Genomic DNA, 57,671 nt, shown 5'->3' with positions numbered 1-57,671 from the left:
ACGACGATCAGAAGATGGTACTGGATTTCCTGTTACAGGAAAAAGTTCTGCTGGTACAAGGAACTGCATTTAACTGGCCGTGGCCGGATCACTTCCGCATTGTCACGCTGCCGCGTGTTGATGATATCGAACTGTCCTTGAGCAAGTTCGCTCGTTTCCTTTCCGGTTATCATCAGTTGTAATCTTAAATTCACTGCCGGAGATTGCATCCGGCAGTGTTATCCCTCCACAATGACCTCAGGATGTCATCACTCGTAAGGTCACTATGAAACAGAGCCATTTTTTTGCCCACCTCTCCCGCCTGAAACTCATTAACCGCTGGCCGCTAATGCGCAACGTGCGGACGGAAAATGTGTCCGAACACAGTTTGCAGGTAGCGATGGTCGCCCATGCGCTGGCAGCCATCAAGAATCGCAAATTTGGCGGACAGGTGAATGCAGAACGCATCGCACTGCTGGCGATGTACCACGATGCCTCTGAAGTGCTCACTGGCGATCTTCCTACTCCGGTGAAATACTTCAACTCGCAAATCGCCCAGGAATATAAAGCCATTGAGAAAATCGCTCAGCAAAAACTTGTCGATATGGTTCCTGAGGAGTTGCGGGATATCTTTGCGCCTTTAATCGATGAGAATGCGTATAGCGATGAAGAAAAGTCACTGGTTAAACAGGCGGATGCGCTGTGTGCATATCTGAAATGCCTTGAAGAACTCGCAGCCGGAAATAATGAATTTTTGCTGGCAAAAACGCGGCTGGAAGCGACGCTTGAAGCGCGCCGCAGCCAGGAGATGGACTACTTCATGGAAGTATTTGTTCCCAGCTTCCATCTTTCGCTCGATGAGATTAGCCAGGATTCACCGCTGTAAGCAGCCAGATACCAGCCGACACAGCCTGATAAGACGCGCCAGCGTCGCATCAGGCAATAAGCGACGGATGCGACATCAGGCTCTCGTCAAAATGGAAACAGCATCGGGATCATCACCACACAAACAGCCATCACGATAATGGTGAACGGTACACCCAGCTTCACAAAATCACTGAAGCTGTAATTCCCCGGACCTAAAACCAGTGTGTTAACGGGCGAAGAAACTGGCGTCATAAAAGCGGCGGATGCAGCCATCGCCACGACCATTGCGAACGGATAAGGTGATACGCCCATTGTTTTTGCGGCAGCCAGCGCAATCGGAGCCATCAACACCGCCGTCGCGGTATTAGAGATAAATAACCCAATAACCGCCGACAAGACAAACAAACAGACCAGCATCATATGCGGCCCGTAACCGCCGCCGATGTCCATCAGCCCTTTCACCGCCAGCGCGACACCACCGGTTTTCTGTAATGCCACAGCAAACGGCATCATCCCAACGATCAAAATAATGCTCGGCCAGTGAATGGATTTATAGGCGCTTTCGGCATCGATACAGCGGAATTTCCCCATCAGCAGGCAGGCAATGATAGCGGCAACAGGGTTAGGAATTTCATCGGTTAGCATTAAGGCCACCATCAACACCAGACAAAAAATGGCATGGGGTGCCTGGCTGTGTGCGGGCGATGCCTCACTCACTTCTTCCGGTAAATTCAGCGCCACAAAATCGCGCCCCTGTTTTGCCAGCATACCGATCAGTTTCCAGTTACCGACCACCAGAATGATATCGCCCAGCAGCAGAGGCTCATCCGCCAGCGAACCTTCCAGCGCCACGCCATTGCGTTTCAGCCCCACGACATTCAGCCCGTAGCGAGTACGAAAGCCAATTTCGCGCACCGATTTACCAATAAGTTCTGACTCAGGAATTAATGAAATCTCCGCCATGCCGACATCAAGAGCCTGATCGGAAAAATACTCACCGCGCAAAACCATCGGCTCCAGCAATTGCTCACTGCAAAATTGCCGGAGATCGACATCAGCCGCTGACATATCGATAAGCAAAACGTCACGCGCACGAAATTCAGAAACCCCGTTCACATTCACAATAACACGACGAAAACGACGCCAGCGTTCAACACCAATGACATTTGCGCCATAGCGTTCACGCAATTTAAGGTCGTCCAGTCGTTGCCCAATCATCGGCGAACCGGGGCGAATAGCCAGACGGCGCGCACGTCCGGTAAGACGGTATTCACGAATAAGATCGCGGAAGGTGCGACGCGTCCAGCCTTCGCGCTGCGGGGTCTGGGAATCCCCTTTCAGCATAAAACGCATCACCAGCATGTATAAGATGCCGAGTACCAATACGACCAGGCCGATAGGCGTTACGCTAAAGAAACTAAACCCGTGATAACCTTCGCGTAGCAGTTCACTGTTCACCACCAGATTAGGCGGCGTCGCCACCAGCGTCATCATGCCGCTAATCAACCCGGCAAAACTCAGCGGCATCATCAGGCGCGACGGCGACGTTTGCATACGCATGGCAACGCTTAACACCACGGGAATAAAGATAGCGACGACGCCAGTTGAACTCATAAATGCGCCAAGACCCGCAACAGTTAACATCAGTAAAACCAGCATTTTGATTTCACTGTTGCCTGCTACTTTAACCAGCCATGTCCCCATCGCGGTTGCAACGCCGGTACGGACTAAACCATCACCAATAATAAACAGGGCGGCGATCAGCACAACGTTGGGATCGGAAAAGCCGGAAAAAACTTCGGGAACCGTCAGCGTTCCGCTTAATGCAAACGCAACAATAACAAACAAAGCGACCGCATCCATACGCACTCTGCCTGTAGCGAACAGGACTATGGCAACGGCCAGTAATGAGAGAACCCAGATCAATTCACCGTTCACAACTTATCCTTGTTAATTGAGGGGGATGGCTTGATTCTGCCACAAAAAAGCCCCGACGAGACGGGGCTAAATCATGATTAGGTGTTTCACGAAATAATAACATCGCCATTTGGCTGTTTGGTCACAGTAATTTGCTCCAGACTATGGAGAACCAAATCTACCTCATTCAGACGTGGAGTGTCTGCCGGGGCATTAACCGCAATAACATGGCATCCCGCCGCCAGGCCTGAAAGCACACCTGCGGGAGCATCTTCCACCACCACGCATTCGTGTGGCGCAAGCCCCAGCAGTTGCGCGCCTAACAGATATGCATCAGGCTCTGGTTTCCCACGTTTCACCCGCTCCGCAGTAACAAATACTTCCGGTGCGGGAAGTCCGGCTATTTTGTGGCGGGCTCGTGCAACTGGCATAGAACCAGAAGTGACAATTGCCCATGGAATACCCGCTTTATTCAAATGATTGAGCAAAGCTATCGCCCCAGGTAGTGCGGAGATCCCTTCGGTTTCCGTAGCCTCGATTTGCTCCAGACGCGTAAACTCTGCAGCAATTTCCGCCTCCGATTTCCCCACCATAAAATGGCGCAGAGACGTTATTGCCTGTTTACCGTGAATAAAAGCCAGCACTTCTTCCGGCGTTAATCCATGGCGTCTCGCCCAGTTGCTCCACGCCCGCTCTACCGCAGGCAGGGAGTCCACCAGCGTACCATCAAGATCAAACAGAAAACCTTTGCACCGCACGCTAGCCTCCTCAGGCATTAATGATTTGATTAATTTCGTTAGTGCTCAGATGATACTGACGCGGGCAAGAATGCCAGACGTTCAACATGCGTTGATATTTCTCCCACATTGGCGTCTGAGCATTAAAGCCGTGAGTCCCGGCATCAAAATGGGTGTAACGCCCTTCAACATTAACCATAAAGCGTACATAACCGAGATAACGCGCTTCAGTAGCGGCGTCGAAGCCGAGGAAGGTGACACGGCGTTCATCGATAGCTTGTTGATCCTGCAAATTAGACCAGGAAACATGCAGTGCGTGATACATCTCCATAATGTCGATGATAGTGCGGCAAGTTTCTTCTTTCAGCTCGCCAAACTCACGATCCAGTTCGCGCATCTGCAATCCATAACCACGCTCAATGATTGTTTGCAGGCGACGGTAACGTTCAGCATTTGCCGGATCGAGCATAGTCATCATTTTGTACTGGTTAGACAAAATAAGACGTTGCGCGTTGGTCATTTCCATTGTTGACTCCTGTATCACTTTACTACGGTGAAAAAAAAGAAGGCCGATGTCTGCCTTCTTTTATATGCGTAATCAGGGGTCAATTACAAATCATCAAGGAAAGTTTTATCCAGTTGTTTGAAGGCGCGCTTAAGCGTGTCAGCTAATGCCTGATAGTCAGGCTTGCCTTCTACGGGTGCTAATGCTTGCCCGGCCTCCTGCAATTTACCACGAACCTCATAAAACCAACTCAGGATCGCCGGCGGTAATGGCGTAACAGAACGTTTGCCCAGCCACCACAGCCCCTGCATCGGCAAACTCAGGGCGAACAGTGCAGTAGCAACAGCCGGCCCAAGCTGACCGCCTAGTGCAATTTGCCAGCAGAGAGTGAACACAGCAATCGGCGGCATAAAACGAATCGCATAGCGCGTCATCTTGATGACGCGATTTTCAACAAAGACCGGGGCAAGGCGTTTTTCCAGCGGCCACGTCTTTGAGTAATGCTGTCCCCGGCGAAACAAGCTAAAAAAATTAACAGAACGATTATCCGGCGTTGACATGCTTCACCTCAACTTCACATATAAAGATTCAAAAATTTGTGCAAATTCACAACTCAGCGGGACAACGTTCAAAACATTTTGTCTTCCATACCCACTATCAGGTATCCTTTAGCAGCCTGAAGGCCTAAGTAGTACATATTCATTGAGTCGTCAAATTCATATACATTATGCCATTGGCTGAAAATTACGCAAAATGGCATAGACTCAAGATATTTATTCCATCATGCAAAAAAATTTGCAGTGCATGATGTTAATCATAAATGTCGGTGTCATCATGCGCTACGCTCTATGGCTCCCTGACGTTTTTTTAGCCACGTATCAATTATAGGTACTTCCATGTCGAGTAAGTTAGTACTGGTTCTGAACTGCGGTAGTTCTTCACTGAAATTTGCAATCATCGATGCTGTAAATGGTGAAGAGTACCTTTCTGGTTTAGCCGAATGTTTCCACCTGCCCGAAGCACGCATCAAATGGAAAATGGACGGCAATAAACAAGAAGCGGCTTTAGGTGCAGGCGCCGCTCACAGCGAAGCGCTCAACTTTATCGTTAATAATATTCTGGCACAAAAACCAGAACTTTCTGCGCAGCTGACCGCTATCGGTCACCGTATCGTACACGGCGGCGAGAAGTATACCAGCTCCGTAGTGATCGATGAGTCTGTTATTCAGGGTATCAAAGATGCGGCGTCTTTCGCACCGCTGCACAACCCGGCTCACCTGATCGGTATCGAAGAAGCTCTGAAATCTTTCCCGCAGCTGAAAGACAAAAACGTTGCTGTATTTGACACTGCGTTCCACCAGACTATGCCGGAAGAGTCTTACCTCTACGCCCTGCCGTACAACCTGTACAAAGAGCACGGCATCCGTCGTTACGGCGCGCACGGCACCAGCCACTTCTATGTAACCCAGGAAGCGGCAAAAATGCTGAACAAACCGGTAGAAGAGCTGAACATCATCACCTGCCACCTGGGCAACGGTGGTTCCGTTTCTGCTATCCGCAACGGTAAATGCGTTGACACCTCTATGGGTCTGACCCCGCTGGAAGGTCTGGTAATGGGTACTCGCTCTGGCGATATCGACCCGGCTATCATCTTCCACCTGCACGACACCCTGGGCATGAGCGTTGACGCAATCAACAAAATGCTGACCAAAGAGTCTGGCCTGCTGGGTCTGACTGAAGTCACCAGCGACTGCCGCTATGTTGAAGACAACTACGCGACTAAAGAAGACGCGAAGCGCGCAATGGACGTTTACTGCCACCGTCTGGCGAAATACATCGGTGCATACACTGCACTGATGGATGGCCGTCTGGACGCTGTTGTATTCACCGGTGGTATCGGTGAAAATGCCGCGATGGTTCGTGAACTGTCTCTGGGCAAACTGGGCGTGCTGGGCTTTGAAGTTGATCATGAACGCAACCTAGCTGCACGTTTCGGCAAATCTGGTTTCATCAACAAAGAAGGCACCCGCCCTGCTGTTGTGATCCCAACCAACGAAGAGCTGGTTATCGCGCAAGACGCCTGCCGCCTGACCGCCTGATTCCACACCGCCAGCCCTGCTGGCGGTGCTGTTTTGTAACCCGCCAAACCGGCGGTAACGAAAGAGGATAAACCGTGTCCCGTATTATTATGCTGATCCCTACCGGAACCAGCGTCGGTCTGACCAGCGTCAGTCTTGGCGTGATCCGTGCAATGGAACGCAAAGGCGTTCGTCTGAGCGTTTTCAAACCTATCGCTCAGCCGCGTACCGGTGGCGATGCGCCCGATCAGACAACGACTATTGTGCGTGCGAATTCTTCCACCACGACAGCCGCTGAACCGCTGAAAATGAGTTACGTTGAAGGTCTGCTTTCCAGCAATAAAAAAGATGTGCTGATGGAAGAGATCGTCGCGAACTACCACGCTAACACCAAAGACGCTGAAGTGGTTCTGGTTGAAGGTCTGGTTCCGACACGTAAGCACCAATTTGCCCAGTCTCTGAACTACGAAATCGCTAAAACGCTGAACGCGGAAATCGTCTTCGTCATGTCTCAGGGCACTGACACCCCGGAACAGCTGAAAGAGCGTATCGAACTGACCCGCAACAGCTTCGGCGGTGCCAAAAACACCAACATCACCGGCGTTATCGTTAACAAACTGAATGCACCGGTTGATGAACAGGGTCGTACTCGCCCGGATCTGTCCGAGATTTTCGACGACTCTTCCAAAGCTAAAGTCAACAACGTCGATCCGGCGAAGCTGCAAGAGTCCAGCCCGCTGCCGGTTCTCGGCGCTGTGCCGTGGAGCTTTGATCTGATCGCAACCCGTGCGATCGATATGGCGCGTCACCTGAATGCGACCATCATCAACGAAGGCGACATCAACACTCGCCGCGTTAAATCCGTCACTTTCTGCGCACGCAGCATTCCGCACATGCTGGAGCACTTCCGTGCTGGTTCTCTGCTGGTGACTTCCGCAGACCGTCCTGACGTGCTGGTTGCCGCTTGCCTGGCTGCAATGAACGGCGTAGAAATCGGTGCCCTGCTGCTGACTGGCGGCTACGAAATGGACGCGCGCATTTCTAAACTGTGCGAACGTGCTTTCGCTACCGGCCTGCCGGTATTTATGGTGAACACCAACACCTGGCAGACTTCTCTGAGCCTGCAGAGCTTCAACCTGGAAGTTCCGGTTGACGATCATGAGCGTATCGAGAAAGTTCAGGAATATGTTGCTAACTACATCAACGCTGACTGGATCGATTCTCTGACTGCCACTTCCGAGCGCAGCCGTCGTCTGTCTCCGCCGGCGTTCCGTTATCAGCTGACCGAACTGGCACGCAAAGCGGGCAAACGTATCGTTCTGCCGGAAGGCGACGAACCGCGTACCGTTAAAGCAGCCGCTATCTGTGCTGAACGTGGTATCGCAACTTGCGTACTGCTGGGTAACCCGGCAGAGATCAACCGCGTTGCCGCGTCTCAGGGCGTAGAACTGGGCGCAGGCATTGAAATCGTTGATCCAGAAGTGGTTCGCGAAAGCTATGTTGCTCGTCTGGTCGAGCTGCGTAAGAACAAAGGCATGACCGAAACCGTTGCCCGCGAACAGCTGGAAGACAACGTGGTTCTCGGTACGCTGATGCTGGAACAGGATGAAGTTGATGGTCTGGTTTCCGGTGCTGTCCACACCACCGCAAACACCATCCGTCCGCCGCTGCAGCTGATCAAAACTGCACCGGGCAGCTCTCTGGTATCTTCCGTGTTCTTCATGCTGCTGCCGGAACAGGTTTACGTTTACGGTGACTGTGCGATCAACCCGGATCCGACCGCAGAACAGCTGGCAGAAATTGCGATTCAGTCCGCAGATTCCGCCGCTGCCTTCGGTATCGAACCGCGTGTTGCTATGCTCTCCTACTCCACCGGTACTTCTGGTGCAGGTAGCGACGTAGAAAAAGTTCGCGAAGCAACTCGTCTGGCGCAGGAAAAACGTCCTGACCTGATGATCGACGGTCCGCTGCAGTACGACGCTGCGGTAATGGCTGACGTTGCGAAATCTAAAGCACCGAACTCTCCGGTTGCAGGTCGCGCTACCGTGTTCATCTTCCCGGATCTGAACACCGGTAACACCACCTACAAAGCGGTACAGCGTTCTGCCGACCTGATCTCCATCGGGCCAATGCTGCAGGGTATGCGCAAGCCGGTTAACGACCTGTCCCGTGGCGCTCTGGTTGACGACATCGTCTACACCATCGCGCTGACTGCGATTCAGTCTGCACAGCAGCAGCAGTAATCTCGTCATCATCCGCAGCCTTACGCTGCGGATATCTGAACCGGAAATAGTCACTATTTCCGGTTTTTTATTCTCTTAATTTGCATTACTCCTTTCTGATTATCTTGCTTAACTGCGCTGCATCAATGAATTGCGCCATATCACTTTGCATACTTACCACTTTGTCTTGTGCAAGGGAAAATTTGCGCTATGTCCGCAATAACTGAATCCAAACCAACCAGAAGATGGGCAATGCCCGATACGCTGGTGATTATCTTTTTTGTCGCTATTTTAACCAGCCTCGCCACATGGGTTGTTCCGGTGGGGATGTTTGACAGTCAGGAAGTGCAGTACCAGGTTGATGGTCAGACGAAAACACGCAAAGTCGTAGACCCTCACTCATTTCGCATTCTGACCAACGAGGCCGGCGAACCTGAGTATCATCGCGTACAACTGTTCACGACCGGAGATGAACGTCCAGGCCTGATGAACTTCCCGTTTGAAGGGTTAACCTCCGGATCGAAATACGGGACAGCCGTTGGCATCATCATGTTTATGCTGGTGATTGGCGGTGCATTTGGCATCGTGATGCGTACAGGAACCATTGATAACGGCATCCTGGCGCTTATCCGCCATACACGAGGGAATGAAATTCTCTTTATTCCGGCGCTGTTTATTCTCTTTTCGCTCGGTGGTGCGGTGTTCGGCATGGGAGAAGAGGCTGTCGCCTTTGCCATCATCATTGCCCCGCTAATGGTACGACTGGGTTATGACAGTATTACTACCGTCCTGGTGACCTATATCGCCACGCAGATCGGTTTTGCCAGCTCGTGGATGAACCCGTTCTGCGTGGTTGTCGCCCAGGGGATTGCTGGCGTTCCGGTGCTTTCCGGCTCCGGCCTGCGCATTGTAGTGTGGGTTATCGCGACTCTGATTGGCCTGATCTTTACCATGGTTTATGCCTCACGAGTGAAAAAGAATCCTCTTCTGTCACGCGTGCATGAGTCCGACCGCTTCTTTCGTGAAAAGCAGGCTGATGTTGAACAACGTCCATTTACCTTTGGTGACTGGCTGGTATTGATTGTCCTGACCGCCGTGATGGTCTGGGTAATTTGGGGCGTGATCGTTAATGCATGGTTTATTCCAGAAATCGCCAGCCAGTTCTTCACTATGGGGCTGGTGATTGGCATCATCGGCGTTGTCTTCCGTCTTAACGGCATGACGGTAAATACCATGGCTTCATCCTTTACCGAAGGCGCGCGAATGATGATCGCCCCTGCCCTGCTGGTAGGTTTCGCCAAAGGGATTTTGCTGCTGGTGGGTAACGGTGAAGCCGGTGAGGCCAGCGTGCTGAATACTATCCTCAACAGCATTGCCAATGCCATTAGCGGTCTGGATAACGCGGTCGCGGCCTGGTTTATGTTGCTCTTCCAGGCGGTATTTAATTTCTTCGTGACATCCGGTTCTGGTCAGGCTGCGCTAACCATGCCATTACTGGCACCGCTTGGCGATCTGGTCGGTGTTAACCGCCAGGTTACCGTGCTGGCATTCCAGTTCGGCGATGGCTTCAGTCACATCATTTACCCGACCTCGGCGTCGTTAATGGCGACACTCGGTGTTTGCCGGGTGGACTTCCGTAACTGGGTGAAAGTGGGTGCGACACTGCTTGGACTGCTGTTTATTATGTCCAGCGTGGTGGTGATAGGCGCTCAGTTAATGGGCTACCATTAAAAATGTTAAGAGCCGCAATTGCGGCTCTTTTTTATTCTGCCGTTTCAGTCTCTACGGCTTCATTTTTGGCATTGCGCTTCATCCACAACGCCAGTGCTTTCAGCGAGTCTGGAGTGAACTCATCGCAACGTGCGGTGATTTCTTCCGGCGTTAGCCAGCAAACTTCACTGACTTCATCTTCCTGGAGGGCGAATGGACCGTGAGAGACACAACTGAACAGCGCGCCCCAGACACGGCAATTTTTATCTTCGAAATAGAACTGCCCGTGCTCGGCAAAGGGGACACCGGCAATGCCCAACTCTTCTTCCGCTTCGCGACGTGCGGATTCCAGCAGTTGCTCATCGGCCTGGACCACACCACCAGCGGTCGCATCTAACATGCCGGGTAAAAAGTCTTTTGTCTCGGTACGACGCTGCACAAGAATTTTGCCCATGCCATCATGCACGACAATATAAGTTGCACGATGACGCAGACACTGTGCCCGCATTTGTTCCCGGCTGGCTTGTGCAATGACTTCGTTCTCTTCATTGACAATATCCACCCATTCAGTACTTGCCAAACGACGCTGTTCCATTATCAGGAAACCTTCTTTTTCTGGCGCTCTTACGGCGCATTTTGAGTTGTGGAGTAAATTACGGATTAATCGCGATCTGCGCAATGATACTTTGATCATTGAGTGCGATTACGCTTAGTACGTCATCATCCAACATGCCATAGCTCGCCGGATAGCCGCCTTTCGGAATGCTTACCGAACCGGGGTTAAAGTGGAAAATTTCACCCCGCTGTTCCGCCACTGGTAGATGGGTATGACCGTACACCAGCACGTCGTTCTGGTTTAAAGTCGGCAGATTATCCGGGCCAAACAGATGACCATGCGTCAGAAACAGACGTTGCTTTTCCAGTAATACCTGTTGCCACGGTGCGGTTATCGGGAAGTGCAACAGCATCTGATCCACTTCGCTATCGCAGTTGCCGCGCACGGCGATAACTTTATGCGCCACCTCATTCAGCCGTTCGGCTACTTTGGCTGGCGCATACCCTTCAGGCAGGGCGTTTCTCGGGCCATGATTCAGCACGTCGCCAAGAATCACCAGCCACTGAGCTCCGCTCTGGGCAAACAAATCCAGAACACGTTCCGTCGCCGGTAACGACCCATGAATGTCCGATGCAAACATCAGTTTCATCACTCACTCCTCGTCGAAAAAACGTAAGCTATGATACTGGATTCTATCGCCTCTATCAGCCAGATTGCTTCGCCGAAAGTGCAATAAAAAGCTGAACTGAAGCCCTCTGCCACTGGAATGCTGCATAATCCACCAGACGTTCCGGCACCTCATCACCCTGTAATACCAGGCGGTTAATCATTAACGCCAAATCAGTATCTGCAATACACCACTCACCAAACAGATTCGGCTGGTCATGCGCCAGTAAATGTTCTGCCATCGCGAACAGTTTCTCTGCACTGGCCTTTCCCTCCGCCGTTAATGGCGCTTTTTTCGCACCAGCAAAGACAACATCCGTCGGACGTTCTTCGCGGATGGGCATCAGATCGCTGCGTAGCCAGGCCTGAATCTGCCGTGCTCGCGCCCGATTTTGCAAATCAAGCGGATAAATGCGCTCCCAGGTCGGCGGCGCAAAACGATCCTCCAGATATTCTGCAATGGCAGAGGATTCACTCAACTCAAAATCATCAATTTGTAACAACGGCACGCGCCGTGTCTGTCCGTAACCTTGCCACGTCGGCCGCAAATGTTCACCGCTGTCGAGGTTGATGGTTTTTATATGAAAAGGCAGGCCTTTCTCCTGCAACGCCACCCAGGCGGATAACACATAAGGGGAGAAAAAATGGGCATCTGACCACAGCGTGATAGCAGGTTTACTCATTATGTCCTCAGCGATAAATGGGCTTGCTATCAAACTATAGAGCCTTTTTGTCACGGTGACTTGATGAAAACTTACACAAGTCGCTGCGCTTTCTATACTTGATGTGTTCAGATTATTAGATAACCGGAGCTGCAATGATCGATCTCTATTTCGCCCCAACGCCGAATGGTCACAAAATTACGTTGTTTCTCGAAGAGGCGGGACTGGATTATCGCTTAATCAAAGTTGACCTCGGTAAAGGTGGTCAGTTTCGCCCGGAGTTTTTGCTCATTTCGCCCAACAATAAAATTCCGGCGATTGTTGATCATGCCCCGACTGACGGAGGAGAACCATTAAGCCTCTTTGAATCAGGTGCGATTTTGTTGTATCTGGCGGAAAAAACAGGGCTATTTTTAGGTCATCAACCGCGTGAGCGCGCCACTACATTACAGTGGTTATTCTGGCAGGTTGGAGGCCTGGGGCCGATGCTCGGGCAAAATCACCATTTTAATCATGCAGCGCCACAGACTATTCCCTATGCAATTGAGCGTTATCAGGTTGAAACTCAGCGTCTGTATCATGTATTGAATAAGCGCCTGGAAAACTCGCCCTGGCTGGGCGGTGAAAACTACAGCATTGCAGATATTGCCTGTTGGCCGTGGGTTAATGCCTGGACTCGCCAGCGAATTGAACTCGCAATGTATCCGGCAGTAAAAAACTGGTATGAACGAATCCGCTCACGTCCTGCTACCGGGCAGGCGCTACTAAAAGCACAAGTAAATGATGAGATTTCGAATAGTTAACAGAACCTGGTTCTCGTGTATTATTTAATCCTAAATAAAACAACGGAGAACCTGCAATGGCACAACCTGCCGCGATTATTCGGATAAAGAACCTTCGTTTACGAACGTTTATTGGCATTAAGGACGAAGAGATTAACAACCGTCAGGATATTGTTATCAATGTGACGATCCACTACCCCGCCGATAAAGCGCGAACCAGTGAAGATATCAACGATGCGCTGAATTATCGCACCGTAACGAAAAACATTATTCAGCATGTAGAGAATAACCGTTTCTCTTTGCTGGAAAAATTAACTCAGGATGTGCTCGATATCGCACGTGAACATCACTGGGTGACGTATGCTGAAGTGGAGATCGATAAACTGCACGCGCTGCGCTACGCCGATTCGGTATCCATGACCTTACGCTGGCAGCGTTAACCGCCATATCGGGAGGCTGCATGAACATAGTGATCACTGGAGGAACGGGATTAATTGGTCGTCATTTAATCCCACGTTTGTTGGAACTGGGCCATCAGGTCACGGTTGTAACACGTAACCCGCAGAAAGCCAGCTCAGTTCTCGGCTCCCAGGTGACACTATGGCAAGAGCTTGCCGATCAAAGCAACCTCAACGGCGTTGATGCGGTGATCAATCTGGCCGGTGAACCAATAGCCGATAAACGCTGGACTCGCGAGCAAAAAGATCGCCTCTGCCAAAGCCGCTGGAATATAACGCAAAAACTGGTGGATTTGATTAACGCCAGCGACACGCCGCCGTCAGTGCTCATTTCCGGCTCGGCGGCGGGATATTATGGTGACTTAGGTGAAGTCGTGGTCACCGAAGAAGAACCGCCACATAACGAATTTACCCATAAACTCTGCGCCCGTTGGGAGGAAATTGCCTGTCGGGCGCAAAGCGACAAAACACGAGTGTGCCTGCTGCGTACCGGCGTAGTACTGGCTTCGGATGGCGGTATCCTCGGTAAAATGCTGCCTCCGTTTCGCCTTGGCCTGGGCGGTCCGATTGGCTCCGGTCGGCAGTATCTGGCCTGGATTCATATTGATGATATGGTCAACGGTATTCTCTGGCTGCTGGATAACGATCTGCGCGGGCCATTTAATATGGTCTCGCCATATCCGGTACACAATGAACAATTTGCCCATGCGCTTGGTCATGCGCTGCATCGCCCGGCGATTTTGCGCGTCCCTGCCACAGCTATTCGCTTGCTGATGGGGGAATCATCGGTTCTGGTCTTGGGCGGACAACGTGCGTTGCCAAAACGGCTGGAAGAAGCGGGTTTTGCGTTTCGCTGGTACGATTTAGAAGAGGCGCTGGCGGATGTCGTTCGCTGATGTGGTTTACTGCAAACATCCGCCAGTTAACTCCCGGCGTTACAGGATTAGTGGCTTTGCGCGATAAGATCGTCTGGCGAAAGTCGGGTCAGCATCAGAACTAACTCTCTGTCTAAACCTCTCTCCAACATCTCCAGAGCAATACGCAGGGCTTCTTCACGTTTGCCCAGAATTAATCCATCATTCCGCCCTTCTTCACGTAATCTGTCAGCAATGGTCATCAGTTTCTCCTTTTCTTGTGGTGCACGTTCCGCTATCTCACCAATAAATGCTCGGAAACGCTGGGCATCCCCTGTTTGTAATACGTAATTAAACAGAGCTTTTAGCTGTCTGTCATTAGTGTTCCCTGTAACTAGCAGCGAAACAATTTGATCGACTAATCCCAACAGATCGCGCTGACGGATATGTTTCTGAATTAATTCCAACAACGCCATTTTGCGATGTTGCATAATCTCGTCATCCGGCACTACGGTAATATCCACCAGCGGAAAAGCCGATGAATAAATTTTGCGGGCTATAGCTGGCTCCGCAAATTCATCAAGCCAGCAGAGAGAATAAGGGTAAGGACTCCTGCAACCATGATAAAACAGCATCGGGATCACCAACGGAAGCTCTTTATAGCCCGCATCAAGATGGTTTTGCATTGCCGCGATGGAATAGCGCATCATGCGAAAAGCCATTAATTCTTCTGGCTTACTTTGGTGCTCTATCACTACATAAATATAGCCCGCGCCCTCCTGCGTTTTCACAGACCACAAGAGGTCGGAATAATATTGCCGCAGGTCTTCATCAATAAAACTGTTGGGTTCCAGTTTGAGCGTCGTTAAATCACACAGTTTGCGCAGCGGTGCGGGAAGATGAATATCAATAAAATCCCGCGCGGTGTCTGGATGGCGTAAAAAAGATTTAAATACCGCATCATGCGGCGTGGAAGTTGTCGATATTGTCATGGCGTTCCGTCACCCCTCAAATTTAAGATGACGTGACAATACCCATCCTTAATAGCTAATGCAGCAGGCAGTTTTTATCTTTGGACAGCGAATTCAGAAGTATTTTTAGCGGACTGCAACTTTTACATTTCAGCGGAAGCTGACTCGCAAATTCCCCCTGAAAATACTCCGGCAGCATTAGCCACCGGAGAGGTAATTATTTCAGCGAACCTTTAAGGAACTGTTGCAGACGCGGACTTTGCGGGTTGCCGAATAACTGTTCTGGCGCCCCCTCTTCTTCAATTTTCCCTTGATGAAGAAAAATTACATGCGTGGAGACGTGGCGGGCAAAGCCCATTTCGTGGGTCACTACAACCATCGTTTTTCCCTCTTCTGCGAGCTGCTGCATAATACGCAACACTTCGCCTACCAGTTCAGGATCGAGCGCCGAGGTAGGTTCATCAAACAGCAGAACCTCCGGTTCCATTGCCAGCGCCCTTGCGATGGAAACACGTTGTTGCTGACCGCCGGAAAGATGCACCGGGTATTTCCCCTGCGCACGTTCGTCTATGCCGACTTTCGCCAGATACTTCACCGCCCGCTCGCGTGCTTCGTGCTTGCTCAGGCCCAGCACCTGAATCGGCGCTTCCATGACGTTTTCCAGCACCGTCATATGGCTCCAGAGATTGAAGTGCTGGAACACCATCGTCAGGCGTGTGCGCAGTAAGCGCAGCTGATTTTTATCGGCGACTTTGAGTTGGCCGTCTTTATCACGCACCAGATTGATGGTCTGGCCGTTAACCACGATCGATCCTTCGCTCGGTTTTTCGAGGAAGTTAATGCAACGCAGAAAGGTACTTTTCCCCGATCCCGACGATCCGATGATGCTTATCACATCCCCGGCGTTCGCTTGCAGTGACACCCCTTTCAGCACTTCGTGTTCGCCGTAGCGTTTGTGCAAATCGATAACGTTTAATTTATTCTCGGACATCGTATTCTCAGTGCGTTGAAGAAGGTTTCACATGCTGCAACCAGCGTTTTTCCGCTTTACGGAACAGGCTTATCAGGACATAAGAGATAATTAAATAGAGCACAGCGGCAATGCCGAAGGCGGTAAATGGTTGATACGTGGCGGCGTTGATATCGCGGGCAATTTTCAGCAGATCCGGCACTGTGGCGGTAAAAGCCAGCGCAGTAGAATGCAACATCAGGATCACTTCGTTGCTGTAGGCCGGTAACGCAATACGCAGCGCCGATGGCAAAATAATGCAGCGATACATTTTAAAGCTTGAGAAACCGTAGGCTCTGGCGGCTTCGATTTCCCCGTGCGGCACCGAACGGATCGCCCCGGCAAAAATCTCAGTGGTGTAAGCACAGGTGTTGAGCGTCAGCGCCAGCACGGTACAGTTCAAGCCACTGCGGAAAAAGGCATTAAGGAACTCGGTGCCCTTAACAATCTCCAGCGTGTACATGCCAGAATAGAACACCAGCAGCTGAACATACAGCGGCGTACCGCGAAAAATATAGGTAAATAACCAGATTGGAAACTGGATGTATTTATTACTTGAGACGCGACCAATCGCCAGAAACAGCGCCAGAATTCCGCCTATCACTACCGACAAAATCAGCAGCCACAGGGTGATCGCCACGCCGGTAAAACGATAACCATCGGTCCACAGCAGTGGTTTCCAGTATTCATGTAAGATTTCGATCACAGGTCAGCCCTCTTCACACCCACGGAATAGCGGCGCTCAAGGAACAGCAGCACACCATTGGAAACGGTGGTGAAAACCAGATAAATCACGCCACAGACGATGGCGAAATAGAACGGTTCCCAGGTACTTTTTCCTGCCAACTGCGTGGCTTTGACCACATCTTCCAGGCCGAGTAACGAAACCAGGGCTGTAGATTTGAGGATTACCTGCCAGTTGTTACCAATCCCCGGCAGGGCATAACGCATCATCGCCGGAAACATGATCCGCCGAAACACTTGCCCACGAGTAAAACCGAACGCCGTCGCCGCCTCTATATGTCCTTTCGGCACTGCCATAAACGCGCCACGGAACGTTTCGGTAAAATAAGCACCGTAGATAAAACCGAGAGTGATAATGCCGGCGACCATCGGGTCGATATCAATCTGCCCGACGCCCATCGCCTCCGTCACCGTGTTTAACGCAATCTGCAAACCATAGAAAATCAGCAGCATCAACACCAAGTCCGGCACGCCACGAATCAGCGTGGTGTATCCTTCGAAAATCAGCCCCGAAAGCCGATTTTGCGAGAGCTTACCGCCAGCGCCAATTAAACCGATGATTACAGCGAGCACTACAGAGCTGATAGCCAGCTCCAGCGTGACGAGCGCACCCTGTAAAATAACACCTGAAAACCCATACAACATGCAGCCTGTCCTGTCGTGTGTGGTGAATTACCGCCTCTTGTCTCCCTCCGGTTACCCGAAGGGAGCGGGCTTTCCTTCACCGATGGTGATTAACCACCATAAACATCAAAATCGAAGTACTTTTTCGCCAGTTTCTCGTAAGTACCGTCAGCGCGCATTTCGGCAAAGGCTTTATTCAGTGCCTCGCGCAGTTCGTTATCTTCTTTACGCAGACCCATGCCGGTGCCTACGCCAAACAGTTTTTCATCTTTAACAGACGGGCCACCGAATTTGTAATCTTTACCGACGGGTTGTTTGAGGAAACCTTCGCTGGCAGCGACCTCATCCTGGAACGCGGCATCAATACGTCCGGCAGTCAGGTCAGAATAAATGTTGTCCTGCCCCTGATAAGAGACGATTTCAATGCCTTTGGGCGCCCAGTGTTCATTACCAAATGTCTCCTGGGTGGTGCCCTGCAATACGCCTACCCGCTTGCCTTTCAGCGACTCGACTGTCGGCTGAATGTCGGAATTTTTCGCCACCACCAGACGAGAATCGGCAGCGTACAGTTTGTCGGTGAAGGCAATTTCTTGCTGACGTTTTTCCGTAATGGAAAGCGATGACATGATGGCGTCAATCTTCTTCGCTTTTAAGGACGGGATTAACGCATCCAGCGGGTTTTCGACAAACGTACATTGCGTATTGATGCGTTTGCACAACTCCTTCGCCAGATCGATGTCAAAGCCAACCAGTTCGCCTTGTGAATTTTTTGATTCAAACGGCGCATAGGTCGGATCGGTGCCGATGCGGATGTTTTGCGGGATCGCAGCAAACGCTGCAGTTGCGCTGGAGAAGGCCAGAACCAGAGAGAGCGATAGCACCAGTTTTTTCATAATGTCCTCAACTGACAGTCTTTTTATAGGGAATATTTACAGGTTTGTTACACTTATCGTGCCATAAAATTGACCATCAAGGCAAAATATCCCGCCCCGTTAGACGTATTATTTTCCATTAAAAATGCTTAAGTATGCATTTTAATGCACCACGATAGTGCAACAAACCTGGCGTGCACCATGATGATCATTCCATCAGGTACAGCTTCCCTGCGACATATCAGTCACCGTAGACATTAAAGTCGAAATACTTTTTCGCCATCTTGTCGTAAGTGCCGTCCTGACGCAGTTCGCCAAGCGCCTTATCAAAAGCGGCTTTCAGTTCGGCATCATCTTTACGTAGCCCTACGCCTGTACCATCACCGAAGTATTTTTTGTCTTTCACTGATGAGCCAGCAAAGGCGAACTCTTTACCGGCAGGTTGCTTGAGGAATCCTTCGCTGGCCGCGACTTCGTCCTGCAAAGCGGCATCCAGACGGCCTGCATCCAGATCGGAATAGACCAAATCCTGGTTAGCATAGGCCACCACATCGACGCCTTTACTACGCCAGTTATCATTGGCATACGCTTCCTGGGTAGAGCCTTGCAGCACGCCAACATGTTTACCTTTCAGTGAATCCAGCGTCGGCTGGATCGGCGAACCTTTGGCGGCAATCAAACGAGAATCTGCGGCGTACAACTTGTCAGAGAAGGCAATCTCCTGCTGACGTTTATCAGTAATGGAGAGCGACGAAATAATGGCGTCGATTTTTTTCGCTTTCAGTGAGGGGATCAGCGCATCAAAGTCACTGGCAACCCAGGTACATTTCACCTGCATCCGTTTGCACATCTCGTTACCGAGATCGATATCAAAGCCAACAAAATCACCTTTAGCATCTTTCGACGAGAACGGCGCATAGGTGGTATCGGTTCCGATACGTACCGTCTCCGGTAGCGCCGCATAGCTGGAAGCCGCTGCGGAGAGACCGACTAACAAAGACAGAGCGAGAATCGACTTCTTCATACATAACCCTCAAGTGAAATGGCTTTTTTATGTTGTGTATTGTGTTGTGTGTTTGCAGGCTCTTTCATGCAGGTCTTATGCCATCTTGACGGCAACATTAACATTCAACGTTAAATATGTTAATAAGACGTTGCGTTATTGTCCTAAAGTTGAAGATAGCAGGTATGGCGGTTGAATCGCAGCGTTTCGATTGAATGGCAGGAACAAAATGTCGAGGATTTGATCGCGGTTGCAAAATTGCCCTGAAACAGGGCAACAGCGGAATTATGCGCCCTGCCAGCGGGCAAAGAGATCTTCAGGAAGGGTTATCGCAAACTGGTCAAGAACACGGTTAACCGTCTGATTTATCACATCATCAAGGGATTGCGGGCGATGATAAAACGCCGGAACGGGAGGCATAATCACCGCACCGATTTCTGCCGCCTGAGTCATTAAACGCAGGTGGCCTAAGTGCAACGGAGTTTCACGCACGCAGAGCACCAACGGACGACGCTCTTTCAGCACCACATCTGCCGCACGGGTCAGTAAGCCATCAGTATAGCTATGGACAATACCGGACAGTGTTTTGATTGAACAGGGTAAAATCACCATCCCCAGTGTCTGGAAAGAACCGGAAGAAATGCTGGCGGCAATATCGCGCGCATCGTGCGTGACATCGGCTAATGCCTGCACTTCGCGCAGGGAAAAATCCGTTTCGAGGGATAAGGTCTGGCGTGCCGCCTGGCTCATCACCAGATGTGTTTCAACGTCTGCGACATCACGCAGAACCTGTAATAAGCGCACGCCATAAATCGCGCCGCTGGCACCGCTGATGCCCACAATGAGTCGTTTCATAAAGAGTTGCCCTGTCAGACTTGCAGGCAGACTTTGCAGGATTTCGGCGAGAGTTGCAAGTCAGGGTGCCAGACTGGCACCCTGAGTGAAGGCATTATCCTTCGTTATGCATTTCGAGATTTTCCACTTCGTTCTGACGTTGCACTGCTTTGGCGTCGTCATTACGTAAAGTATCGAGGAAATCGAGATAGCCCTGATCAACATCTTTGGTGACGTAGACGCCGTTGAACACCGAGCATTCAAACTGCTGGATATCCGGGTTTTCAGCGCGAACGGCTTCGATCAGATCGTTCAGATCCTGGAAAATCAGACCGTCAGCACCGATGATCTGGCGAATTTCATCTACTTCACGACCGTGGGCGATAAGCTCCGTGGCGCTCGGCATATCAATACCGTAAACGTTCGGGAAGCGGATTTCCGGTGCCGCAGAAGCGAGGTACACTTTCTTCGCTCCGGCTTCACGCGCCATCTCGATAATTTGCTCAGAGGTGGTGCCACGGACGATAGAGTCATCGACCAGCAGGACGTTTTTATCGCGGAACTCGGCACGGTTAGCGTTCAGTTTACGCCGCACGGACTTACGACGCAGTTGCTGACCCGGCATGATAAAGGTGCGACCAACGTAACGATTTTTGACAAACCCCTGACGGTACGGTTTACCCAGAATACGAGCAATTTCCAGTGCGATATCGCAGGAAGTTTCCGGGATCGGAATAACCACGTCGATATCCAGATCTTCCCATTCACGGGCGATTTTTTCGCCAAGCTTTGTTCCCATATTGACGCGGGCGCTGTAAACGGAAATTCTGTCGATGAACGAGTCCGGGCGGGCAAAGTAAACATACTCAAACAGGCATGGATTGCTGACTGGATTATCGGCACACTGGCGGGTAAACAACTGACCATCTTCAGTGATGTAAATCGCTTCACCCGGTGCGACATCACGCAGGAACTCAAAGCCCAGGGTGTCGAGCGCAACGCTTTCAGAAGCGACCATATATTCTGTGCGGTTCTCATCAATATCGCGTTTTCCTAACACCAGCGGACGAATGCCGTTAGGATCGCGGAAAGCAACCATACCGTGACCGATAATCATCGCCACACAGGCATACGCGCCACGGATCAGGCGGTTTGTGGCGGCAATGGCAGCAAAAATGTTGTCGGCTTCCAGCGGATAATGGCGAAAGTTGTCCAGTTCGCTGGCGAAGATATTGAGCAGAATTTCCGAGTCGGAAGTGGTGTTGATGTGGCGGCGTTTTTCTTCAAACAGCTTTTTACGCAACTCGTGAGCATTAGTCAGATTGCCATTATGGGCAAGCGTGATGCCATACGGGGAGTTAACGTAAAACGGCTGTGCTTCAGAGGCGCTGGAGCTGCCAGCCGTAGGGTAACGCACATGACCAATGCCCATATTGCCCTGTAAACGCTGCATATGGCGAGCTTCAAATACATCGCTCACCAGCCCGTTCGCTTTACGCAAACGGAAGCAGTTATTGGCATCAATGGTGATGATGCCGGCGGCATCCTGACCGCGATGCTGAAGCACCGTTAAGGCATCATAAATCGATTGGTTAACCGGCATAACACCGGCGATACCGACAATACCGCACATACGTCTTTTTCCTCGTTAAGCCACATCTCAGAGCACTTACGCTCTGGGCAAGAAACTTGACGAGCTTTGCAGATAATCAAAAAACCATCTGATGATAAAACTGAACTGTGGAATCAGCTGTGATTTGCTCCAGTCTTCGCTTTTCGACACTCCGGTAAAGGAGTCAAGAAAGAAAAGAATGGCAGCAACAATCAGCACACCACGCAACGCACCGAAACAGACGCCCAGCACCCGATCGGTGCCTGACAACCCTGTTTTCTCCACTAGCTGGCCTATCACGAAGTTCACGATAGCGCCAACGATAAGTGTGGCAATAAACAGTACCGCGATGGCAATCCCATTTCGAACCAGTTCGTCTTCAAAGCCCGTAAACCAGACTGACAGGTAAGTGTAGTAATGACTGGCGACAAAGAAAGCACAACCCCATGTCACCAGCGATAACGCTTCACGAACAAAGCCACGGATCAGGCTAACCAGAGAGGAAAAAGCAATCACCGCGATTATGGCGTAATCAATCCAGACCATATGTGTCCCACGATTTTACGCCCTGTCATCCTGTTCGGGGCGCATTCTAACAGAAAAAGAAAACGTTTGCGTAGGGATTTCCTTCCCGCGCATCAATAAAAATGGCGCTGAAAAAACATTCAACGCCATCGGTTTTTTTTGCCTTTGCGGCATCGGGCAATACATGTCGGATGCGGCGTGAACGCCTTATCCGGCCTACGGTTCTACTCCTGCGTAGGCCTGATAAGACACGCCAGTGTCGCATCAGGCAACGGCTGTCGGATGCGGCATAAACGCCTTATCCGACCTACGGTTCTACCCCTGCGTAGGCCTGATAAGACGCGCCAGCGTCGCATCAGGCAAAACCGTATTAATTCGGCGTATAGCCCATTACCACGCCGCTTAAGCCAGAAAGTTGCTTCAGCTCACCCAGCGAGCCTTTCAGCTTCTCTTTCGAGGCATCCGGCCCAACCAGAATACGGGTAATTTTACCCTGTACTGGCGTTGACGGCGACGTATAAACCCGGTATCCCGCACCGCGCAATTTACCAACAATCTCATTCACTTTGTCGGCATTTTTCAGCGCACCCAGTTGCACAACATACGCTTTACCCGTCGGTGCAGCTTTTTCCTCCACGACCGGTTTCGGTTCTGGCTTCGGCGCAGGTGCTTCCACTTTCGGTTTAGGCGGTTCCACCGGTTTCGGCTTCGGCGGAGCGACCGGTGCAGGTTCCGGTTCAAACTCGGTATTATTGGCTGCAATGATTGCCGGATCGAGCGAAGGTGCCGCAGCATCGCCCGCACGCACCTCCTCTGCAGCCCCTTCCGGCGGCTGTGTCGGCAATGCCTGGGTAGCGGCTGGCATCATATCAGGCTCATCACGATCGCCCGCTTTAGGCACCAGCGGGATTGCCGCGAACTCATCCTGATAATGTTTTTTCTGCCCGTCCAGCAGCCCTGGCAGCACAATCACTCCCAGCGCCACCAGCACTATTGTGCCAACTAACCGATTCTGAAACTTACTCGCCACCGCTTCTCCTCGCGTCAATCACTTCCATGACATGTGCGACCGTGTGGAATGAACCACACACCAGCACGGTATCTTCCGGTTTAGCGTCTGCCATTGCGGCATCCCATGCCTGCGCAACGCTATCAAATGATTTGCCGTTACCCAAATGCTCAAGCAGTTGTTCTGCCGTGGCACCGCGCGGCCCTTCCAGTGGCGCACAATACCAGTCATCCACCACGCTTTTCAACCAGGCCAATGTACCAGCAATATCTTTATCATGTAGCATACCGATTACTGCCAGTACGCGCCCCTTTTTCGGTAACGCTTTCATACGCCCGGTAAGATATTCTGCCGCATGGGGATTATGGGCGACATCAAAAATGACGCGTGGCGACTCGCTCACAATCTGGAAACGTCCCGGCAAAATTGCGCTGGCAATGCCATCGCGAATTGCCTGTTCACTGACCTCCAGACCGCTGGCACGCAGCGCAGCCAGCGCCGTTGCGGCATTCGGTTGTGGGACAAGCGGTAACGGCAGGTTTTCCAGCGTACCGTTTGCGTCAGTAAACGACCAGCCATGGTCGCTGACGAAATAATTCCACTCTACGCCTCGACGTCGCAACAGTGCGCCCTTCTCATGCGCTACATCGGCGATGGTGTACGGCATTTCAGGTTCACCAACGATCGCCGGTCTTTCACTGCGGAAGATCCCCGCTTTCTCGCGACCAATGCTTTCGCGATCTGGCCCCAGCCAGTCGGTATGATCCAGCGCAATGCTGGTCACCACAGCCACATCAGCATCGACAATATTGGTGGCATCCAGACGACCACCCAGCCCCACTTCCAGAATTACCACATCAAGTTGCGCCTGTTTAAACAGCCACAGCGCCGACAACGTGCCGTATTCAAAATAGGTCAGGGAAATATCACCGCGTGCCGATTCAATCTCAGCAAAAGAGGCGGTGTGGGCCGATTCTGGTAGTTCCTGACCCTGTACACGAACGCGCTCGGTATAACGCACCAGATGCGGCGAACTGTAAACCCCCACTTTGTACCCTGCCGCCATGAGTATCGATTCCAGCGTGCGGCAGGTTGTGCCTTTGCCATTCGTACCTGCAACGGTAAACACAAACGGTGCTGGTTTCAGAACGCCGAGATGCGCTGCCACCTGGCTTACGCGCTCAAGGCCGAGATCGATAGTCTTACTGTGCAGGTTTTCCAGATAAGAAAGCCACGAAGCCAAAGGCGACGCGGCTTGAGGTGTGCGTTTGATAATCATGGTATCCGCTGATTCATTACGGGGATAATAGCAAAAGGGCAGAGCCAGCGGCCCTGCCCTTATCAGTTATCAGGCCTCAGGTTCCTGATCCGGTGCTGGAGGCACCACTTCGCCTTCACGTGGCGCTTCAGGATTTGGCGCTGGCAGATTCATCAGCTTCGCCAGAATGCTCGCCAGTTTCAGGCGCATTTCCGGACGGCGGACGATCATGTCGATCGCGCCTTTTTCGATCAGGAACTCACTGCGCTGGAATCCCGGTGGTAGTTTTTCGCGAACGGTCTGTTCAATCACACGCGGGCCGGCAAAGCCAATCAACGCTTTCGGTTCAGCAATATTGAGATCGCCAAGCATCGCGAAGCTCGCAGAAACACCGCCCATCGTCGGATCGGTCAGCACAGAAATGTACGGCAGACCGCGCTCTTGCATTTTCGCCAGTGCCGCAGAGGTTTTGGCCATCTGCATCAGCGACATCAGCGCCTCTTGCATACGTGCGCCACCAGAGGCGGAAAAGCAGATAAGCGGGCAGTTGTCTTCCAGCGCCTGCTCAACGGCACGCACAAAACGAGCACCCACTACGGATCCCATTGAACCGCCCATAAAGGCAAATTCGAAGGCAGCAGCAACGACCGGCATTCCATACAGGGTGCCTTTCATTACGACCAGCGCGTCTTTTTCGCCGGTTTCTTTCTGTGCTGATGCCAGACGATCTTTATACTTTTTGGAGTCACGGAACTTCAGCACATCTTTCGGCTCAAGCTCGCTACCCAGCTCCACAAGGCTTCCTTCATCTAACAGGCTATGCAGGCGATTACGCGCCGTCATACGCATGTGATGGTCACACTTCGGACAGACCTCAAGATTACGTTCCAGCTCTGCACGGTATAAAACCTGACCGCAGCTATCACACTTAGTCCACACACCTTCAGGAATGCTTGCCTTGCGGGTGGGAGTAATGTTGCTTTTAATTCGTTCAATCCAGCTCATTAGGGACCTTTCTGTCTGAACCTGGTTCGATGCCAGTTTTATCTTTGGGGACGCATAATGCCATTTTTGCCCCCAACAGACCATCAATGTTGCACATTAAAACATAACAGCCCGAAACTTTGGATAAAAAAGTGGTCGAACCGCCGAGTTACTTTATTTTGCGGCGCGTGCCGCAGCGCGTTTGTGACGGATAATTTCGATGACGCCCGGCAGTATGGAAACCACAATAATCCCGACGATCAGCAGCTTAAGGTTATCCTGAACCATTGGGATTGTACCGAAGAAATAGCCTGCGTAGGTAAAAAGCAGTACCCATAACAGCGCGCCGATCACATTGTAAGCGGCGAAATGACGGTACGACATGTGGCCCATCCCCGCAACGAACGGGGCGAACGTTCTGACGATTGGCACAAAACGGGCAAGAATAATGGTTTTGCCACCGTGTTTCTCATAAAACTGATGCGTTTTGTCGAGATAGCTACGGCGGAAAATTTTCGAGTTCGGATTACTGAATAATTTCTCGCCGAACAATCGCCCGATGGTGTAGTTGACCGCATCACCAACAATCGCGGCAATTAACATCAGTACGACCATCATATGAACATTGAGATCGTTGGTTTCAAGCGAAGCCAGTGCCCCGGCAACAAACAGCAGCGAATCTCCCGGCAGAAACGGTGTCACCACCAGACCGGTTTCACAGAACAAAATCAAAAACAGGATGGCATAAACCCAGACGCCATACTCTGCGACCAGCTCCGCCAGATGCACATCAATGTGCAGGATAAAATCGATGAGGAAATAAATCAGGTCCATAATTGCCTATGCCTTTTGCTCTTACTCTTTCAGGCCGTAACTGCGCTGGCTACGGCCTGAAATGTTCAGAGCATTATTCTCGTTAGTCCGCCAGAAATAGCGGGCCCATTGGCGGCTTTGGAAGATCAAACCGGTCAGGGTAATCCACCGCAACCAGATATAGACCTTCCGCTTTCGCCGTTGCTGCCGCCAGCGTTCTGTCCTTTGCCGCCAACAGCTCTGCTATCCAGCTCTCTGGCTGGTTGTGGGCACCGACTTCCATCAGGCTGCCTACAATATTCCTCACCATATGGTGTACAAAGGCATTCGCTTTGATATCCACCACCACATAAGGACCGTGACGCGTGACGTTGATATGCATAACGTTGCGCCACGGCGTTCGGGACTGACATTGCACCGCGCGAAACGAGGTGAAATCATTCTCGCCCAGCAGACATTGTGCAGCCCGATGCATCCGTTCGGCGTCCAGCGGTTCGTAAAAGTGGGTTACCCCTTTACTCAGCACTGCCGGGCGCAGGCGATGATTGTAGATGATGTAGCGATAACGGCGAGCCGTGGCGCTAAATCGGGCATGAAAATCATCGGGTACAGCTTTAACCCAACGCACGGCGATGTCACCAGGTAAATTCGCATTTACGCCCAACGTCCACGCAGCGTCTTTGCGCTGCGCGGTCGTTTCGAAATGCACAACCTGCCCGGTGCCGTGTACGCCTGCGTCGGTACGCCCGGCGCAGAAGACGGTGATCGGTTCATTCGCCACCTGCGAGAGCGCCTTTTCCAGCTTCTCCTGCACGCTGCGAACTTCGTTCTGCCGTTGCCAGCCGTAATATCTGCTGCCGTCGTACTCAATGCCCAGCGCAATTTTATAAACTGGCGGTTGTTGCTGGTCGGACATTAGTACAGATACTCCTGCACCAGTTTTTCAGCGATCTTCACTGCCATCAATGCGCCGCCAAAGCGAACGTTATCAGCCACCGACCAGAACTGAATTTGCTCCGGCATACCATAGTCATTACGCACGCAACCAACAGAAAGATGCGGCGACCCGGAAGCATCGCCCACCTGCGTTGGAAATTCATTCTCTTCAGAAAGCTCAATATCTTCGCTTTGAGCAAACGCATCACGCGCTTCTTCTGCCGCCAGCGGACGCAGTGCTTCAAAATTGACCATCTGGGCATGACCGTAAAATACCGGTGCCTGAACAACACTTGCCGAGATCATCAGTCCTTCGTCCTGCATGATTTTGCGCACTTCATCGACGATACGGCGTTCTTCGCGCACGCTACCTTCGCGATCCGGCAATAAGGGCAGCATGTTGAACGCCAGCTGACGCCCAAAGAAATCTTCTTCATCAATCGGAATGCCGTTCAGCAGTTTCGCGCTCTGCCCCGCTAACGCATCGACCGCTTTTTTACCCTGGGCGGAGGCGGAAATCAGGCTGGTGACGCTGATACGAGACAAACCGCCTTGATCGATTAACGGTTTCAGTGCCGCCAGTAACTGGCTGGTAAGGCTGTCCGGTACGGCGATGACATTCCGGTTGCGGTAATCGGTCAGTACAAACGGGTTTACTTCCGGCACCACCAGCGGTACGTCGGGTTCGAGAGCAAACAATCCGCTGCTGTCGATCACCAGACAACCCGCGTTGGTCGCTTCTTCAACCCAGGCAGCGGTCGCTTCTTTGCCTGCGACAAAAAATGCCAGTTGCGCCTGCGTCCAGTCGAATTCAGCGGCATCCTGCACGGTGATTGTCTTACCACCAAAGCGCAGTTGTTCGCCTGCGCTTTCGTTACGTGCCAGTGCATAAATTTCCCCAACCGGGAACTGACGTTCAGCCAGCGTTTCAAGCAGGGCTTCGCCCACAGCGCCAGTTGCGCCCAGGACGGCAATGTTCCAGCCTTCAGACATGGTGGTTTACTCCAGAAATAGCAAAACTCCCTGCCGATATTACAGCAGAGAGCATGAAGAAGAGATTAACGTGCCGGATGATGAACGGCGTTAAAACCCAGTTTACACAGTAATGCCGCCGCGCTGGCGTCATCACAGATCACATACAGAGACGACCATTCACGGCGCTCAAGGTAGTTTTTGCGCAGTTTATCAAACTCACCCGGTATTCCGGCGACTTTACGCAGCGGTGCGTCATCGCGGCGCACATCATACACCAAATGCACCAGCCTTTTCAGCGTTGGCTGATCGAGCGAGCCATGCAGCGTAATGCGACCAAACTCTGGCGTTGGCAGCAATGTATCCAGCGCAACGTGTTGTTCATGACCAATAAACTTGCTATAGGCTTCAAACACTTGCGTAGTACCGCGCGCTTTTCCTTCCAGGGTATAACCGGCAATATGCGGCGTGCCGATATCCACTTTCTTCAACAGTTCCACGTTGAGTTCCGGTTCGCCTTCCCAGACATCCAGCACCACGCTTAATTTCTGACCTTCGTTCAGACAGGTCAGCAGGGCGGTATTATCGACGACTGCGCCACGGCAGGCGTTAATCAGGATCGCTCCAGGTTTAAGGCTACGGATCAGTTTTTCATCCGCCAGATGTAGCGTTTTGTACGGCCCATCTTTAAAGAGCGGTGTATGGAAAGTCAGAACATCTGCGTGCTGAACCAGCTCATCAAGAGAACGGAAATTCCCCTCATCCCCACGATCGGCGCGTGGCGGATCGCAAAGCAAAGTTTTAATCCCCAACGCCTCCAGCCGCGCCTGTAATCGACGACCGACATTACCGACGCCCACGATCCCCACGGTACGGTCATGCAGTGAAAATCCATCGCGTTCGGCAAGCATCAGCAATGACGAGAAAACGTATTCCACTACCGCAATCGCATTACAGCCAGGTGCCGCAGAAAAACCAATCCCCACCTGCTTCAACCATGCCTCATCAACATGGTCTGTCCCTGCCGTGGCAGTGCCAACAAATTTTATCGGTTTCCCCGTCAGCAGCGACGCGTTCACTTTTGTGACTGAACGCACCATCAGCGCATCTGCATCATCCAGTTCAGCGACTGGAATTGGACGCCCCGGAACCGCTTTCACCTCACCCAGACGGCTAAATAATTCGCGGGCATAAGGCATATTTTCATCAACAAGGATTTTCACGTTTGTGCTACCTGTATGAGAACGAGAGTTAACCGGATAAGTGTGCCATAATCTCGCGGCCAGGCATACTTGCGATGATTTCAGGTATAAGGATACATAATGATACAACCTCTTTCAGGCCTTCCTCCTGCGCAACCACCAGGGCAGGGGGATAACCTGTCGTCTGGCGCAGGCAATCAACCTTTATCCAGCTTGCAACGTACCGCGTTGGAAAGTTTGATGACCAAAATAACTTCGCTGACGCAACAGCAGAGAGCGGAATTGTGGGCCAATATAAAGCACGATATCGGTCTGCCGGGTGATTCACCTTTGCTTTCACGCCACTTCCCGGCCGCAGAACAAAACCTTGCGCAACGTCTGCTATCTGCGCAAAAAAGTTATTCTGTCCGCCAACTTCTGGCTCAATTGGGGGAATATTTACGTCTGGGGAATAATCGTCAGGCCGTCACGGATTATATCCGGCATAATTTTGGCCAGACACCTCTGAATCAACTCTCACCGGAGCAATTAAAAACCGTCCTGACTCTGCTACAAGAAGGGAAGATGGTTATCCCACAGCCGCAACAGCGCCAAGCGACCGAGCGACCTTTATTACCAGCAGAGCACAATACGCTCAAGCAACTGGTCACAAAACTCGCGGCAGCCACGGGGGAACCCAGTAAACAGATCTGGCAATCGATGCTGGAACTTTCAGGGGTGAAAGATGGCGAGTTGATTCCGGCGAAACAGTTTAACCATCTCGTCACCTGGTTACAGGCGCGTCAGGCGTTAAGTCAGCAACACACACCGACGCTGGAGTCGCTCCAGATGGCGCTAAAACAGCCACTGGATGCCAGCGAGCTGACGGTATTATCGACCTATGTTGAGCAAAAGTATGGCCTTTCTACGCATTCAGCCCTGACTTCTGCACAGGCCGAGGATATCCTTAACCAGCTCTATCAGCGGCGGGTGAAAGGCATTGAACCACGTAATATTCAACCGCTGTTCAATCCCTTTACCCCATTCATTGACACGATACAAAAAATGTCAATGCGCCCCAGCTTGTGGATATTATTCGTCGTCATCGTTGTGATGTTGGTTTGGCTGGTGAGTTAACACCGGCGAAACGACAGTATCGTCACGATAATCCCCAGCACCGCCGATATCGCCCCAGCAAGAAATACCGAAGAGTAGCCAAACGAGGTCGCCAGCACTCCCGCCAGCGGCCCGGAAACGCCGAGGGCGATATCCTGAAACGCGGCATAGCCGCCGAGCGCAGTACCGCGAACCTGGGAAGGAACACGTTTAACCACTTCCACGCCCAGCGCAGGAAAGATAAGCGAACATCCGGCTCCGGTTAATGCCGCGCCCGCTAATGCGACCCACGCACCTGGGGCTTGCCAGAGCAGCAACAAGCCCACCGTTTCTACAAGCAGAGAGACAATCGCCACTTTTACGCCGCCAAAACGATCTGGCATCCAGCCAAACATCACGCGCATAACGACAAAGGCGCCGCCAAAGGCTGTGAGCGTAAAGCCCGCCATCGCCCATCCTTTGCTGGCAAAGTAGAGCGAAACAAAAGTCCCGATAACCGCAAAGCCAACCCCCTGAAGCGCCAGACCTAGTCCTGGTTTCCAGATAAGCCCGATAACGCTCCACAGCGATGGGCGTTCTCCCGTCATTGCCGGTACTTTGCGTACTGTGCCATTGCAGACCCACGCCAGTAACGGCAATGCCATTGTAGTAAGCGCCAGTGCGGCAAAACCATAATGGCTATGAATCAGTAAGCCAAGCGGTGCACCGACTGCCAGTGCGCCGTAAATGGCCATTCCGTTCCAGGACATCACTTTACCGGAGTGTTTCGATCCGACAATGCCTAATCCCCATGTCAAAGCCCCCGTCAGTAACTGACTTTCACCAAAACCAAGAATTAAACGCCCAACGACCAGCAGAGCAAATTTAATCGGTGCAGAGACGGGTAAAAGCGCCGCCAGCAGCAGCGCGCCGCCAGCCAGACCACAAGCTAACATCCCCTGAAGCGCCGAACGTTTTGCGCCATATTGATCGGCCAGCCGCCCGGCGTAGCCACGCGTCAGCACCGTAGCCAGAAACTGAATGCCGACGGCAATCCCGACCATGGTGTTGCCATAGCCCAGTTCATGATGAACAAACAGCGGGATAACCGGCAACGGTAACCCTACGGTCATGTAAGTTAGAAAAACCGCAAAGGCGATACGAAAGAGTGAAAAATTGGCAGAAGATCGTGTTTCTGTTTGGCTTACAGCAGTCATGCATTACTCCAGAATGCAGCGCAAGGCGAGGAATTTCCCCGTCTCATCTCTCTGGTTTCAGGGTTACGGTGCGTTGGCAGGATTTAACGCTTACGTCTTTTCAGAAGGAAATCGACAAAGCGGGAAGTTTGCCTGGAACAGGCGGCAATTGTCAATGATGTGAAAAAGGGAACCATCAGGCTCCCTTTTGCGTTAGTGTCGGATGCGACGCTGACGCGTTTTATCCGACCGACTCTATCTATTAATCTTTCAGCTTGCGCATTACCAGCGTGGCGTTGGTGCCGCCGAAGCCGAAGCTGTTAGACATAACGGTAGTCAGTTCGCGATCGGTTGTTTCGGTCACGATGTTCAGACCCGCCGCCTGTTCGTCCAGCTCTTCAATGTTGATGCTCGGGGCGATAAAGCCATGTTCCAGCATCAGCAGAGAGTAGATAGCTTCCTGCACACCCGCCGCGCCCAGTGAGTGACCGGTCATTGCTTTGGTTGCAGAAATCGCCGGGCTCTTATCGCCGAACACTTCACGGATAGCCGCCAGCTCTTTCACGTCGCCAACCGGAGTTGAAGTACCGTGAGAGTTCAGGTAGTCGATTGGGGTATCAACGCCGTGCATCGCCATCTTCATGCAGCGAACCGCACCTTCACCAGACGGAGCAACCATATCTGCGCCATCAGACGTTGCGCCGTAGCCAACGATTTCAGCGTAGATGTGGGCGCCACGTGCCAGAGCGTGTTCCAGCTCTTCCACCACGACCATACCACCGCCGCCAGCGATAACGAAACCATCACGATGAGCGTCATAAGTACGGGAGGCTTTTTCCGGGGTGTCGTTGTATTTGGTAGACAGCGCGCCCATTGCGTCGAATTCACACGCCATTTCCCAACACAGCTCTTCGCCGCCGCCAGCAAACACGATATCTTGTTTGCCCAGTTGGATCTGCTCGACTGCGTTACCGATACAGTGTGCGGAAGTCGCACACGCGGAGCTGATGGAGTAGTTAACACCGTGAATTTTAAACGGTGTGGCGAGGCAGGCAGAAACGCCAGATGCCATCGCTTTGGTGACCACATACGGGCCAACCGCTTTCAGGCCGCGCGGGCCACGCATTGCGTCAGCGCCGAACACCTGGAAACGCGGGGAACCGCCGCCGGAACCTGCAATCAGGCCAACGCGCGGGTTATTCTGGTAAGCTTCCGGAGAGAGGCCAGCATCTGCAATTGCCTGCTCCATAGAAAGGAATGCATAGATGGATGCGTCGCTCATAAAGCGCACAACTTTGCGGTCAATGAGGCCAGTGGTATCCAGTTTTACGTTGCCCCAGACGTGGCTACGCATGCCGGAATCCTTCAGCTCCTGAGAGAAAGTGATCCCTGAACGTCCTTCACGCAGAGATGCCAGGACTTCCTGCTGGTTATTACCGATGCTGGAAACAATGCCCAGGCCAGTAATCACTGCACGTTTCATTCAATACCTCTGTAAGTCGCACATAGAGTAAGTTTCGAATGCACAATAGCGTACACTTGTACGCCGAACAAGTCCGATCAGACAATTTATAGAGAAATTTGCGCAGCCTGACACACATCGCTAAGATCGAGCCACCGCCTGTAAGACGAGTAACTTACGTGAAACACTACGCAATACAACCTGCCAACCTCGAATTTAATGCTGAGGGTACACCTGTTTCCCGAGATTTTGACGATGTCTATTTTTCCAACGATAACGGACTGGAAGAGACGCGTTATGTCTTTCTGGGGGGTAACCAATTAGAGGCACGTTTTCCTGCTCATCCACATCCTCTGTTTGTGGTAGCCGAGAGCGGCTTCGGCACCGGATTAAACTTCCTGACGCTGTGGCAGGCATTTGATCAGTTTCGCCAGGCGCATCCGCAGGCACAATTGCAGCGATTGCATTTCATTAGTTTTGAGAAATTTCCCCTCACCCGTGCTGATTTAGCGTTAGCGCATCAACACTGGCCGGAACTGGCGCCGTGGGCGGAACAACTCCAGGCGCAGTGGCCTTTACCCTTACCCGGTTGCCATCGTTTATTGCTCGATGAAGGACGCGTAACGCTGGATTTATGGTTTGGCGACATTAACGAACTGACCAGCCAACTGGACGATTCGCTGAATCAAAAAGTGGATGCCTGGTTTCTGGACGGCTTTGCGCCCGCGAAAAACCCGGATATGTGGACGCAAAACCTGTTTAATGCCATGGCGCGTCTGGCGCGTCCTGGCGGCACGCTGGCGACCTTCACTTCTGCCGGATTTGTCCGTCGCGGTTTGCAGGAAGCCGGATTCACAATGCAAAAGCGTAAGGGCTTTGGGCGAAAACGGGAAATGCTTTGCGGCGTAATGGAACAGACATTACCACTCCCCTCCTCCACGCCGTGGTTTAACCGTACAGGCAGCAGCAAACGGGAAGCCGCAGTTATCGGCGGCGGTATCGCCAGCGCGTTATTGTCTCTGGCGCTGTTGCGTCGCGGCTGGCAGGTAACGCTTTATTGCGCGGATGATGCCCCTGCACTGGGTGCTTCCGGCAATCGCCAGGGGGCGCTGTATCCGTTATTAAGCAAACATGATGAGGCGCTGAACCGCTTTTTCTCTAATGCGTTTACTTTTGCTCGTCGGCTTTACGATTTATTGCCCGTTAAATTTGATCATGACTGGTGCGGCGTCACGCAGTTAGGCTGGGATGAGAAAAGCCAGCATAAAATCGCGCAGATGCTGTCGATGGATTTACCCGCAGATCTGGCTGTTGCAGTCGGGGCGAATGAGGTTGAAGGCGTTACAGGTGTAGTAACAAATTGCGGCGGTATTACATATCCGCAAGGTGGCTGGTTGTGCCCGGCAGAACTGACCCGTAATGTGCTGGAACTGGCGCAACAGCAAGGTTTACAGATTCGTTATCAACACCAGTTACAGGACTTATCCCATAAGGATGACTGTTGGTTGCTGAATTTTGCAGGTGATAAGCAAGCGATGCATAGTGTGGTGGTACTGGCGAACGGGCATCAAATTAGCCGTTTCAGCCAAACATCGCCTCTGCCGGTGTATTCAGTTGCCGGTCAGGTTAGCCATATTCCGACAACACCGGAACTGGCGAAACTGAAGCAGGTGCTGTGTTATGACGGTTATCTCACGCCGCAAAATCCGGCAAATCAGCATCATTGTATCGGCGCCAGTTACCATCGCGGTAGTGAAGATACGACGTACAGTGAAGATGATCAGCAGCAGAATCGCCAGCGGTTGATTGATTGTTTCCCACAGGCGCAATGGGCGACAGAAGTCGATGTCAGTGAAAAAGAGGCGCGTTGCGGTGTACGTTGTGCCACCCGCGATCATCTGCCAATGGTGGGCAATGTTCCCGATTATGACGCAACGCTCGCGGAATATGCCTCGCTGGCGGAACAGAAAGATGAGGCGGTAAGCGCACCGGTTTATGACGATCTGTTTATGCTTGCAGCTTTGGGTTCGCGTGGTTTGTGTTCTGCCCCGCTGTGTGCCGAAATTCTGGCGGCGCAGATGAGCGACGAACCGATTCCGATGGATGCCAGTACGCTGGCGGCGTTAAATCCGAATCGGTTATGGGTACGGAAATTGTTGAAAGGTAAAATGGTGAAGGCCGGGTAATCAGCTTTGGCATTGTTTGTCGGATGCGGCGTGAACGCCTTATCCGACCTACGGTAACATGTAGGCCTGATAAGACGCGGCAAGCGTCGCATCAGGCATGGTGCTCCAGACGCCAACAACTTACTGCTGTGACGCCTGCTGAAACAGGTTTTCCCACATATCGGTAACCAGCGCCTGGTCACGCGGCGACAATTCACCGGCGCCAATGGCTTTTTCCAGACTCTGGCTAACGGTTGTATGCACCGCCTGGGCGGAGTGGTCATCACCACTTTCCAGTTCTGCGATGGCTAACGTCAGGTGGCCACGCAAATATCCACTGGCAAACAACTCATCATCACTGGCATGGTCAACCATACCGTCGATTAATGCCAGAATGCGTGATTCAAACTCCGCGATCATCTTCTTTCCTCATTGTAAAACGTGGCGCTGGCTTCAGTTGAGCTCTTCCGGCCACGGGAACTGTTCCGCCGTAATTTCCGGCGTGTGATAATAATTTTGTAATGCGTTTATGAAGCGTGCCGGACGTTCGGGAATACCGTTTGCCAGATAATCCATCACCTGCGCATGTACGCGTCGCTGGAACACCACGCGATCCGGTTCGAAGTCGCCTTCCAGATTGTCGCAGCTAACGTTAAACGGATATCCCGCCGCCACGCAGAACAACCAGTCCAGCGCCTGCGGCTTCACTTCAACATCTTCAAACTGGCTTTGCGTTTGGGCATCGCGTCCGTCCGGGCAATACCAGTAGCCGAAATCAACCAGTTCACGGCGCGCTTTCCCGGCAATACACCAGTGCGAAATCTCATGAATTGCGCTGGCATAAAAACCATGAGCAAAGACGATTCGGTTAAACGGTATTTCCGCATCAGCAGGAAGATAGATCGGTTCGTCGTCGCCTTTAATCAGACGGGTATTAAATTCATCGGCAAAGCAGCTATTAAAAATTTCAATCAACTGCTCATAGTGGTGTGTACTGTTCATTAGTTCATCCCCAACCAGTGGAGGATCTCCTGTCCGTGGCTATCATAAAGTAATTTGGCACTCATCACCGCCGATACAATAACGATCATCGGGCGGATCAGCTTTTGTCCTTTGCTCAACACCAGTCTTGAACCCATGCGCGCGCCGAGGAACTGCCCCACCAGCATCACGAATCCTGTCGCCCAAATCACTTTGCCGCCGAGAATAAACAGCAGCAAACCGCCTATGTTTGACGTTGCGTTGAGTAATTTGGCGTGAGCCGTGGCTTTGGCGAGGTTGAATCCGCACAGCGTAACGAAGGCCAGCGCGTAAAACGATCCGGCAGCCGGGCCAAAGAATCCGTCATAAAAACCGACGCAGCCACCGGCAATTAACGCGAAGGGTAAACCGTACATCCGGCGCTGGCGATCTTCTTCACCCAGCTTTGGCATCAGCAAGAAATAGAGGCCGATACAAATTACCAGAATGGGCAAAATCTGCCGTAAGACATCAGCCTGAACGTATTGCACCAGCAGTGCGCCGCTCATTGAGCCGACAAAGGTCATGGCGATATTGAGTTTCTGATCGCTTAAACTAACCACTTTGCGGCGAATAAAGTAGATAGTGGCGGAAATAGAGCCGCCGCAGGCTTGCAGTTTATTGGTTGCCAGCGCGTTAGCGGGAGACATCCCCGCCGCCATTAACGCCGGAATGGTAAGTAACCCACCGCCACCGGCAATCGAGTCAATAAATCCCGCCAGCATGGCGACAAAAAAGAGAACGCCCAGCAATAGCGGGGAGACCATAAACAGGCTATTAAACGTTTCCATTAGATCACGTGCTCATCCAGTAGCGCCTGGCAGGAAGGCGGCAACGGAGGCGGTGTCTTCTTCTCAGGCTTGGTTGTTCCTGGTTTTGGAGGTTCAAACCAGCTTTGCAGTTCAGCCCCGCAACCATCGCCCGGTGGCGGTAAAGGTTGATCTTCACACTCCAGACTATCGGCAGGACAACGTAATCGTACATGCATATGCGCACGATGCTGGAACCAGGGTCGCACTTTGCGCAACCAGTCGCGATCGGTGCCCGCATCAAGGCAAAGTTGTTGTTTAATCGCCGGATTAACAAAAATGCGCGTGACGTCTTTGTCCTGCGCAGCGAGTTTGATCAGGCTGAAAATTTCTGGTTTCCACAGCGTGGGGACAACGTGTTTACCGTCGCGGGAAACTAAGTCCAGTGCTTGCGGGCGCAAGAGCTGCGCGGAGGTCCAGCGTGTTTTCGGCAGTTGCAGGAAGATATCAACATCCAGTCCGGTCTGGTGGCTGGCGTGACCGCCGTTGAAACGCCCACCAGCGGGCATCCCCATATCGCCAATCAGCACCGTACCCATGCCCAGATTGTTCACCTGGCTACTCAGACGCTGAATAAACATCACCAGATCCGGGTGTCCGAAATAGCGACGCTGGTCGGTACGCATCACCTGATAATGTTCGGAGTGTATCGGCAGCGTGTCAGCACCGACGATACAGCCATTGGAAAAACTGCCTATCGATTGTGCGCTACCCGGCACAGGTTGGGTTATTTTTTGCCACGGCGTCGCTGCCAGGCTGGCGCTACTGGCAAGCAGAGCCAGCAGCGCAATCGCGGTTTTGTTCATTTTTTACCAGCGTGGAATATCAGTCTTCACATCGGCATTTTGCGCCCGCTGCCGTAGCAGGTGATCCATTAAAACGATCGCCAGCATCGCTTCAGCGATCGGCACCGCGCGGATCCCGACACAGGGATCGTGACGGCCTTTGGTGATCATCTCAACTTCTTCGCCAAAGCGGTTAATGGTACGCCCCGGCACAGTAATGCTGGAGGTCGGTTTCAGCGCCATATGGGCAATGATTTGCTGCCCGCTGCTGATACCGCCGAGAATGCCGCCCGCATGGTTGCTCTGGAAACCGTCTTTGGTGATTTCGTCGCGGTTCTGGCTGCCGCGCAGCGCCACCACGTCAAAACCATCGCCAATTTCCACGCCTTTCACCGCGTTGATGCTCATCAGCGCGTGGGCGATGTCGGCATCCAGGCGGTCAAAGACCGGCTCGCCAAGTCCGGCAGGAACGCCACTGGCAACAACGGTGACTTTCGCACCGATGGAGTCGCCCTCTTTTTTCAGCGCACGCATCAGTTCATCTAAGGCTTCGATTTTGTCCGGATCCGGGCAGAAGAACGGATTTTGCTCAACCTGCGACCAGTCTTTGATTTCCAGTGGAATGTCACCCATCTGGGTCAGGCAGCCGCGAATTTCGATGCCAAATTTCTCAGCAAGATATTTTTTGGCAATCGCCCCTGCCGCAACGCGCATGGCGGTTTCGCGGGCGGACGAGCGTCCGCCGCCGCGATAATCGCGCAGGCCGTATTTTTGTTCGTAGGTGTAATCGGCATGGCCTGGGCGGAAAACGTCCTTAATCGCGCTGTAATCCTGAGAACGCTGATCGGTGTTTTCGATCAACAAGCCAATGCTGGTGCCGGTGGTGACGCCTTCAAAAACGCCGGAGAGAATTTTGACCTGATCCGGCTCGCGGCGCTGGGTGGTATAGCGCGATGTCCCAGGGCGACGACGGTCGAGATCGTGTTGCAGATCCGCTTCCGTGAGCGGGATGCCTGGCGGCACACCATCGACGATACAGCCGAGCGCCAGCCCGTGCGATTCGCCGAAGGTGGTTACGCGAAAGAGTTGTCCTATTGTGTTTCCAGCCATCACGGCTCCGTTATTGTTGTGTTTGCGTGTTTACTTAATCTTTATAAATTCCAAAATGTTCCCGCGCCGCAACAAGCTGCGCTTTGGTGAGCATAAACACACCGTCGCCGCCGTTATCAAACTCCAGCCAGGTGAACGGAACATCCGGATATTGTTCCATAAGATGTACCATGCTGTTGCCCACTTCACAAATCAGCACGCCATCATCAGCAAGGTAATCTGCCGCGTTACCGAGAATGCGGCGAGTCAGTTTCAGGCCGTCAGTGCCAGATGCCAGGCCCAGTTCCGGCTCGTGACGATATTCGTTTGGCAGGTCGGACATATCTTCCGCATCGACATACGGCGGGTTAGTGACGATCAGGTCATACTGCACTTTCGGCAAGTCACGGAACAGATCGGATCGAATCGGAATGACGTTATGGATCAAACCGTGTTCTTCGATGTTCTGTTCGGCAACCGCCAGCGCGTCGGGAGAGATATCCACCGCATCAACTTCCGCTTCCGGGAAGGCATAAGCGCAGGCAATAGCAATGCATCCGCTGCCAGTGCACATATCCAGAATATGCTGCGGTTGTTTGCTGATAAGCCCGGCAAATTTATTGTTGATCAGTTCACCAATCGGCGATCGCGGCACCAGTACGCGTTCATCGACGTAAAATTCATGACCGCAGAACCAGGCTTTGTTGGTCAGGTAAGCCACCGGAATGCGTTCGTTGACGCGGCGGATCACGCGCTCAACAATACGATGTTTTTCGCTGGAGGTCAGGCGGGCGTTACGCATATCTTCCGGAATATCCAGCGGCAGATAGAGCGATGGCAATACCAGTTGCACTGCTTCGTCCCACGGGTTGTCTGTGCCGTGACCGTACCAGATATTTGCCGCGCTGAAGCGGCTAACCGACCAGCGCAACATGTCCTGAATGGTTTGCAGCTCATTTACTGCTTCATCGACGAAAATTTTATCCACGTATTCCTCCAGGGCATGGTCGCATTAATTTCGGCGGCTAGTTTGCCATGAAGATGACGATAAATCAGCATTCACGCGGCGATGACGCAGGAAAATTATGTTTTGACCGATCGATTGTGCTGCGAGTCGGGTAAACTGTAGGAAAATTAAAACAGAGATACATAAATGAAAAAGAAAACAACACTCAGCGAGGAGGATCAGGCACTGTTTCGCCAGTTGATGGCGGGTACTCGCAAAATTAAGCAGGACACGATTGTCCATCGTCCACAACGAAAGAAAGTCAGCGAAGTGCCGGTCAAGCGGTTGATTCAGGAGCAGGCTGATGCCAGCCATTATTTCTCCGATGAGTTTCAGCCGTTATTAAATACCGAAGGTCCGGTGAAATATGTTCGCCCGGATGTGAGTCATTTTGAGGCGAAGAAACTGCGCCGTGGCGATTATTCGCCGGAGCTGTTTTTGGATCTGCATGGTCTGACGCAGCTTCAGGCCAAACAAGAGTTAGGCGCGTTGATTGCCGCCTGCCGCCGTGAACATGTATTTTGCGCCTGTGTGATGCATGGTCACGGGAAGCATATTTTGAAGCAGCAAACGCCGCTGTGGCTGGCGCAACATCCGCATGTCATGGCGTTTCACCAGGCACCGAAAGAGTATGGTGGCGACGCGGCGTTGCTGGTGTTGATTGAAGTGGAAGAGTGGCTGCCGCCAGAATTGCCCTGAATGACAACAACCGGATATAGAATTTGCAGGTCGGATAAGATGCGTCAGCATCGCATCCGACAAGAAATGCCGGATGCGGCGTGAACGCCTTATCCAGCCTACGCACGACTGAATGACAACAACCGGATATGGAATTTGTAGGTCGGATAAGATGCGTCAGCATCGCATCCGACAAAAAGTGCCGGATGCGGCGTAAACGCCATATCCTGCCTGGGCGCTACAGCATATTCAATACATACTGGAATCGGCAGGTGGAGTCTATGGGCTGCCTGCTACTGGTATCAACACGCACTAACATATCGTGCAGTTGTCGATCGGTAATAGGGTGCTGCGTTGGCGCCACAGTCACTTTAGCGTCATCACATCCTTCAGCAGTAAAGGTAATCAACTGATTTACAAAGCGACAGTACGCGCCGCGTTCATCCATTTTACTGCCATCGCAGAGCTGACCATCTTTCATCAGGTAGGTCGATAAGTTTTGTTCAATCACTGACCCTGTTGATTTCAGATTCAAAACCTTACTGTGTTCAACACGGCTGTCACTCCAGGAGATATCATAATTTGTTAATGGCTCACCTGGGCAGGTTGTTGTATAGGTTGTAGGCCCCCTATAGTATTCCATCTTTGGTTGATAATTAATGATTACCTTTACAGTACTATTCGCCGTCATCCCCACCATCCACGGGCACGTCTCTGCCGAACCATTGACCTCAATCGTCAGTGATATTTTTAAGCATTCCCACCTGGCATCTGGGTCAATCTCTTTAACGCCCGGACAATAAGAATCTGCTACGACACCATCACCGCCTGGCATTACCGTTATTTTTGGTGCGGGAATGTTTCCTGGCCCTGTCCATGATTTATTCGGAATATCCCCCTCATAGACGCCCCAAGACCGATCCTGATAATATTCCCCATGATAAACTCCTGTGGTGGTGAGTAAATCAAGGTAAAAACGAAGCGTTGCATTGGCACCAACCGTCCCATAATAGATAGGCACATTATTATAGACTGCCCCCAGTTTCGCCTGGACTCCCTGGCTAAAACACAGCACCAGCATGGCGCATAAAAGTAATCGTATTTTTTTCATCTTATATATACTCGAAGGTTGCCGTCAGGTTGGCAGTAAAATCACCGAGCGTGACATCGCGACCGCTTTTCGCCTGTAGCCAGGCCCTGAAATGAATATCATTACTGCCATCGCTGAGCGTAAATTTCGCCCCGGTCGGGTTGTTAATCGCCACCCGCACACCATCGGTCGTTTCCATCCCAATTCCGACGCCCTGAGCGGTTGAGGTGGTATCCAGCGCGAGGAAACCCGGCTGTTCGCTGTCTTCCGTACCGGTAAGGGTCACCTGCACCTGGTAACTCGCTGGCTCTTTACAATCTTTCAGCTTAAACACCACCGGAACGCGCGGGGATTCCCCGGCGACCATAAGATCCTGACGACTGATGGCAGGAAAATGCACTTCTGCCAGATTTCCGCCCTCAACCACCAGCGTGCAGGATCGGCTTAATAAATTGCCGTAAAAATGCAGGTTGTTGTCCACGGCCAGGGCACAAGTGCCACCGGTCAACAGCAGCCCCGCTAACAGCGCGTAGCTGAACGAATAAATGCGTCCTGTCTTCATTGATAATCCACCCGCAATGTTGCCCAGGCTGAAAACGTGGTATCACTCAACACCGCACCGGCCGACTTCACTGGCACAGCCTCCAGCTTCGGCTTTTGCGTAAAATCGGTGGCGTTAATGGCAAGCGGCGTATTCAGCTTAAAACGCTGACCATCGTGCCGAAGCTCAATACCAAAACCGGGAACGTCTGTTTCGACAGCCGCGTCATTGTACGAGGTCTGCGTCCCCGTCCAGGTAAGTGTCATAATCCAGTCGGGATCGCGTACTGCGGAGTCACAGCTCAGGTCATAGTTCACTTCCCTGCGACCATAATCCCCGTTGATGCTGTCGATGATAAGATCGCGGAATTCCACTTCAATGGTCTTTCCCCCGCTAATGGTACAGACTGGAGGTGACACCAGCGTACCGTGGAAGGTGATGTCTTCATTTGCTGCCAGGGCAACGCCGCTGCAGGCGCAGAGTAAAAGGAGCGAGAGTTTTTTCATTGGTAATCCACCACCATCGTCATACTGGCGTTAAATTCCGCTGGCGTAAGCTGCACTCCGCTCTGTTTTACCGGCACGGCTTTGAGATTGGGCAACTGGTTAACATTGAAATCAGACCAGTTACCCTCACCCACTTTAAACAGGGAGTTATCGGCGCCGTTTTCAATGCGAATGCCCAGGCCTGAAATTTGCGTCGCAATGACCGTTTCCCCGTTAATCACGGTGGTGGTGCCTTTAAGCTGCATCCGCAGATCATCAACACCTGACGCCTTGTTTCCGCAGTTCAGGGTATATAACGCTTCCGTCGTGCGGTAATTTGTGCCATTGATTTTGTTAATGTACACATCGCCAAATTCAACATTGCTCCCCTTCACGGAACAGGGCGGAGGCCCATCCACCAGAACGCGCAACGTTAATAACACCGGTTTACTTTCTCCCGCGACGACCATGTTACCCGTCAGCCAGCCGCTCAGGAGAAAAATGCCCGTTCCCACCAGAAACGTGTATTTCATAAGACTCTCCCGGCATCAGCCTTTGCGGCTCTGCTCTGCATCCACCTGGCAACTATTGCCGTTGCATTTAAAGATCAGCGAAAGTCGCGCGCCGTAGTCGTTGACGTAAGTCAGCACCGGCACACTGTCCATCTTCACATTCAGCGGTGCGGATGTTTTCGGCGGCATCACCAGCGGCGTAAATCCGGCTGCCGGATTACCATTTTTCTGGGTACTGGCGTTGCTGAGGATCACGTAATACGGCGTCGGGTTATTAACGGTGAAGGCCTGCCCATTGCGGGTTAAGGTCACCTTGTGCTGCCACGGATCTCTCATATTGATTTCTGCCAGCGCCTTCGGTCGCCAGAACAGTTTGATACGCGTTTGCAGCGCAATTTGCAGGGTGTTCGGTTTGTTCGATTTTGGCGGAATTTCACGCACATTAAAGTAGAACATGCTCTCACGATCGGCAGGTAACTTGCTGATATCCGGCATTCCCTGGACTTTTACCTGACCATTCATCATCGCATCAATGCGCTGTACCGGCGGCAGAACCGTCAATGGCGAACTGATTTTGTTGCCCTTTTCGTCTTCTATCCAGCTTTGCGCCAGATATGGCAGCTTAGGGTCGTTATTGCGCAACGTGACGCTGATGGATTTGTCACTTTCTTTGAAGATCAGGCGGGTGCGGTCGGGCGTTACCGATGCGTGGGTTGTAAAACTGGCGGCGGTCACCAGCAGCGCCAGCGCCGGGGCAACCATTTTTGCGGTATTAGTCTGTGTATACATGGATCATTCCTTAATCACGTTATTGGTTAGCGGAGATAGCGACTGGCGGTGTACCCGGAGTGAGCTGCTGCGTCTGTTCCTGAATCACCGGTTTGATTTCCAGCGGAGTGGCAGGCTCCACCGCGCCTTTTTGCTTACACGGCAGTAACAGGCCGTTGAACAGATCGGCAGGCAGCGGGTCTGGCAGGGAGATCTCACAGTGGGAAGCCCCATTCCATGAGACACTCATACGTTCGCCAGCTTTTACCCCGGCCAGATAGACGTTGCCGTCATCGTCAACCAGACCGACCTGCTGGTCGTGTTCGTTTTTCACTTCTGCACCAAATGGCGGATAACTACCATCACTCATGCGCAGGACAGCCATCGCCTTTTGCCCACTGATGACCGCAAATTTACGGTAGCCAATGGCTCCTTCGGTGAGCGTCGCCTGAACCACTGACTGCGTGGCTTCGGCATTCTCTGGCAGTTTAGTCAGGTCAATAGTGGCCTGGTTACGGTAGTAGTTATTGACGTCCGCAACAACAGCTTTACCGAACATGTTGGTGTAAACCGCTGAACCGTTACCTTCGACCGGTACATCAGCCACGCCATCAGCGTCGATAAGCAGGCGCGTACCGCCCATGTTTTGAGTACGATGCAACGCGCCACCGTGAGCCGTTAACGTGGCTCCGCCTTGCAGCGACAAGCCGGCAGAAGTGTACTGCCCTTCATGGTAGTTAGCACTCAGATCCACATGTGCCATTGAACCGTCATGGCTGTAATAGCCATCGACACTGGAGTGATTTTCACTGCTGCCAACGTTTATCTGATAGTGGCTGGCGTCATCAATACGGTTGAAGTATCCCACCTGACTGCTGTCTGAACCGCTGCCGTAGTTGCCGTTGTAACTCACGGTGCTGTTATCACCCCACGGCATACTTAAGGAGATATAGACGCCTTTATCGGCGCTGTTGTCATACTCGTAGCGATAACCTGTCAGGGAGATACTCATGTTACGAATGCCGCCCATGTTGAAATAATGGGAGAGCATGACGTTGTAGTTGGTCTGCTCCTCGCGATCCCAGTAGGTATGGCGCATATAGTTCAGATAAACAGAAACGCTGGCATCCCTGAAGTTCTGGTTATAGGTGGCGGTGTACATCTCTTTATCATTGCCGGCGCGGACCATTTCGCTGTCATTCGCGTCCAGATACTCGCTCATGGTCATATAGTTTTCTTCAGAGAAGCGGTATCCCGCGAAGGTGACGCGGCTGTTTAGATCATCAAAGTCTTTGGAGTAACTGACGCGGAAAGAGTTACCGTCGAGTGTGCCCTTGCCGTAAGCGGTTGAATCGTCAAGCCGGGTATGTGAATGGGTAATATCAAACGCCATCGCGCCGAAAATGGAGAGATCGCGCCCGATGCCAAGCGCGGCAGACTGGTAGTTTTCATCGCCCAGCGCCCCGCCGTACAGCGACCAGCCGTTGGCTATCCCCCAGGACGCTTCACCACCGGAGAAAAATCCGCCCTGTACATGGTGCCCCCACTCCTGCGGGCGCCCCATCATCACTTTGTATCGCACCTGGCCCGGACGCGTCAGGAACGGCATGGAAGCGGTGCTGATGTCATACTCTTGCACCTGGCCGTTCAACTCTTCAATGCGCACATGCAGCGTACCAGAGTTAAATTCACCGAGATCCTGAATACGGAATGGCCCGGCAGGCACCTGGGTTTCATAAATTATGCGCCCGGCCTGGCTGACGGTGACTTTCGCCGCTGTATGAGCCACGCCGGAAATATCCGGAGCATAGCCGCGCAGGTTCGGCGGCAACATTTGATCGTCGGTGCTGATGCTACCGCCGATGTAGTTAAAACCGTCAAAAATATCGGAGTCGAGGTAGTCTTCGCCAAGTGCCAGTTTGGCTTTCAGACTCGGTAACGCACGCCAGGCGTAGTAACGGCTCCAGTCCCCGTGTCTCTCGGTGCTGTTATCCGTCTCTTCATCGTTACTGCGGGTGTGCTGATAATCACTCTGCCAGTCGGCGCGCAGGCGCCACGCCCCGAGATTAACGCCAACCGTACCATTACCGCTGATGTCGTTGCTGTCATCGCCGCCATTTTCTTCGTGTCGGGTTTGGGCGTTGATGCTGTAATCGGCAATTAAACCGGGGATACCATCATCCCAGCGCGAAGGCGGATCCCAGTCTACATCGCTGTATTCAAGATAAGCCTGCGGTAAGGTGATGAGCAGTGCGGACTGGCTTAAATCAGCACGTATTTCCAGACCATCAAGCTGGCCTGGTTTGAGGCATTTACCGTCGTGATCCCATTGCAATTTTTGTGCAATATCTTCTTTAAAACCAAGCTGCGCCACCAGCTCTGACGACAGGCAAGCGTAAGTTTTATTTTTATCGTTTTCTGACGCATACCAGTAAATATCATATTCATCGGGTAACGGCTGTTTATTTACCTGAATCTGTAAATTATATTTACCCGGTTCAACATAACCCTGGCTGGAAAAACGCTTCAGATCAATTTTCGTGTCGCCTTTTAATTCCAGAAAACGGGAATCAAACTGAATATCTTCGTCGGCCCAGGCATTGATATGGCATCCAGATATTGCCATGGCAACGCACCAGGGAAGCGCCCGTAAGCGGAAAAGGGAATGGTCAGGCATACACGTATCCATCCGTGGTTATTTAAAGACTATCGAAACGCTAAAAAACCCTCATAGCATTGCGGCTATGAGGGGGAATACCTTAGAGATAGGTAATCTGGAAGGTGGTATTCGCTTCAAAACCGCCCAGGTCCGGTGCGTCAGTCGCACCTACCAGCCAGGCTTTAAAGTTTAAAGTTTGTTTCGGTTTGCCTTTGGAGGTTGCAGTATCTTTTACGATCTGCTGATTAATGCCAGCGCCACTTTTGTAAGAGGTTCCTTGTTGATCACCAATCGCCAGGCTCACGTTGTTAAACGCCGCACCGGTATCGGTATTAAAAATGGTGTAGTAGTTGCCGCTATTCGCCGTAGACACAGTACCGGTGAAGGTAGTGGTCATGGTAGTTTGGGTATCAAACACGCAATCCTGTAAACGAATCTGGAAATCTTTCGGCGTGGTAGTGCCGTTGTTTTTCAGTTTTTCCGCACCGATATTACCCATATCCACTTCCAGTTTGTGATCGTCTGGTACGATAGAGCAAACGGAATCTTCAATGGTGCCGTAAAAACGGGCAGTACCGTTGTTACCTTCTGCGAAAGAAGATGTTGAAGTGAACGCACCCATTACCATTGCTGCTGCAATAGCTGTTTTTACAAACTTACTCATTATTTGTCCTTAAACCATAAATAATTAGAATATAAGCCAACTGAAATATTGATGATAAAATCCCTCAATCTTTCTTCAGCAGCTTTTAACCAACCATTGAATAGGATTTCTGATCCATAAAATACGGGTTGCACGAGATGATATTCTTTGGCGTGGCGGCAATGTTGATATTTTAATGAGAGTGGTTCAATTTAAATTTACTAACAACACTGTGTAGAAATTTTTAAATAATCAATAGTGCAAATAATATCTTGAGGGTTATCTCAAAAAACAGCAGAACATTTCATCAAAACGGCACGAACACTTTACCCTATGAATGATTCTGGATCATAAAACAGCTAAAAATAAATATGGCAATTGTGATTATATCTTCCCGAAGATATAATATTAATTCTTCTGAATTAATATTATATCAAGACCCTAAAATACCTGCTCAATAATCTCTCTCTTTATTTTTTAACACATCTTTTCGAAAAATAATAACCCATGCAAAAAAGCAACAATTACTTCCATATGTAACTTTGTGAAAATAAATAACTGACCTTGCTATAAATGGAAACATTTATTTTTTCATAACAGGAGGATTAAACGCATTTAATTAGCAATAATTTCAATACAGTAAGCAAAACTAAGGCCCGACAGCATACGCCAGCGGGCCTTACACGTTCATATCAAATTGCTTTTGCCATCTTCAGATTACACGGGCTCATCTGCCAGTTGAATTGACCTTTTCCGCTTTCATCAAGCGTTACGCTGGCAATGGCCGAGGTGGTAAACATAGGCGGCGTTTCGCCCGGACATAACTCGGCGACCAGATACCCGACTAAGGGTAAATGGGAGATCACCAGTACCGAAGCAACACCTTCATTGGTCAACGCCTGCAGATAGGCACTGACCAGGCCAACATCGCCGCAGGGCGTTAACTCCGGCAGAACTTCTGCACTGGAAGGCAGGTTCAGACAATCCCCTACTTCGTCCAGTGTTTGCTCGGCTCGCAGGAACGGGCTCACCAGAACGCGTTCGATTTCCACTTTTTGACCTTTCAGCCAGTTCGCCATCAGGCGAGATTCGTCACAACCGTTAGTGGTCAGAGGACGAACCGAATCACTGGCGGCATCGAGGGCTGCGTCGCCGTGACGCATGATAAAAACTTGCATATTGCACCGCTTTTGTTAACCAGATTCGCCCGTTTTCTTTCATCTGAAACCAGAGAAAGAAAACGGTGGCCGGCATTGTGCCTTATCCATTCACCGAATGAAACGCTGTTTTTTACCTCAATGGCGTAAGTATAGTCAATATGCGTTTGCATTTTGAACAACACTCCGCCATTCAGCGCGGATTCATATAGCTTTGACCTTCTTATTGCAGGTCAGTTGCAGTTGTTTTCCAAAAACTTTCCCCTCGCTCGCTCATCTCTACTAAACGCTCGCAAGGGGTAAAACGGGAACCATACTGCGTGGCCAGTCGTTGCATTATTGCAACCACTTCGCTCGCGCCGAGAGAATCGATATAGCGGAACGGTCCACCAAGAAATGGCGGAAAACCAATGCCAAATACCGCGCCAATATCTCCGTCACGCACGCTACGGATAACCTGCTCGTCCAGACAACGTACTGCTTCATTCAGCATCAACATCACGCACCGTTCAGCAACCTGCGGTGCGGAGAGCCGCCCCTGCCCTTGCGCGCCAATCAGCGGGTAAATGGCGGGATCGACCTGTTTTTTGCTTTTACGCCCTTTCTGACCGTAAAGATAGAATCCCCGACCATTTTTTCTACCTTTGCGATCGTCGTTCAAAATTGAAGAAACAACATTTGCAGGCGCGCTAAAACGTTCTCCATAAGCGGCTTCCAGTACAGGAATAATTTTAGTCCCGGTATCGATTCCTACCTCATCCAAAAGTTGGATTGGCCCTACCGGAAAACCAAATTTCACCAGCGCAGCATCAATGTGCTCTACCCGTTCACCTTCGGTCAACATGCGGATAGCTTCATTAATGTAAGGCGCTAAGATGCGATTGACGTAAAACCCGGCTTTGTCACGCACGACAATGGGCGTTTTGCCCTGTTTTTTCGCCAGTTTTACCGTGGTGGCGATGGTTTGCGCCGATGTAACCGCATGAGGAATGATCTCCACCAGCGGCATTTTTTCCACCGGACTGAAGAAATGCAGGCCGATAACTTGCTCTGGTCGCGTGGCGTGAGCGGCAATATCGCCAATCGGTAAAGATGAGGTATTCGAAGCAAAGATGGTATGAGCGGCGCAATTCTGCTCAACTTCTGCCACCATTTGTTGTTTTAATTCGAGATTTTCAAACACTGCTTCAATAATCAGATCGCGATGGGCAAAGCCGCGATAATCCGTCGTTCCCGAAATTAATGCCAGCTGTTTGTCGCGTTCACTGGCTTTGAGATGCCGACGGCGCACTTTGCCCTCAAGCTGATCCCAACTGTATTTCAGCGCATGATTAATCCCCTGGACGTTGATATCTTTAATTCGTACCGGCAGACCCGCTTTACAGGCAGTGACGTAAGCAATACCGCCGCCCATCAAGCCACCACCTAAAATTCCCACACTGTTTAAAGGAGCGGGGGCAACATCGCTGCCGGGATCTTTCTTCACGTCGGTACTGGCAAAAAAGATATTGCGCAATGCCTTTGATTGCGACGTCATCGCCAGTTCACCAAAGGCTCGAGCTTCAGCGTCATAGCCGCTACTGGTGCCCTGCGCTAACCCGGTCTCGATAACCTCAAGAATACGTTTTGTCGCCGGGTAGTTGCCCTGGGTTTTCTGTTCTGTTTTTTTGCTTACCATTTTGAATAACAGCGCACGACCTAATGGCCCCGCCATCACACGTTTGCGAATCGGAAGTGCCCGCGAAACCGGACGATCCTGCTTCGCCAGCTCTACAGCGGCTTCCAGTAAAATGGAGTGCGGAACGACGTCATCCACCAGTCCCAGCTTTAACGCCTGCTTTGCCCGAAGTTGTTTTCCAGTGAGGATCATCTCTAATGCTGTGCTGACACCTATCAGGCGTGGTAAACGCTGGGTGCCGCCTGAACCGGGTAACAATCCTAGCTGAACTTCAGGCAAACCGAGCACCGTTTTAGGATCGTCAGTACAAACACGACCGTGGCACGCCAGCGCCAACTCCAGTCCACCGCCCAGGCAAGCGCCGTGAATGGCGGCAATAACCGGAACTGGCAAGGCATGAATTTCCGCCATCAGCTGTTGCCCCTGCCGCGCCAGTGCTTCCGCTTCTTGCGCCGTTTTGCAGTTGCCGATCATGTTGATATCCGCGCCGGCAATAAAGTTGTCCGGTTTCGCGGAGATAAACACCACGCCGCGCAGATCTTTATTTTCGCGGAGTTGTTTAATAATGGTGCGTACCTGTGAGGCAAACTCCGCCTTCAGGGTGTTCATTTTCTCGCCAGGAACATCAATGGTGATGACGGCAATATTGTCCAGACGCATATTGAGGGTAAATGCTGATGCCATTTCCATTATTCCGCCTCCAGAACCATTGCTGCACCAAGCCCACCTGCGGCACAGGCGGTCACTAAACCAAATCCACCGCCGCGACGGCGAAGTTCATGCAATGTCTGGGTTATCATCCGCGCACCAGTAGCCGCGAAGGGATGCCCGTAAGCAATCGAACCGCCAAGCACGTTAAATTTGCTGTCGTCCACTTCACCAGTGGCATGTGCGCGCCCCAGCACATCGCGGGCAAAACGTTCACTACCCAGCAACTGAATATTCGCCAGCGTCTGGGCAGCAAATGCTTCATGCATATCAATCAATGTCAGATCGCTCATCGTTAAACCGGCACGTTCCAGCGCCAGCGGCATTGACCAGGCTGGACCGAGCAACATGTCCTGCCAGACATCTATCGCGGTAAATGCATAACTGCGCAGATACCCCAGCGGCACCAGCCCTAATTCTTTCGCCCGCGATTCGGTCATCAGGATCACCGCCGCAGCGCCATCGGTCAGCGGCGTACTGTTCGCTGCCGTTACCGTTCCGTGTTTACGATCAAACGCCGGACGCAGCTTTGCGTAATCGGCAAGCGTGGAATTACCGCGAATATTATTATCTTCCGCGAACGGTTGTTTATAAGGGGGGATAAAGGCGGTCATCACTTCTTCTTTGAGTTTACCTTCCGACCACGCCTGAGCGGCTCGCTGATGCGAACGGTGCGCTAATGCATCTTGCTGTTCGCGGGTGATGCCGTAAGTTTTCGCCATTTGTTCAGCGGTGTCCCCCATCCGCAAGCCGGTGGAATATTCCGCTACCGCAGGCGGCACGGGCATTAAGTCGCGCAAACGTAGGCGAGAGAAGAGTTTCAGACGCTGGCTCAGCGTGCGGGCTTTGTTGACATCCACCAGCACGCGCGCCAGTTTTTTGCTAACGCCAATCGGCAATACCGACGAGGAATCTGCTCCACCGGCAATCCCCGCACGAATGGTTCCCGCCATCAGGCTTTCGGCGACGTTTGCAACAGCCTGGAAACTGGTGGCACAGGCACGACTGACGCTGTAAGCATCGGTATGGACGTTCATTCCGGTGCCAAGAACAATTTCACGCGCAATGTTGGGGGCTTCCGGCATTTGTACGACCTGACCAAAGACCAGTTGTTCAATCACTTCGGCGGGGATCTCGCTACGAGCAAGCAGTTCTCCGACGACCATCTTCCCCAAATCAACAGCGGGAATACCATGAAAAGCCGTCGCCTGGCGAGCAAAAGGCGTGCGTAATCCGCTAACAATGGCGATACGATCGCCCTGGCGGGTAACCAGCGGTAAAACCTGACTCATAACACTCCCCTGTAAAAAAATAGATAAAGTGGTCTGACCTGATCATAGTCTTAACCATTTTTTTACATTTAGCCAAGTGGAGAAAAGGGAAAGTGGGAGCTATGACACAGAGAGAAAAGAAGAAGAGAAAACAAAACGCCCCTGCCAGCAACTGGCAGGGGCGTGCGTACCTGAGAGGAATTAACGCAGACCCAGCTGGAAGATCAGCATTTCAGCTTCGCAGGCAAAAGTGAAATCGATATCCAGGCGAACACCATCAGACTCTTCAGTGAAAGTCGGGGTGATTTTGCACGGTTCGGATTCCACGCTACGGGCTTTTTCAGTCAGCGCCGCCAGCGTTTGTTCTGCTTCTGCGCGGTTTGCAAACACGCGGCTGTAAGACGCGGTGCAATCGGAGTTGTCCATAATGGTGCCAACATCCATACAGCAGCAAACCGGGGTTTCATCAGCACTACATTTACTCATCGTTGATTTCCTCTGTATGTGCACCCAAGGTGCCAGATAAACGTTGCGGATATTTTACGCTTCCGGAAAGTGCTGCTCCAGTTGTTAATTCTGCAAAATCGGATAAGTGACCGAAATCACACTTAAAAATGATCTAAAACAAAATTCACCCGGATGGATGAGTGCGCCACCTCTAAATTTTGCCAGCTGGATCGCGTTTCTTAGATCATATTTGAAAAAAGATAGAAACATACTTGCAACATCCTATCTGGTCAGACCTATACTCTCGCCACTGGTCTGATTTCTAAGATGTACATCAGCCCCTACACTTCGCGCTCCTGTTACAGCACGTAACATAGTTTGTATAAAAATAAATTATTGAGGTTATGGTCATGAGCCAGAAAACCCTGTTTACAAAGTCTGCTCTCGCAGTCGCAGTGGCACTTATCTCCACCCAGGCCTGGTCGGCAGGCTTTCAGTTAAACGAATTTTCTTCCTCTGGCCTGGGTCGGGCTTATTCAGGGGAAGGCGCAATTGCCGATGATGCCGGTAACGTCAGCCGTAACCCCGCGTTGATTACCATGTTTGACCGCCCGACTTTTTCTGCGGGTGCGGTTTATATTGATCCGGATGTAGATATTACCGGGCATTCTAATTTAACCGGTCAGAGTGCAAATGCTAAAAATATCGCACCGACAGCGTGGGTCCCTAACCTGCACTTTGTCGCGCCTATTAACGATCAGTTTGGTTGGGGAGCGTCAATAACGTCCAACTACGGCCTGGCTACGGAATTTACCGACAACTATGCTGCTGGTATCTATGGCGGTAAAACCGATCTGCAGACAATCAACCTTAACCTTAGCGGGGCTTATCGCCTTAACAATAGCTGGAGTTTTGGTCTTGGTTTTGATGCTGTTTACGCCAAGGCAAAAATTGAGCGTTACGCCGGTTCGCTGGGGCCTTTGTTGTCTCAACAGTTGATTGCCCAAGGTGTACCCGCGTCATTGACCAATGGTATTAATACTCCGGACTCTCAAATTGCTCATCTGAAAGGTGACGAGTGGGGTTTTGGCTGGAACGCGGGTATTCTTTATGAACTGGATAAAGATAACCGTTGGGGCCTGACATATCGTTCAGAAGTTAAAATCGACTTCGAAGGGGATTACAAAAGCTCCATTAACCCAAATCTGAACAACATTTTGGGTAATATGGGCTTGCCGTATGGCACGATGGGTGCAACACAAAATGGATCCTTGACGCTCAACCTGCCTGAGATGTGGGAGATTTCTGGTTATAACCGTGTTGCGCCGCAGTGGGCAATTCACTACAGCATGGCCTATACCAGCTGGAGTCAGTTCCAGGAGTTGAAAGCGAAAGGCGATAGTGGTCAGACGCTGTTCTATAAAGATGAAGGATTCCGTGACGCATATCGTATCGCGTTGGGTACAACCTACTATTACGATAAAAACTGGACCTTCCGTACCGGTATCGCCTATGACGACAGCCCGGTTCCGGCAGATAAACGCTCTATTTCCATTCCTGACCAGGATCGTTTGTGGTTAAGTGCTGGGTTAACCTATGCATTTAATGAAGATGCATCCATTGACGTTGGCGCATCTTATATGCATGGTCAGAAAGTGAAATTCACCGAAGGTGAAGGTGCGGCAGCTTATTCTTTTGAGTCTGAAGGTAAAGCCTGGCTGTTCGGGACTAACTTTAACTACGCGTTCTAATAACACGTTCGTTTAATAAGAAAAAAGGTGAGTTTTACGACTCACCTTTTTTATTTGCGTCTTATTCAGAATCGATATCTTTTAAATCATCCTGAATCGCTTGCGCGTTCGGGTTTTCTTGCGGTTTGAGCTCACCGCCATTGGCGATGAAATCATGACGCTGGAAGTAAGCCTCGCGCACCATAATGTAAGGATCGGAGGACTGACGAAGCAAGCCGTCAGAATCCAGCAACTGCGCACGAGTTTCGATCCCTTCAAGCGTCCATTTACCCACCGACATCGGCCAGGTCAGCCAGGAAAGTACCGGGTAAAGGCTGTCTGCCATATCACCGCCGTCATCACGCAGCGTAAAGCTACCGTAGAACGGTAACTGAACGTACGGCCCATAACCCACGCCATAGTGACCGAGCGTACTGCCAAAACGGTGAGGTTCGGTGCGTTGCAGTTTCGGGTTCGCCATCCTAGCAACATCAATAAAACCGCCCATTCCCAAAATGGTGTTCAGGAAAAAGCGGGTAAAGTGGACCATCCCCTGATAAGGGTCACCCTGCAAGAAGTAGTTAACCATCACCGCAGGTTCTTCCAGGTTGCCGGTGAAGTTGCTCAAACCGTTACGCGCCGGTTGCGGAACATAATCACGCCAGGCGACCGCTACCGGTCGAACCACATACGGGTCTAACACATTGAAGTTAAAATTGTACATGGTGCGGTTGAACCCTTCTAACGGGTCAGAACGCCCTTGCTGATCTGTACCGGAACTCGCACACCCCACCAGAAGCGTAGTTCCCAGAGCAAGCGCCGACAGGCGAAGCTTCATAAATGTCTCCCTGTTTTTTATGGCTTTTTTATGGCTTATGCAGTTTGCCATCCATGACGGAACGATACCGTATCCGCCTGTTTAGGTGTGGGCGATTGTAACAGCACGTCAACTGATGTCCAGACGCCCTGGTTTGCTGACTTGATCATAGCCTGGTAATCGCCGCCCTGTAGGCTACTTGATTCTGTAGAAACAGAAAAAGGCAAACGCAGCCTTTTATACATTTTCAGAGTAACTCCCGCCAGTTGCGAGCAAAAAAGCCGCTACGCTTTAGCTATACGTGCTAATTCAAGAGACGACATCATGGACAATGACAAAATAGATAAACACAGCGATGAACTTGAAGTAGAGAGCGAAGAAAAAGAGCGTGGAAAAAAAATAGAAATAGATGAAGACCGGCTCCCCTCCAGAGCGATGGCTATTCACGAACATATCCGTCAGGACGGCGAAAAAGAGCTGGAGCGCGACGCGATGGCGCTACTGTGGTCAGCCATTGCGGCGGGTCTGTCGATGGGCGCTTCGTTACTGGCAAAAGGGATATTTCATGTCGAACTGGAAGGCGTACCGGGGAGTTTTTTGCTGGAGAATCTGGGTTATACCTTTGGTTTTATTATCGTCATTATGGCACGCCAGCAATTATTTACTGAGAATACCGTAACGGCGGTACTACCAGTGATGCAAAAACCGACCATGGGCAACATCGGCTTACTGATGCGGTTATGGGGCGTCGTGCTGCTGGGTAATATTCTCGGAACAGGTATTGCGGCGTGGGCGTTTGAGTATATGCCTATCTTTAATGAAGAAACCCGCGATGCGTTTGTCAAAATCGGCATGGATGTGATGAAGAACACCCCCAGCGAGATGTTTGCCAACGCGATCATCTCCGGCTGGCTTATAGCCACAATGGTATGGATGTTCCCTGCGGCGGGAGCGGCAAAGATTGTAGTAATTATATTGATGACGTGGCTTATCGCGCTGGGCGACACTACCCACATCGTCGTCGGTTCAGTAGAGATCCTCTATCTGGTCTTTAACGGCACGCTGCACTGGAGCGATTTCATCTGGCCATTCGCGCTACCTACTCTGGCGGGAAACATCTGCGGCGGCACCTTCATCTTCGCATTAATGAGCCATGCGCAAATCCGTAACGATATGAGTAACAAGCGTAAAGAAGAGGCACGCCAGAAAGCAGAACATGCGGAAATCATTAAGAAAAATGATAAAAATCCGCTATAAGTGGCGAGGGTTTAAGCAATCGAGCGGCAGTGTACTTACTCCGCTGTTTAATAGCGGTTATACTCATGCCGCATTGTCCTCTTAGTTAAATGGATATAACGAGCCCCTCCTAAGGGCTAATTGCAGGTTCGATTCCTGCAGGGGACACCATCCCGCCGTACACTAACGTCTACCATTGTCTATAAACCCCATGTAACCATATAAAAATAAAGAGATTTTATTCTCATGACGTCCATTGCCGTCTATTGAAATCAAGTAAATCTATGGGGCATAATTGGGGGCATTGCTGGTTCGATTGTAAATGTGCCCCCAATATGTCCAGAAATACCCTCAACAAATTAACAGACCGTCAGTGCAAAGCAGCTAAGCCACGAGACAAAACTTATAAATTGTCTGATGGTGGTGGTCTTTATCTTGAAGTATCCCAGACCGGGTCGAAGTATTGGCGAATGAAGTATCGCCGCCCATCAGATAAGAAAGAAGACAGACTTGCTTTTGGTGTATATCCAACCATTAGCTTACAAGACGCCAGAGAAAAACGAGACAACGCCAAAAAGTTGTTAGTCAAGGGGATAGATCCCAAAGCAGAGCAAAGAGCAGCAAAAGCAGAAGAAAAAGGTGCATTCACTTTTGAGACAATAGGACGTCAATGGGTTGAAAGCCACCAGATGTGGAACGAAGCCCACCGAAAACGCGTACTTAGAAGCCTTGAAATGTATATTTTCCCTCACATTGGCACTTCGGATATTCGCAAACTGGAGGCGATGACAATTTTACCTTTGTTTAAGAAGGTAGATGACGCCGGGAAACACGATACAGCCAACCGACTTAAACAACGAGTTAAGGACATCATACATAGCGCCCGTCTGAGCGGCATTAAGACAGAAATCATCACGAATGATCTCGATGTCCGGTTAATGCAATATGAAACTAAGCATCATGCCGCACTACATCCCAGAGATTTACCAGACTTTTTCACTCGATTGGGCAGCTTTAAAGGTAATCCTCTTACCCGCCTTGCCATTGAGCTAACCATGTTGACCTTTGTTCGTTCAAGCGAGTTAAGGTTTGCCCGTTGGAAAGAGTTTGACCTTGATCGGGCTGAGTGGATTATCCCTAAAAAAAGAGAGCCTATCGATGGTGTGAGGTTTTCCACCCGTGGCACAAAGACGGGAAAAGACGAACATATCGTGCTTCTTAGCCGTCAGGCTGTTTCTATTGTAAAGCAGTTGAGAGAACTAAGCGGAAGCTACGATGTTGTGT

At 51.3% G+C, this 57,671-nt stretch carries 57 protein-coding genes and 1 tRNA gene (2 of these 58 running past the window's edge); 15 read left to right on the top strand and 43 right to left on the bottom strand.

Going from position 1 to position 57,671, the window contains the following annotated elements:
- Together alaA and yfbR are read left to right on the top strand one after the other, a co-directional pair.
- Positions 1-182, top strand: partial view of an alanine transaminase AlaA gene (gene alaA, locus LG381_RS11330; RefSeq protein ID WP_000074519.1) — the 3' end only. 1,036 nt of this gene lie to the left of the window's left edge; 182 of the gene's 1,218 nt are visible here — the last part of the coding sequence; its start codon lies off the left edge, out of view; it ends in the stop codon at positions 180-182.
- A gap of 83 nt (positions 183-265) precedes the next feature.
- A complete protein-coding gene (yfbR, locus tag LG381_RS11325; protein WP_000813872.1) occupies positions 266-865 on the top strand; it encodes a 5'-deoxynucleotidase in 600 nt (199 codons plus the stop codon).
- 86 nt (positions 866-951) lie between these two features.
- Here the strand turns inward: yfbR and LG381_RS11320 are convergent, their stop codons facing one another.
- The 4 genes from LG381_RS11320 to yfbV all read right to left on the bottom strand — a co-directional run bounded on the left by LG381_RS11320 (position 952) and on the right by yfbV (position 4,565).
- Complete coding sequence (locus tag LG381_RS11320) at positions 952-2,784, bottom strand: SLC13 family permease (protein WP_001012872.1); 1,833 nt, start codon at positions 2,782-2,784, stop codon at positions 952-954.
- 86 nt (positions 2,785-2,870) lie between these two features.
- The gene (hxpA, locus tag LG381_RS11315) at positions 2,871-3,521 is read right to left on the bottom strand and encodes a hexitol phosphatase HxpA (protein WP_001203421.1); all 651 of its coding nucleotides are present in this window, start codon (positions 3,519-3,521) and stop codon (positions 2,871-2,873) included.
- Positions 3,522-3,531: 10 nt separating this feature from the next.
- Positions 3,532-4,026 (bottom strand): YfbU family protein, encoded by a 495-nt coding sequence (locus LG381_RS11310; protein ID WP_000426118.1) that lies wholly within the window; start codon positions 4,024-4,026, stop codon positions 3,532-3,534.
- 83 nt (positions 4,027-4,109) lie between these two features.
- Positions 4,110-4,565: a terminus macrodomain insulation protein YfbV gene (gene yfbV, locus LG381_RS11305; RefSeq protein WP_000106629.1), complete on the bottom strand. Its 456-nt coding sequence runs from the start codon at positions 4,563-4,565 to the stop codon at positions 4,110-4,112.
- Positions 4,566-4,901: 336 nt separating this feature from the next.
- On the opposite strand from yfbV, the gene ackA reads away from it, so the two are divergent.
- The 3 genes from ackA to yfcC all read left to right on the top strand — a co-directional run bounded on the left by ackA (position 4,902) and on the right by yfcC (position 10,036).
- The gene (gene ackA, locus LG381_RS11300) at positions 4,902-6,104 is read left to right on the top strand and encodes an acetate kinase (protein WP_000095696.1); all 1,203 of its coding nucleotides are present in this window, start codon (positions 4,902-4,904) and stop codon (positions 6,102-6,104) included.
- Positions 6,105-6,178: 74 nt separating this feature from the next.
- Positions 6,179-8,326, top strand: coding sequence for a phosphate acetyltransferase (gene pta, locus LG381_RS11295; protein WP_000086701.1), 2,148 nt, complete (start codon positions 6,179-6,181; stop codon positions 8,324-8,326).
- 189 nt (positions 8,327-8,515) lie between these two features.
- Positions 8,516-10,036 (top strand): putative basic amino acid antiporter YfcC, encoded by a 1,521-nt coding sequence (yfcC, locus tag LG381_RS11290; RefSeq protein WP_001274494.1) that lies wholly within the window; start codon positions 8,516-8,518, stop codon positions 10,034-10,036.
- Positions 10,037-10,067: 31 nt separating this feature from the next.
- Here the strand turns inward: yfcC and yfcD are convergent, their stop codons facing one another.
- Genes yfcD through yfcF form a run of 3 tightly spaced genes read right to left on the bottom strand, consistent with a single transcriptional unit; the run spans position 10,068 to position 11,920 of the window.
- Complete coding sequence (gene yfcD, locus LG381_RS11285; RefSeq protein ID WP_000437935.1) at positions 10,068-10,610, bottom strand: NUDIX hydrolase YfcD; 543 nt, start codon at positions 10,608-10,610, stop codon at positions 10,068-10,070.
- Between the two features lie 58 nt (positions 10,611-10,668).
- Positions 10,669-11,220 (bottom strand): phosphodiesterase, encoded by a 552-nt coding sequence (yfcE, locus tag LG381_RS11280; RefSeq protein ID WP_010346680.1) that lies wholly within the window; start codon positions 11,218-11,220, stop codon positions 10,669-10,671.
- Between the two features lie 55 nt (positions 11,221-11,275).
- Positions 11,276-11,920 (bottom strand): glutathione transferase, encoded by a 645-nt coding sequence (gene yfcF / locus LG381_RS11275; protein WP_222680228.1) that lies wholly within the window; start codon positions 11,918-11,920, stop codon positions 11,276-11,278.
- Positions 11,921-12,054: 134 nt separating this feature from the next.
- Here yfcF and yfcG point away from each other — a divergent pair, with 134 nt between their 5' ends.
- Genes yfcG through LG381_RS11260 form a run of 3 tightly spaced genes read left to right on the top strand, consistent with a single transcriptional unit; the run spans position 12,055 to position 14,035 of the window.
- Complete coding sequence (gene yfcG / locus LG381_RS11270; RefSeq protein WP_085460972.1) at positions 12,055-12,702, top strand: GSH-dependent disulfide bond oxidoreductase; 648 nt, start codon at positions 12,055-12,057, stop codon at positions 12,700-12,702.
- A gap of 56 nt (positions 12,703-12,758) precedes the next feature.
- Complete coding sequence (folX, locus tag LG381_RS11265; RefSeq protein WP_000068453.1) at positions 12,759-13,121, top strand: dihydroneopterin triphosphate 2'-epimerase; 363 nt, start codon at positions 12,759-12,761, stop codon at positions 13,119-13,121.
- A gap of 20 nt (positions 13,122-13,141) precedes the next feature.
- A complete protein-coding gene (locus LG381_RS11260) occupies positions 13,142-14,035 on the top strand; it encodes a TIGR01777 family oxidoreductase (RefSeq protein WP_001028348.1) in 894 nt (297 codons plus the stop codon).
- Positions 14,036-14,082: 47 nt separating this feature from the next.
- Here LG381_RS11260 and rpnB read toward each other — a convergent pair whose 3' ends face one another.
- The 16 genes from rpnB to pdxB all read right to left on the bottom strand — a co-directional run bounded on the left by rpnB (position 14,083) and on the right by pdxB (position 29,382).
- Complete coding sequence (gene rpnB, locus LG381_RS11255) at positions 14,083-14,985, bottom strand: recombination-promoting nuclease RpnB (RefSeq protein ID WP_000156123.1); 903 nt, start codon at positions 14,983-14,985, stop codon at positions 14,083-14,085.
- Positions 14,986-15,181: 196 nt separating this feature from the next.
- Positions 15,182-15,955 carry a histidine ABC transporter ATP-binding protein HisP gene (gene hisP, locus LG381_RS11250; protein ID WP_001293604.1) on the bottom strand — a complete coding sequence of 258 codons (774 nt, stop codon included), beginning with the start codon at positions 15,953-15,955 and terminating at the stop codon, positions 15,182-15,184.
- Between the two features lie 7 nt (positions 15,956-15,962).
- Complete coding sequence (locus LG381_RS11245; protein ID WP_000569947.1) at positions 15,963-16,679, bottom strand: ABC transporter permease; 717 nt, start codon at positions 16,677-16,679, stop codon at positions 15,963-15,965.
- Positions 16,676-17,362 carry a histidine ABC transporter permease HisQ gene (gene hisQ / locus LG381_RS11240; RefSeq protein WP_000965518.1) on the bottom strand — a complete coding sequence of 229 codons (687 nt, stop codon included), beginning with the start codon at positions 17,360-17,362 and terminating at the stop codon, positions 16,676-16,678. The genes LG381_RS11245 and hisQ overlap by 4 nt, the downstream gene beginning before the upstream one ends.
- An 89-nt stretch (positions 17,363-17,451) precedes the next feature.
- Positions 17,452-18,234, bottom strand: coding sequence for a histidine ABC transporter substrate-binding protein HisJ (hisJ, locus tag LG381_RS11235; protein ID WP_000737621.1), 783 nt, complete (start codon positions 18,232-18,234; stop codon positions 17,452-17,454).
- 220 nt (positions 18,235-18,454) lie between these two features.
- Positions 18,455-19,237: a lysine/arginine/ornithine ABC transporter substrate-binding protein ArgT gene (gene argT, locus LG381_RS11230; RefSeq protein WP_000748253.1), complete on the bottom strand. Its 783-nt coding sequence runs from the start codon at positions 19,235-19,237 to the stop codon at positions 18,455-18,457.
- Between the two features lie 264 nt (positions 19,238-19,501).
- Positions 19,502-20,071, bottom strand: a complete 570-nt coding sequence (ubiX, locus tag LG381_RS11225) for a flavin prenyltransferase UbiX (RefSeq protein WP_000825691.1) — start codon at positions 20,069-20,071, stop codon at positions 19,502-19,504.
- A gap of 94 nt (positions 20,072-20,165) precedes the next feature.
- Positions 20,166-21,683 carry an amidophosphoribosyltransferase gene (gene purF, locus LG381_RS11220; protein ID WP_225762419.1) on the bottom strand — a complete coding sequence of 506 codons (1,518 nt, stop codon included), beginning with the start codon at positions 21,681-21,683 and terminating at the stop codon, positions 20,166-20,168.
- A 36-nt stretch (positions 21,684-21,719) separates the two neighbouring features.
- On the bottom strand, positions 21,720-22,208 hold the full coding sequence (cvpA, locus tag LG381_RS11215; RefSeq protein ID WP_000262113.1) for a colicin V production protein: 489 nt from the start codon (positions 22,206-22,208) through the stop codon (positions 21,720-21,722).
- A gap of 349 nt (positions 22,209-22,557) precedes the next feature.
- On the bottom strand, positions 22,558-23,217 hold the full coding sequence (gene dedD / locus LG381_RS11210; protein ID WP_000146983.1) for a cell division protein DedD: 660 nt from the start codon (positions 23,215-23,217) through the stop codon (positions 22,558-22,560).
- The gene (gene folC, locus LG381_RS11205; RefSeq protein WP_225762418.1) at positions 23,207-24,475 is read right to left on the bottom strand and encodes a bifunctional tetrahydrofolate synthase/dihydrofolate synthase; all 1,269 of its coding nucleotides are present in this window, start codon (positions 24,473-24,475) and stop codon (positions 23,207-23,209) included. Before folC ends, dedD begins: the two co-directional genes overlap by 11 nt.
- A gap of 69 nt (positions 24,476-24,544) precedes the next feature.
- Positions 24,545-25,459 (bottom strand): acetyl-CoA carboxylase, carboxyltransferase subunit beta, encoded by a 915-nt coding sequence (gene accD, locus LG381_RS11200; RefSeq protein ID WP_000118402.1) that lies wholly within the window; start codon positions 25,457-25,459, stop codon positions 24,545-24,547.
- Between the two features lie 153 nt (positions 25,460-25,612).
- Entirely contained in the window at positions 25,613-26,272 is a 660-nt protein-coding gene (locus LG381_RS11195) for a DedA family protein (RefSeq protein WP_000364335.1), read from the bottom strand.
- Positions 26,273-26,354: 82 nt separating this feature from the next.
- Entirely contained in the window at positions 26,355-27,167 is an 813-nt protein-coding gene (gene truA / locus LG381_RS11190) for a tRNA pseudouridine(38-40) synthase TruA (protein WP_001283597.1), read from the bottom strand.
- Positions 27,167-28,180: an aspartate-semialdehyde dehydrogenase gene (locus LG381_RS11185; protein ID WP_001289156.1), complete on the bottom strand. Its 1,014-nt coding sequence runs from the start codon at positions 28,178-28,180 to the stop codon at positions 27,167-27,169. The genes truA and LG381_RS11185 overlap by 1 nt, the downstream gene beginning before the upstream one ends.
- Before the next feature lie 65 nt (positions 28,181-28,245).
- The gene (gene pdxB, locus LG381_RS11180; RefSeq protein WP_085460976.1) at positions 28,246-29,382 is read right to left on the bottom strand and encodes a 4-phosphoerythronate dehydrogenase PdxB; all 1,137 of its coding nucleotides are present in this window, start codon (positions 29,380-29,382) and stop codon (positions 28,246-28,248) included.
- A gap of 99 nt (positions 29,383-29,481) precedes the next feature.
- Here pdxB and flk point away from each other — a divergent pair, with 99 nt between their 5' ends.
- Positions 29,482-30,477 (top strand): flagella biosynthesis regulator Flk, encoded by a 996-nt coding sequence (gene flk, locus LG381_RS11175; RefSeq protein ID WP_000615849.1) that lies wholly within the window; start codon positions 29,482-29,484, stop codon positions 30,475-30,477.
- On the opposite strand, the gene LG381_RS11170 is transcribed toward flk, so the two are convergent.
- Both LG381_RS11170 and fabB read right to left on the bottom strand, forming a co-directional pair.
- Entirely contained in the window at positions 30,474-31,652 is a 1,179-nt protein-coding gene (locus LG381_RS11170) for an MFS transporter (RefSeq protein ID WP_225762417.1), read from the bottom strand. The two genes, flk and LG381_RS11170, sit on opposite strands and share 4 nt — an antisense overlap.
- 241 nt (positions 31,653-31,893) lie before the next feature.
- The gene (gene fabB / locus LG381_RS11165) at positions 31,894-33,114 is read right to left on the bottom strand and encodes a beta-ketoacyl-ACP synthase I (RefSeq protein ID WP_000817178.1); all 1,221 of its coding nucleotides are present in this window, start codon (positions 33,112-33,114) and stop codon (positions 31,894-31,896) included.
- Between the two features lie 158 nt (positions 33,115-33,272).
- Here fabB and mnmC point away from each other — a divergent pair, with 158 nt between their 5' ends.
- On the top strand, positions 33,273-35,279 hold the full coding sequence (gene mnmC / locus LG381_RS11160) for a bifunctional tRNA (5-methylaminomethyl-2-thiouridine)(34)-methyltransferase MnmD/FAD-dependent 5-carboxymethylaminomethyl-2-thiouridine(34) oxidoreductase MnmC (protein WP_225762416.1): 2,007 nt from the start codon (positions 33,273-33,275) through the stop codon (positions 35,277-35,279).
- Positions 35,280-35,399: 120 nt separating this feature from the next.
- On the opposite strand, the gene LG381_RS11155 is transcribed toward mnmC, so the two are convergent.
- From LG381_RS11155 to prmB, 6 genes are read right to left on the bottom strand one after another with little or no spacing between them, the layout of a single operon-like run.
- The gene (locus LG381_RS11155) at positions 35,400-35,678 is read right to left on the bottom strand and encodes a YfcL family protein (protein WP_000559764.1); all 279 of its coding nucleotides are present in this window, start codon (positions 35,676-35,678) and stop codon (positions 35,400-35,402) included.
- A gap of 33 nt (positions 35,679-35,711) precedes the next feature.
- Complete coding sequence (gene epmC / locus LG381_RS11150; RefSeq protein WP_001089228.1) at positions 35,712-36,260, bottom strand: elongation factor P hydroxylase; 549 nt, start codon at positions 36,258-36,260, stop codon at positions 35,712-35,714.
- Positions 36,260-37,069, bottom strand: a complete 810-nt coding sequence (locus tag LG381_RS11145; RefSeq protein WP_000447361.1) for a sulfite exporter TauE/SafE family protein — start codon at positions 37,067-37,069, stop codon at positions 36,260-36,262. The genes epmC and LG381_RS11145 overlap by 1 nt, the downstream gene beginning before the upstream one ends.
- Positions 37,069-37,893, bottom strand: coding sequence for a penicillin-insensitive murein endopeptidase (gene mepA, locus LG381_RS11140; RefSeq protein ID WP_105280580.1), 825 nt, complete (start codon positions 37,891-37,893; stop codon positions 37,069-37,071). The genes LG381_RS11145 and mepA overlap by 1 nt, the downstream gene beginning before the upstream one ends.
- Positions 37,894-37,896: 3 nt before the next feature.
- Entirely contained in the window at positions 37,897-38,982 is a 1,086-nt protein-coding gene (gene aroC, locus LG381_RS11135) for a chorismate synthase (protein ID WP_001353064.1), read from the bottom strand.
- Between the two features lie 34 nt (positions 38,983-39,016).
- Entirely contained in the window at positions 39,017-39,949 is a 933-nt protein-coding gene (gene prmB / locus LG381_RS11130) for a 50S ribosomal protein L3 N(5)-glutamine methyltransferase (RefSeq protein ID WP_010346713.1), read from the bottom strand.
- Positions 39,950-40,114: 165 nt separating this feature from the next.
- Between prmB and smrB the strand changes: the two genes are divergently transcribed.
- Positions 40,115-40,666, top strand: a complete 552-nt coding sequence (gene smrB / locus LG381_RS11125) for an endonuclease SmrB (RefSeq protein ID WP_000730816.1) — start codon at positions 40,115-40,117, stop codon at positions 40,664-40,666.
- A gap of 217 nt (positions 40,667-40,883) precedes the next feature.
- On the opposite strand, the gene LG381_RS11120 is transcribed toward smrB, so the two are convergent.
- The 11 genes from LG381_RS11120 to LG381_RS11070 all read right to left on the bottom strand — a co-directional run bounded on the left by LG381_RS11120 (position 40,884) and on the right by LG381_RS11070 (position 52,643).
- Positions 40,884-41,756, bottom strand: a complete 873-nt coding sequence (locus LG381_RS11120; protein ID WP_105290562.1) for a StfH/YfcO family fimbrial adhesin — start codon at positions 41,754-41,756, stop codon at positions 40,884-40,886.
- A gap of 1 nt (position 41,757) precedes the next feature.
- Complete coding sequence (locus LG381_RS11115) at positions 41,758-42,297, bottom strand: fimbrial protein (protein ID WP_225762415.1); 540 nt, start codon at positions 42,295-42,297, stop codon at positions 41,758-41,760.
- Positions 42,294-42,782 carry a fimbrial protein gene (locus LG381_RS11110; RefSeq protein ID WP_225762414.1) on the bottom strand — a complete coding sequence of 163 codons (489 nt, stop codon included), beginning with the start codon at positions 42,780-42,782 and terminating at the stop codon, positions 42,294-42,296. The genes LG381_RS11115 and LG381_RS11110 overlap by 4 nt, the downstream gene beginning before the upstream one ends.
- Positions 42,779-43,294 (bottom strand): fimbrial protein, encoded by a 516-nt coding sequence (locus LG381_RS11105; RefSeq protein WP_222680224.1) that lies wholly within the window; start codon positions 43,292-43,294, stop codon positions 42,779-42,781. Before LG381_RS11105 ends, LG381_RS11110 begins: the two co-directional genes overlap by 4 nt.
- Positions 43,295-43,309: 15 nt before the next feature.
- On the bottom strand, positions 43,310-44,062 hold the full coding sequence (locus LG381_RS11100) for a fimbria/pilus periplasmic chaperone (RefSeq protein WP_065227328.1): 753 nt from the start codon (positions 44,060-44,062) through the stop codon (positions 43,310-43,312).
- A 19-nt stretch (positions 44,063-44,081) separates the two neighbouring features.
- Positions 44,082-46,718 (bottom strand): fimbrial biogenesis outer membrane usher protein, encoded by a 2,637-nt coding sequence (locus LG381_RS11095; RefSeq protein ID WP_225762413.1) that lies wholly within the window; start codon positions 46,716-46,718, stop codon positions 44,082-44,084.
- An 82-nt stretch (positions 46,719-46,800) separates the two neighbouring features.
- Complete coding sequence (locus LG381_RS11090) at positions 46,801-47,364, bottom strand: fimbrial protein (RefSeq protein WP_000033322.1); 564 nt, start codon at positions 47,362-47,364, stop codon at positions 46,801-46,803.
- Between the two features lie 671 nt (positions 47,365-48,035).
- The gene (sixA, locus tag LG381_RS11085; protein WP_001195811.1) at positions 48,036-48,521 is read right to left on the bottom strand and encodes a phosphohistidine phosphatase SixA; all 486 of its coding nucleotides are present in this window, start codon (positions 48,519-48,521) and stop codon (positions 48,036-48,038) included.
- 202 nt (positions 48,522-48,723) lie between these two features.
- Positions 48,724-50,868 (bottom strand): fatty acid oxidation complex subunit alpha FadJ, encoded by a 2,145-nt coding sequence (fadJ, locus tag LG381_RS11080; RefSeq protein WP_225762412.1) that lies wholly within the window; start codon positions 50,866-50,868, stop codon positions 48,724-48,726.
- Positions 50,868-52,178 (bottom strand): acetyl-CoA C-acyltransferase FadI, encoded by a 1,311-nt coding sequence (gene fadI / locus LG381_RS11075; RefSeq protein ID WP_225762411.1) that lies wholly within the window; start codon positions 52,176-52,178, stop codon positions 50,868-50,870. The genes fadJ and fadI overlap by 1 nt, the downstream gene beginning before the upstream one ends.
- Before the next feature lie 180 nt (positions 52,179-52,358).
- Positions 52,359-52,643, bottom strand: coding sequence for a YfcZ/YiiS family protein (locus LG381_RS11070; RefSeq protein ID WP_001296261.1), 285 nt, complete (start codon positions 52,641-52,643; stop codon positions 52,359-52,361).
- 371 nt (positions 52,644-53,014) lie between these two features.
- Between LG381_RS11070 and fadL the strand changes: the two genes are divergently transcribed.
- Positions 53,015-54,355, top strand: coding sequence for a long-chain fatty acid transporter FadL (gene fadL / locus LG381_RS11065; protein WP_024212665.1), 1,341 nt, complete (start codon positions 53,015-53,017; stop codon positions 54,353-54,355).
- Positions 54,356-54,416: 61 nt separating this feature from the next.
- Here fadL and mlaA read toward each other — a convergent pair whose 3' ends face one another.
- Positions 54,417-55,172: a phospholipid-binding lipoprotein MlaA gene (gene mlaA / locus LG381_RS11060; protein ID WP_225762410.1), complete on the bottom strand. Its 756-nt coding sequence runs from the start codon at positions 55,170-55,172 to the stop codon at positions 54,417-54,419.
- 303 nt (positions 55,173-55,475) lie between these two features.
- Here mlaA and LG381_RS11055 point away from each other — a divergent pair, with 303 nt between their 5' ends.
- The 3 genes from LG381_RS11055 to LG381_RS11045 all read left to right on the top strand — a co-directional run.
- Positions 55,476-56,408 carry a formate/nitrite transporter family protein gene (locus tag LG381_RS11055; protein ID WP_137325615.1) on the top strand — a complete coding sequence of 311 codons (933 nt, stop codon included), beginning with the start codon at positions 55,476-55,478 and terminating at the stop codon, positions 56,406-56,408.
- Positions 56,409-56,483: 75 nt separating this feature from the next.
- Positions 56,484-56,558 (top strand) — tRNA-Arg (locus LG381_RS11050).
- 164 nt (positions 56,559-56,722) lie between these two features.
- Positions 56,723-57,671: the 5' portion of an integrase arm-type DNA-binding domain-containing protein gene (locus LG381_RS11045; protein WP_000089393.1), read on the top strand. It continues 338 nt past the right edge of the window; only the first 949 of its 1,287 coding nucleotides appear in the window; the start codon lies at positions 56,723-56,725; its stop codon lies beyond the right edge, outside the window.

Source organism: Escherichia sp. Marseille-Q3837 (assembly GCF_916618735.1).
GTDB classification, from domain to species: Bacteria; Pseudomonadota; Gammaproteobacteria; order Enterobacterales; family Enterobacteriaceae; genus Escherichia; species Escherichia ruysiae.
Note: the sequence above shows the minus strand (reverse complement) of the source record. Positions and strands in the feature narration are given on the sequence as shown.

Bases quoted from the DNA above. Each gene is read 5' to 3' on its own strand.
- yfbR (WP_000813872.1), top strand. From the start codon at position 266: ATGAAACAGAGCCATTTTTTTGCCCACCTCTCCCGCCTGAAACTCATT.
- LG381_RS11310 (WP_000426118.1), bottom strand. From the start codon at position 4,026: ATGGAAATGACCAACGCGCAACGTCTTATTTTGTCTAACCAGTACAAA.
- yfbV (WP_000106629.1), bottom strand. From the start codon at position 4,565: ATGTCAACGCCGGATAATCGTTCTGTTAATTTTTTTAGCTTGTTTCGC.
- ackA (WP_000095696.1), top strand. From the start codon at position 4,902: ATGTCGAGTAAGTTAGTACTGGTTCTGAACTGCGGTAGTTCTTCACTG.
- yfcC (WP_001274494.1), top strand. From the start codon at position 8,516: ATGTCCGCAATAACTGAATCCAAACCAACCAGAAGATGGGCAATGCCC.
- yfcD (WP_000437935.1), bottom strand. From the start codon at position 10,610: ATGGAACAGCGTCGTTTGGCAAGTACTGAATGGGTGGATATTGTCAAT.
- yfcE (WP_010346680.1), bottom strand. From the start codon at position 11,220: ATGAAACTGATGTTTGCATCGGACATTCATGGGTCGTTACCGGCGACG.
- yfcF (WP_222680228.1), bottom strand. From the start codon at position 11,920: ATGAGTAAACCTGCTATCACGCTGTGGTCAGATGCCCATTTTTTCTCC.
- yfcG (WP_085460972.1), top strand. From the start codon at position 12,055: ATGATCGATCTCTATTTCGCCCCAACGCCGAATGGTCACAAAATTACG.
- folX (WP_000068453.1), top strand. From the start codon at position 12,759: ATGGCACAACCTGCCGCGATTATTCGGATAAAGAACCTTCGTTTACGA.
- LG381_RS11260 (WP_001028348.1), top strand. From the start codon at position 13,142: ATGAACATAGTGATCACTGGAGGAACGGGATTAATTGGTCGTCATTTA.
- rpnB (WP_000156123.1), bottom strand. From the start codon at position 14,985: ATGACAATATCGACAACTTCCACGCCGCATGATGCGGTATTTAAATCT.
- hisP (WP_001293604.1), bottom strand. From the start codon at position 15,955: ATGTCCGAGAATAAATTAAACGTTATCGATTTGCACAAACGCTACGGC.
- hisQ (WP_000965518.1), bottom strand. From the start codon at position 17,362: ATGTTGTATGGGTTTTCAGGTGTTATTTTACAGGGTGCGCTCGTCACG.
- hisJ (WP_000737621.1), bottom strand. From the start codon at position 18,234: ATGAAAAAACTGGTGCTATCGCTCTCTCTGGTTCTGGCCTTCTCCAGC.
- argT (WP_000748253.1), bottom strand. From the start codon at position 19,237: ATGAAGAAGTCGATTCTCGCTCTGTCTTTGTTAGTCGGTCTCTCCGCA.
- ubiX (WP_000825691.1), bottom strand. From the start codon at position 20,071: ATGAAACGACTCATTGTGGGCATCAGCGGTGCCAGCGGCGCGATTTAT.
- purF (WP_225762419.1), bottom strand. From the start codon at position 21,683: ATGTGCGGTATTGTCGGTATCGCCGGTGTTATGCCGGTTAACCAATCG.
- cvpA (WP_000262113.1), bottom strand. From the start codon at position 22,208: ATGGTCTGGATTGATTACGCCATAATCGCGGTGATTGCTTTTTCCTCT.
- folC (WP_225762418.1), bottom strand. From the start codon at position 24,475: ATGATTATCAAACGCACACCTCAAGCCGCGTCGCCTTTGGCTTCGTGG.
- accD (WP_000118402.1), bottom strand. From the start codon at position 25,459: ATGAGCTGGATTGAACGAATTAAAAGCAACATTACTCCCACCCGCAAG.
- LG381_RS11195 (WP_000364335.1), bottom strand. From the start codon at position 26,272: ATGGACCTGATTTATTTCCTCATCGATTTTATCCTGCACATTGATGTG.
- truA (WP_001283597.1), bottom strand. From the start codon at position 27,167: ATGTCCGACCAGCAACAACCGCCAGTTTATAAAATTGCGCTGGGCATT.
- LG381_RS11185 (WP_001289156.1), bottom strand. From the start codon at position 28,180: ATGTCTGAAGGCTGGAACATTGCCGTCCTGGGCGCAACTGGCGCTGTG.
- flk (WP_000615849.1), top strand. From the start codon at position 29,482: ATGATACAACCTCTTTCAGGCCTTCCTCCTGCGCAACCACCAGGGCAG.
- LG381_RS11170 (WP_225762417.1), bottom strand. From the start codon at position 31,652: ATGACTGCTGTAAGCCAAACAGAAACACGATCTTCTGCCAATTTTTCA.
- fabB (WP_000817178.1), bottom strand. From the start codon at position 33,114: ATGAAACGTGCAGTGATTACTGGCCTGGGCATTGTTTCCAGCATCGGT.
- LG381_RS11155 (WP_000559764.1), bottom strand. From the start codon at position 35,678: ATGATCGCGGAGTTTGAATCACGCATTCTGGCATTAATCGACGGTATG.
- epmC (WP_001089228.1), bottom strand. From the start codon at position 36,260: ATGAACAGTACACACCACTATGAGCAGTTGATTGAAATTTTTAATAGC.
- LG381_RS11145 (WP_000447361.1), bottom strand. From the start codon at position 37,069: ATGGAAACGTTTAATAGCCTGTTTATGGTCTCCCCGCTATTGCTGGGC.
- mepA (WP_105280580.1), bottom strand. From the start codon at position 37,893: ATGAACAAAACCGCGATTGCGCTGCTGGCTCTGCTTGCCAGTAGCGCC.
- aroC (WP_001353064.1), bottom strand. From the start codon at position 38,982: ATGGCTGGAAACACAATAGGACAACTCTTTCGCGTAACCACCTTCGGC.
- smrB (WP_000730816.1), top strand. From the start codon at position 40,115: ATGAAAAAGAAAACAACACTCAGCGAGGAGGATCAGGCACTGTTTCGC.
- LG381_RS11120 (WP_105290562.1), bottom strand. From the start codon at position 41,756: ATGAAAAAAATACGATTACTTTTATGCGCCATGCTGGTGCTGTGTTTT.
- LG381_RS11115 (WP_225762415.1), bottom strand. From the start codon at position 42,297: ATGAAGACAGGACGCATTTATTCGTTCAGCTACGCGCTGTTAGCGGGG.
- LG381_RS11110 (WP_225762414.1), bottom strand. From the start codon at position 42,782: ATGAAAAAACTCTCGCTCCTTTTACTCTGCGCCTGCAGCGGCGTTGCC.
- LG381_RS11105 (WP_222680224.1), bottom strand. From the start codon at position 43,294: ATGAAATACACGTTTCTGGTGGGAACGGGCATTTTTCTCCTGAGCGGC.
- LG381_RS11100 (WP_065227328.1), bottom strand. From the start codon at position 44,062: ATGTATACACAGACTAATACCGCAAAAATGGTTGCCCCGGCGCTGGCG.
- LG381_RS11095 (WP_225762413.1), bottom strand. From the start codon at position 46,718: ATGCCTGACCATTCCCTTTTCCGCTTACGGGCGCTTCCCTGGTGCGTT.
- LG381_RS11090 (WP_000033322.1), bottom strand. From the start codon at position 47,364: ATGAGTAAGTTTGTAAAAACAGCTATTGCAGCAGCAATGGTAATGGGT.
- sixA (WP_001195811.1), bottom strand. From the start codon at position 48,521: ATGCAAGTTTTTATCATGCGTCACGGCGACGCAGCCCTCGATGCCGCC.
- fadJ (WP_225762412.1), bottom strand. From the start codon at position 50,868: ATGGAAATGGCATCAGCATTTACCCTCAATATGCGTCTGGACAATATT.
- fadI (WP_225762411.1), bottom strand. From the start codon at position 52,178: ATGAGTCAGGTTTTACCGCTGGTTACCCGCCAGGGCGATCGTATCGCC.
- LG381_RS11070 (WP_001296261.1), bottom strand. From the start codon at position 52,643: ATGAGTAAATGTAGTGCTGATGAAACCCCGGTTTGCTGCTGTATGGAT.
- fadL (WP_024212665.1), top strand. From the start codon at position 53,015: ATGAGCCAGAAAACCCTGTTTACAAAGTCTGCTCTCGCAGTCGCAGTG.
- mlaA (WP_225762410.1), bottom strand. From the start codon at position 55,172: ATGAAGCTTCGCCTGTCGGCGCTTGCTCTGGGAACTACGCTTCTGGTG.
- LG381_RS11055 (WP_137325615.1), top strand. From the start codon at position 55,476: ATGGACAATGACAAAATAGATAAACACAGCGATGAACTTGAAGTAGAG.